Source organism: Nitrospirota bacterium, assembly GCA_016178585.1.
Lineage (GTDB): Bacteria > Nitrospirota > Nitrospiria > JACQBW01 > JACQBW01 > JACOTA01.
Map to the genome: position 1 here is coordinate 1 of JACOTA010000040.1, position 55316 is coordinate 55316.

At 45.3% G+C, this 55316-nt stretch carries 68 protein-coding genes and 1 pseudogene (1 of these 69 running past the window's edge); 32 read left to right on the forward strand and 37 right to left on the reverse strand.

Annotation, left to right across the window (positions count from 1 at the left end; genetic code table 11):
* Positions 1 to 391 precede the first annotated feature (391 nt).
* Positions 392 to 757, reverse strand: coding sequence for a hypothetical protein (locus HYR79_06995; protein ID MBI1821441.1), 366 nt, complete (start codon positions 755 to 757; stop codon positions 392 to 394).
* A gap of 484 nt (positions 758 to 1241) precedes the next feature.
* Here HYR79_06995 and HYR79_07000 point away from each other — a divergent pair, with 484 nt between their 5' ends.
* Both HYR79_07000 and HYR79_07005 read left to right on the forward strand, forming a co-directional pair.
* Positions 1242 to 1430, forward strand: a complete 189-nt coding sequence (locus HYR79_07000) for a hypothetical protein (GenBank protein MBI1821442.1) — start codon at positions 1242 to 1244, stop codon at positions 1428 to 1430.
* Positions 1418 to 1714 carry a type II toxin-antitoxin system RelE/ParE family toxin gene (locus HYR79_07005; protein MBI1821443.1) on the forward strand — a complete coding sequence of 99 codons (297 nt, stop codon included), beginning with the start codon at positions 1418 to 1420 and terminating at the stop codon, positions 1712 to 1714. Before HYR79_07000 ends, HYR79_07005 begins: the two co-directional genes overlap by 13 nt.
* A gap of 305 nt (positions 1715 to 2019) precedes the next feature.
* Here HYR79_07005 and HYR79_07010 read toward each other — a convergent pair whose 3' ends face one another.
* From HYR79_07010 to HYR79_07030, 5 genes and pseudogenes are all read right to left on the reverse strand, one after another.
* The gene (locus tag HYR79_07010; protein MBI1821444.1) at positions 2020 to 2376 is read right to left on the reverse strand and encodes a type II toxin-antitoxin system VapC family toxin; all 357 of its coding nucleotides are present in this window, start codon (positions 2374 to 2376) and stop codon (positions 2020 to 2022) included.
* A 3-nt stretch (positions 2377 to 2379) separates the two neighbouring features.
* The gene (locus tag HYR79_07015) at positions 2380 to 2577 is read right to left on the reverse strand and encodes a type II toxin-antitoxin system VapB family antitoxin (protein MBI1821445.1); all 198 of its coding nucleotides are present in this window, start codon (positions 2575 to 2577) and stop codon (positions 2380 to 2382) included.
* Positions 2578 to 2882: 305 nt separating this feature from the next.
* Complete coding sequence (locus HYR79_07020) at positions 2883 to 3224, reverse strand: zf-HC2 domain-containing protein (GenBank protein MBI1821446.1); 342 nt, start codon at positions 3222 to 3224, stop codon at positions 2883 to 2885.
* Between the two features lie 3 nt (positions 3225 to 3227).
* Positions 3228 to 3776, reverse strand: a pseudogene (locus HYR79_07025) (sigma-70 family RNA polymerase sigma factor).
* Positions 3777 to 3878: 102 nt separating this feature from the next.
* Entirely contained in the window at positions 3879 to 4085 is a 207-nt protein-coding gene (locus tag HYR79_07030) for a hypothetical protein (protein MBI1821447.1), read from the reverse strand.
* A gap of 85 nt (positions 4086 to 4170) precedes the next feature.
* On the opposite strand from HYR79_07030, the gene HYR79_07035 reads away from it, so the two are divergent.
* Entirely contained in the window at positions 4171 to 5448 is a 1278-nt protein-coding gene (locus tag HYR79_07035; GenBank protein ID MBI1821448.1) for a histidine--tRNA ligase, read from the forward strand.
* Here HYR79_07035 and HYR79_07040 read toward each other — a convergent pair.
* The 11 genes from HYR79_07040 to pheA form a co-directional block, all read right to left on the reverse strand.
* Positions 5441 to 6484, reverse strand: a complete 1044-nt coding sequence (locus HYR79_07040) for an NAD-dependent epimerase/dehydratase family protein (GenBank protein MBI1821449.1) — start codon at positions 6482 to 6484, stop codon at positions 5441 to 5443. The two genes, HYR79_07035 and HYR79_07040, sit on opposite strands and share 8 nt — an antisense overlap.
* A gap of 71 nt (positions 6485 to 6555) precedes the next feature.
* Entirely contained in the window at positions 6556 to 6834 is a 279-nt protein-coding gene (locus HYR79_07045) for an integration host factor subunit beta (protein ID MBI1821450.1), read from the reverse strand.
* Positions 6835 to 6849: 15 nt separating this feature from the next.
* Complete coding sequence (sppA, locus tag HYR79_07050; protein MBI1821451.1) at positions 6850 to 7740, reverse strand: signal peptide peptidase SppA; 891 nt, start codon at positions 7738 to 7740, stop codon at positions 6850 to 6852.
* 8 nt (positions 7741 to 7748) lie between these two features.
* Positions 7749 to 9500 carry a 30S ribosomal protein S1 gene (locus HYR79_07055; GenBank protein MBI1821452.1) on the reverse strand — a complete coding sequence of 584 codons (1752 nt, stop codon included), beginning with the start codon at positions 9498 to 9500 and terminating at the stop codon, positions 7749 to 7751.
* Positions 9501 to 9518: 18 nt separating this feature from the next.
* Entirely contained in the window at positions 9519 to 10184 is a 666-nt protein-coding gene (locus tag HYR79_07060) for a 1-acyl-sn-glycerol-3-phosphate acyltransferase (GenBank protein ID MBI1821453.1), read from the reverse strand.
* Between the two features lie 190 nt (positions 10185 to 10374).
* Positions 10375 to 11082, reverse strand: coding sequence for a (d)CMP kinase (gene cmk / locus HYR79_07065; protein ID MBI1821454.1), 708 nt, complete (start codon positions 11080 to 11082; stop codon positions 10375 to 10377).
* Between the two features lie 9 nt (positions 11083 to 11091).
* Positions 11092 to 12384, reverse strand: a complete 1293-nt coding sequence (aroA, locus tag HYR79_07070) for a 3-phosphoshikimate 1-carboxyvinyltransferase (GenBank protein MBI1821455.1) — start codon at positions 12382 to 12384, stop codon at positions 11092 to 11094.
* Between the two features lies 1 nt (position 12385).
* Complete coding sequence (locus HYR79_07075) at positions 12386 to 13246, reverse strand: prephenate dehydrogenase/arogenate dehydrogenase family protein (protein MBI1821456.1); 861 nt, start codon at positions 13244 to 13246, stop codon at positions 12386 to 12388.
* Positions 13247 to 13270: 24 nt separating this feature from the next.
* Positions 13271 to 14287 carry a 3-deoxy-7-phosphoheptulonate synthase gene (aroF, locus tag HYR79_07080; protein ID MBI1821457.1) on the reverse strand — a complete coding sequence of 339 codons (1017 nt, stop codon included), beginning with the start codon at positions 14285 to 14287 and terminating at the stop codon, positions 13271 to 13273.
* Between the two features lie 107 nt (positions 14288 to 14394).
* A complete protein-coding gene (locus HYR79_07085) occupies positions 14395 to 15477 on the reverse strand; it encodes a histidinol-phosphate transaminase (GenBank protein MBI1821458.1) in 1083 nt (360 codons plus the stop codon).
* A complete protein-coding gene (gene pheA / locus HYR79_07090; protein ID MBI1821459.1) occupies positions 15473 to 16540 on the reverse strand; it encodes a prephenate dehydratase in 1068 nt (355 codons plus the stop codon). Before pheA ends, HYR79_07085 begins: the two co-directional genes overlap by 5 nt.
* A 218-nt stretch (positions 16541 to 16758) precedes the next feature.
* Between pheA and HYR79_07095 the strand changes: the two genes are divergently transcribed.
* Positions 16759 to 17463 (forward strand): hypothetical protein, encoded by a 705-nt coding sequence (locus tag HYR79_07095; protein ID MBI1821460.1) that lies wholly within the window; start codon positions 16759 to 16761, stop codon positions 17461 to 17463.
* Positions 17464 to 17557: 94 nt separating this feature from the next.
* On the opposite strand, the gene HYR79_07100 is transcribed toward HYR79_07095, so the two are convergent.
* From HYR79_07100 to HYR79_07120, 5 genes are all read right to left on the reverse strand, one after another.
* Positions 17558 to 18328 (reverse strand): hypothetical protein, encoded by a 771-nt coding sequence (locus tag HYR79_07100; protein ID MBI1821461.1) that lies wholly within the window; start codon positions 18326 to 18328, stop codon positions 17558 to 17560.
* A complete protein-coding gene (locus tag HYR79_07105; protein ID MBI1821462.1) occupies positions 18329 to 19147 on the reverse strand; it encodes an FTR1 family iron permease in 819 nt (272 codons plus the stop codon).
* Positions 19148 to 19182: 35 nt separating this feature from the next.
* The gene (locus HYR79_07110; protein ID MBI1821463.1) at positions 19183 to 19503 is read right to left on the reverse strand and encodes a cupredoxin domain-containing protein; all 321 of its coding nucleotides are present in this window, start codon (positions 19501 to 19503) and stop codon (positions 19183 to 19185) included.
* Positions 19504 to 19505: 2 nt separating this feature from the next.
* A complete protein-coding gene (locus HYR79_07115) occupies positions 19506 to 19976 on the reverse strand; it encodes a transcriptional repressor (protein MBI1821464.1) in 471 nt (156 codons plus the stop codon).
* Between the two features lie 130 nt (positions 19977 to 20106).
* Positions 20107 to 20496 carry a cytochrome c gene (locus HYR79_07120; GenBank protein MBI1821465.1) on the reverse strand — a complete coding sequence of 130 codons (390 nt, stop codon included), beginning with the start codon at positions 20494 to 20496 and terminating at the stop codon, positions 20107 to 20109.
* A gap of 404 nt (positions 20497 to 20900) precedes the next feature.
* On the opposite strand from HYR79_07120, the gene HYR79_07125 reads away from it, so the two are divergent.
* Together HYR79_07125 and HYR79_07130 are read left to right on the forward strand one after the other, a co-directional pair.
* Entirely contained in the window at positions 20901 to 22742 is a 1842-nt protein-coding gene (locus tag HYR79_07125) for a HAMP domain-containing protein (GenBank protein MBI1821466.1), read from the forward strand.
* 1 nt (position 22743) lies between these two features.
* Positions 22744 to 23112, forward strand: coding sequence for a response regulator (locus HYR79_07130; protein ID MBI1821467.1), 369 nt, complete (start codon positions 22744 to 22746; stop codon positions 23110 to 23112).
* On the opposite strand, the gene maf is transcribed toward HYR79_07130, so the two are convergent.
* Entirely contained in the window at positions 23060 to 23677 is a 618-nt protein-coding gene (gene maf, locus HYR79_07135) for a septum formation inhibitor Maf (GenBank protein MBI1821468.1), read from the reverse strand. The two genes, HYR79_07130 and maf, sit on opposite strands and share 53 nt — an antisense overlap.
* Entirely contained in the window at positions 23678 to 24733 is a 1056-nt protein-coding gene (locus tag HYR79_07140) for a hypothetical protein (protein ID MBI1821469.1), read from the reverse strand.
* Between the two features lie 250 nt (positions 24734 to 24983).
* On the opposite strand from HYR79_07140, the gene HYR79_07145 reads away from it, so the two are divergent.
* The 16 genes from HYR79_07145 to HYR79_07220 all read left to right on the forward strand — a co-directional run bounded on the left by HYR79_07145 (position 24984) and on the right by HYR79_07220 (position 36759).
* Positions 24984 to 25361, forward strand: a complete 378-nt coding sequence (locus tag HYR79_07145) for a TraR/DksA C4-type zinc finger protein (GenBank protein ID MBI1821470.1) — start codon at positions 24984 to 24986, stop codon at positions 25359 to 25361.
* An 84-nt stretch (positions 25362 to 25445) separates the two neighbouring features.
* Positions 25446 to 25676 (forward strand): hypothetical protein, encoded by a 231-nt coding sequence (locus tag HYR79_07150; GenBank protein MBI1821471.1) that lies wholly within the window; start codon positions 25446 to 25448, stop codon positions 25674 to 25676.
* 3 nt (positions 25677 to 25679) lie between these two features.
* Positions 25680 to 26645 carry a GDP-mannose 4,6-dehydratase gene (gene gmd, locus HYR79_07155; GenBank protein ID MBI1821472.1) on the forward strand — a complete coding sequence of 322 codons (966 nt, stop codon included), beginning with the start codon at positions 25680 to 25682 and terminating at the stop codon, positions 26643 to 26645.
* A gap of 22 nt (positions 26646 to 26667) precedes the next feature.
* On the forward strand, positions 26668 to 27342 hold the full coding sequence (gene ccmA / locus HYR79_07160) for a heme ABC exporter ATP-binding protein CcmA (GenBank protein MBI1821473.1): 675 nt from the start codon (positions 26668 to 26670) through the stop codon (positions 27340 to 27342).
* Positions 27329 to 28006, forward strand: coding sequence for a heme exporter protein CcmB (locus HYR79_07165; GenBank protein MBI1821474.1), 678 nt, complete (start codon positions 27329 to 27331; stop codon positions 28004 to 28006). Before ccmA ends, HYR79_07165 begins: the two co-directional genes overlap by 14 nt.
* Before the next feature lie 20 nt (positions 28007 to 28026).
* Positions 28027 to 28737 carry a cytochrome c biogenesis protein CcsA gene (gene ccsA, locus HYR79_07170; protein ID MBI1821475.1) on the forward strand — a complete coding sequence of 237 codons (711 nt, stop codon included), beginning with the start codon at positions 28027 to 28029 and terminating at the stop codon, positions 28735 to 28737.
* A gap of 13 nt (positions 28738 to 28750) precedes the next feature.
* Complete coding sequence (locus tag HYR79_07175; GenBank protein ID MBI1821476.1) at positions 28751 to 29242, forward strand: cytochrome c maturation protein CcmE; 492 nt, start codon at positions 28751 to 28753, stop codon at positions 29240 to 29242.
* A complete protein-coding gene (locus tag HYR79_07180) occupies positions 29239 to 29694 on the forward strand; it encodes a cytochrome c maturation protein CcmE (GenBank protein ID MBI1821477.1) in 456 nt (151 codons plus the stop codon). The genes HYR79_07175 and HYR79_07180 overlap by 4 nt, the downstream gene beginning before the upstream one ends.
* Before the next feature lie 17 nt (positions 29695 to 29711).
* Positions 29712 to 31721: a heme lyase CcmF/NrfE family subunit gene (locus tag HYR79_07185; GenBank protein ID MBI1821478.1), complete on the forward strand. Its 2010-nt coding sequence runs from the start codon at positions 29712 to 29714 to the stop codon at positions 31719 to 31721.
* 10 nt (positions 31722 to 31731) lie between these two features.
* Positions 31732 to 32289, forward strand: coding sequence for a redoxin domain-containing protein (locus tag HYR79_07190; GenBank protein MBI1821479.1), 558 nt, complete (start codon positions 31732 to 31734; stop codon positions 32287 to 32289).
* Positions 32290 to 32313: 24 nt separating this feature from the next.
* Positions 32314 to 32817 carry a cytochrome c-type biogenesis protein CcmH gene (locus HYR79_07195; GenBank protein ID MBI1821480.1) on the forward strand — a complete coding sequence of 168 codons (504 nt, stop codon included), beginning with the start codon at positions 32314 to 32316 and terminating at the stop codon, positions 32815 to 32817.
* 15 nt (positions 32818 to 32832) lie between these two features.
* Positions 32833 to 33765: a hypothetical protein gene (locus HYR79_07200; GenBank protein ID MBI1821481.1), complete on the forward strand. Its 933-nt coding sequence runs from the start codon at positions 32833 to 32835 to the stop codon at positions 33763 to 33765.
* 57 nt (positions 33766 to 33822) lie between these two features.
* Entirely contained in the window at positions 33823 to 34098 is a 276-nt protein-coding gene (locus HYR79_07205; protein ID MBI1821482.1) for a DUF2007 domain-containing protein, read from the forward strand.
* Between the two features lie 242 nt (positions 34099 to 34340).
* Positions 34341 to 34781 carry a TlpA family protein disulfide reductase gene (locus HYR79_07210; GenBank protein ID MBI1821483.1) on the forward strand — a complete coding sequence of 147 codons (441 nt, stop codon included), beginning with the start codon at positions 34341 to 34343 and terminating at the stop codon, positions 34779 to 34781.
* 22 nt (positions 34782 to 34803) lie between these two features.
* The gene (locus HYR79_07215) at positions 34804 to 35541 is read left to right on the forward strand and encodes a sulfite exporter TauE/SafE family protein (GenBank protein MBI1821484.1); all 738 of its coding nucleotides are present in this window, start codon (positions 34804 to 34806) and stop codon (positions 35539 to 35541) included.
* A 33-nt stretch (positions 35542 to 35574) separates the two neighbouring features.
* The gene (locus HYR79_07220; GenBank protein MBI1821485.1) at positions 35575 to 36759 is read left to right on the forward strand and encodes a geranylgeranyl reductase family protein; all 1185 of its coding nucleotides are present in this window, start codon (positions 35575 to 35577) and stop codon (positions 36757 to 36759) included.
* On the opposite strand, the gene HYR79_07225 is transcribed toward HYR79_07220, so the two are convergent.
* From HYR79_07225 to HYR79_07285, 13 genes are all read right to left on the reverse strand, one after another.
* Positions 36743 to 37588, reverse strand: a complete 846-nt coding sequence (locus tag HYR79_07225) for a pantoate--beta-alanine ligase (protein MBI1821486.1) — start codon at positions 37586 to 37588, stop codon at positions 36743 to 36745. The two genes, HYR79_07220 and HYR79_07225, sit on opposite strands and share 17 nt — an antisense overlap.
* 95 nt (positions 37589 to 37683) lie before the next feature.
* Positions 37684 to 38337: a deoxynucleoside kinase gene (locus HYR79_07230; GenBank protein MBI1821487.1), complete on the reverse strand. Its 654-nt coding sequence runs from the start codon at positions 38335 to 38337 to the stop codon at positions 37684 to 37686.
* Positions 38334 to 38846 (reverse strand): 2-amino-4-hydroxy-6-hydroxymethyldihydropteridine diphosphokinase, encoded by a 513-nt coding sequence (gene folK / locus HYR79_07235; GenBank protein ID MBI1821488.1) that lies wholly within the window; start codon positions 38844 to 38846, stop codon positions 38334 to 38336. The genes HYR79_07230 and folK overlap by 4 nt, the downstream gene beginning before the upstream one ends.
* A gap of 1 nt (position 38847) precedes the next feature.
* The gene (dapB, locus tag HYR79_07240) at positions 38848 to 39663 is read right to left on the reverse strand and encodes a 4-hydroxy-tetrahydrodipicolinate reductase (GenBank protein MBI1821489.1); all 816 of its coding nucleotides are present in this window, start codon (positions 39661 to 39663) and stop codon (positions 38848 to 38850) included.
* 19 nt (positions 39664 to 39682) lie between these two features.
* A complete protein-coding gene (locus HYR79_07245; GenBank protein ID MBI1821490.1) occupies positions 39683 to 40567 on the reverse strand; it encodes a 4-hydroxy-tetrahydrodipicolinate synthase in 885 nt (294 codons plus the stop codon).
* 40 nt (positions 40568 to 40607) lie between these two features.
* A complete protein-coding gene (locus HYR79_07250) occupies positions 40608 to 41438 on the reverse strand; it encodes a diaminopimelate epimerase (GenBank protein MBI1821491.1) in 831 nt (276 codons plus the stop codon).
* 34 nt (positions 41439 to 41472) lie between these two features.
* Complete coding sequence (locus HYR79_07255; protein ID MBI1821492.1) at positions 41473 to 41841, reverse strand: hypothetical protein; 369 nt, start codon at positions 41839 to 41841, stop codon at positions 41473 to 41475.
* 157 nt (positions 41842 to 41998) lie between these two features.
* Complete coding sequence (gene lysA, locus HYR79_07260) at positions 41999 to 43255, reverse strand: diaminopimelate decarboxylase (GenBank protein ID MBI1821493.1); 1257 nt, start codon at positions 43253 to 43255, stop codon at positions 41999 to 42001.
* A 9-nt stretch (positions 43256 to 43264) separates the two neighbouring features.
* Positions 43265 to 43444 (reverse strand): lipoprotein, encoded by a 180-nt coding sequence (locus HYR79_07265; protein MBI1821494.1) that lies wholly within the window; start codon positions 43442 to 43444, stop codon positions 43265 to 43267.
* Positions 43445 to 43462: 18 nt separating this feature from the next.
* Complete coding sequence (gene argH / locus HYR79_07270) at positions 43463 to 44854, reverse strand: argininosuccinate lyase (protein ID MBI1821495.1); 1392 nt, start codon at positions 44852 to 44854, stop codon at positions 43463 to 43465.
* Positions 44855 to 46057 (reverse strand): argininosuccinate synthase, encoded by a 1203-nt coding sequence (locus HYR79_07275; protein ID MBI1821496.1) that lies wholly within the window; start codon positions 46055 to 46057, stop codon positions 44855 to 44857.
* A gap of 19 nt (positions 46058 to 46076) precedes the next feature.
* Positions 46077 to 47027 (reverse strand): ornithine carbamoyltransferase, encoded by a 951-nt coding sequence (argF, locus tag HYR79_07280; GenBank protein MBI1821497.1) that lies wholly within the window; start codon positions 47025 to 47027, stop codon positions 46077 to 46079.
* Positions 47024 to 48226: an aspartate aminotransferase family protein gene (locus tag HYR79_07285; protein ID MBI1821498.1), complete on the reverse strand. Its 1203-nt coding sequence runs from the start codon at positions 48224 to 48226 to the stop codon at positions 47024 to 47026. The genes argF and HYR79_07285 overlap by 4 nt, the downstream gene beginning before the upstream one ends.
* Before the next feature lie 275 nt (positions 48227 to 48501).
* On the opposite strand from HYR79_07285, the gene rpsB reads away from it, so the two are divergent.
* The 10 genes from rpsB to HYR79_07335 form a co-directional block, all read left to right on the forward strand.
* Positions 48502 to 49278: a 30S ribosomal protein S2 gene (rpsB, locus tag HYR79_07290; protein ID MBI1821499.1), complete on the forward strand. Its 777-nt coding sequence runs from the start codon at positions 48502 to 48504 to the stop codon at positions 49276 to 49278.
* 73 nt (positions 49279 to 49351) lie between these two features.
* A complete protein-coding gene (gene tsf / locus HYR79_07295; GenBank protein ID MBI1821500.1) occupies positions 49352 to 49948 on the forward strand; it encodes a translation elongation factor Ts in 597 nt (198 codons plus the stop codon).
* Between the two features lie 33 nt (positions 49949 to 49981).
* Positions 49982 to 50692 carry a UMP kinase gene (locus HYR79_07300; GenBank protein MBI1821501.1) on the forward strand — a complete coding sequence of 237 codons (711 nt, stop codon included), beginning with the start codon at positions 49982 to 49984 and terminating at the stop codon, positions 50690 to 50692.
* Positions 50693 to 50699: 7 nt separating this feature from the next.
* Entirely contained in the window at positions 50700 to 51257 is a 558-nt protein-coding gene (frr, locus tag HYR79_07305; protein MBI1821502.1) for a ribosome recycling factor, read from the forward strand.
* Positions 51258 to 51329: 72 nt separating this feature from the next.
* Entirely contained in the window at positions 51330 to 51764 is a 435-nt protein-coding gene (locus HYR79_07310) for a PA2779 family protein (protein ID MBI1821503.1), read from the forward strand.
* 24 nt (positions 51765 to 51788) lie between these two features.
* Positions 51789 to 52364, forward strand: coding sequence for a C39 family peptidase (locus tag HYR79_07315; protein MBI1821504.1), 576 nt, complete (start codon positions 51789 to 51791; stop codon positions 52362 to 52364).
* A 91-nt stretch (positions 52365 to 52455) separates the two neighbouring features.
* The gene (locus HYR79_07320; GenBank protein ID MBI1821505.1) at positions 52456 to 53052 is read left to right on the forward strand and encodes a tetratricopeptide repeat protein; all 597 of its coding nucleotides are present in this window, start codon (positions 52456 to 52458) and stop codon (positions 53050 to 53052) included.
* Positions 53042 to 54328, forward strand: coding sequence for an alanine racemase (gene alr, locus HYR79_07325; GenBank protein ID MBI1821506.1), 1287 nt, complete (start codon positions 53042 to 53044; stop codon positions 54326 to 54328). Before HYR79_07320 ends, alr begins: the two co-directional genes overlap by 11 nt.
* Complete coding sequence (locus HYR79_07330; protein ID MBI1821507.1) at positions 54325 to 55098, forward strand: ABC transporter permease; 774 nt, start codon at positions 54325 to 54327, stop codon at positions 55096 to 55098. Before alr ends, HYR79_07330 begins: the two co-directional genes overlap by 4 nt.
* An 83-nt stretch (positions 55099 to 55181) precedes the next feature.
* On the forward strand, positions 55182 to 55316 hold the 5' portion of the coding sequence (locus HYR79_07335) for an ABC transporter ATP-binding protein (protein ID MBI1821508.1). Its footprint extends 615 nt past the window's final position; only the first 135 of its 750 coding nucleotides appear in the window; the start codon lies at positions 55182 to 55184; the stop codon falls past the right edge of the window.

Below are 55316 nucleotides of genomic sequence, written 5' to 3' on the forward strand. Positions count from 1 at the left end.
ACAATCTGGTATGGAGTGGACCGTGCGGGGCGCCAATGCAATCATCGCCCTCCGGTGCGGCTATCTCTCCAACCAAATAGAGGAGTTCTGGGAACAACGCACAGCCTAGCTGAATTTCCCTACTTCTATGTCGCAGGCCCTCGTTAAATCTCCACATCTGAGCGAGCAGGACAGGAAGAAATAATGATACGAGCGAATTGATTTAAATAAAGCCTGGCATTTCCAGGAACAGTGTCATTTCACAATTATTGATTTCCGGATGATAGCGCAAGAACCGTTTTCAATTATTTTGTCGTTATTTAGTTCCATGCAAATTCCCCTTATTGCATCCATTCCATTCATCATTTATGGACCCCAAAGTTTTCAGCCAAAACCTGACCTGCTTGCCGTTTTAAATAGCCACCTCAAAAGCTATTTTTTCGTAGTCAACGCGCGGCGTTTTCTTATCTTTTGTCTCGGTTATTTCAACAAGCCCAAGTTCGTGAAGATAGGCCAAATCCTCAAGAACATTATTAATATTCCTTTTAACGATTTTCGACAAGGCATATACGGATGCGGGCTTTTTATCCTTAATAATTTTTAACAACTCCAAGCGCTTTTCCGTAAGAACTCTTCGCATTTCTTTCAGGTTGCTGAAATAAATTGCACTCTTTTTTTTGACGACTTCGCCTTTTGACAGTTTCTCAAAAACTTCTCCAGCTTCTTTTAATGCTTCATCAAGCCCCTTTATTTCTATTTTGACTCTTTTAATCTTCATCCCAGTCTCTCCCTCTGATTTTTTTAATATCTCTCTTAAAATCCTTAATTAAATTCGCAATTCTGGTAAAATGATAAGGCTCTTCTTTGTCTCCATAATGCCGTAGGTTTTATCAGCGGAATTTGGAACCTGCCATATTTTGATCTCCACAATCTCATCACCCTTAACTTCTTTAGTGTGAAGTATTCCTTTAGCCTTCATAGTTGGTATGATATACCTACTAAGCCATTAATGCAAATATTAAATAGCTGAAAATGGTAAAAAGATTAGGATAATCTGGAAAAGAGCATCCCGTGTAAACCTTCTGCCAAATTCGAGTGGCAATTGTTGCGACAATGTCGCCACAATTTTTTTGTGAAAAACTGCGTTTGGTTAAATTAAAAATCAGGTCTTTGGGGTCATTATTCAGGTCTTTTTTTGGACAGTAATTTTTCTGGTGTTTTATGGTATAGTAGAAACAGTCGAGGAATTAAAGGAGAATCCGATGAACATTGCAAAATCAAGATTAGAAAGCCTTCTCAAAGACCTTCCTGATGAGGTTGATACCGAAGAAGTGATGTATCGGCTTTACCTTCTTGAAAAAATAGAAGCCGGGGAAGCAGATATAAAAGAAGGAAAAGTCCTTTCTCATAGCGAGGCCATGAATAGGCTATCAAAGAAATGGCAGCAGTAATATGGAGCAATCGATCCCTTTCGGACTTAGAAAGTGTCTATGATTATATTGCCCGAGACTCACCTCTTTATGCTCGGCATCAAGTAGAGAAAATTTATAACTCTGCAGATCGCTTGAGTCAATTTCCTGAATCAGGTCGGCGCCTTCCCGAATTTCCCAATCTCTCTCACAAAGAAATTATCATTGATTCTTATCGTCTTATTTATCGTTTCAATCTCAAAAAAGACGAAGTCAAGGTGATTACGGTTGTCCATGGGAAACGCCTGTTAAAAGCCCCCGCATAAAAACCAAAAAGGTTAAGGAATCGCAGTTATAATCGAGTATCTGAAAATAGCCCAGACTCGTGGACAGGAAGGAGTTTTACTCCCTTCAATGAGACGGAATACTTGGAGTGTCACCCTATTTCCTTATATTTTTGGTATCATTAACTGGTCGTTAGAACAACCGAATGATGACCAACTACATGGTTATCCAGAGAATTATAAGTGCCCTGATTGACTTTCACCGTTTTTAACAACAGATGGAAAAAAGTGAATTTACGCTCTCAAATGTAAGGGCAGGAGGAAGGAAAAAATTCTAAATTTACTTCCTAATATGCTAACCCTATTCTTGAAGAAACTTCATTTAATTTTTTATCGAGTGTCCAGAGAGGAACATTTGTCAATAAAGCTGAAGCAAGCAAATGGATATCAATGTAACCTAAACCTTTTCCCATAAGGCTATAATTCTCAATGAATTGCATAACTTCTTCATGACCCGCCTGGACGGACTTAGGAATTGCCTGAAGGAGTGAAAGAATTTCATTTCTGTTTTTGAGAATTCCACAGGCGAGTTCCCCAACGATAAAGGGATGACAAAGGACCTCACCGTTGTTTAACAACGTTTCAAGCCCGGGAGTTCCGTTTCGCAAGTGTGTTACCCACACCGAAGTATCGATAAGAACCATGGTCTATGTATTTACGGTTCTTCTGCGCGGTATCATTTTCAATTTCTTTTCGGTTCCCCCCAGTTCAGCAAGTCTCTTGCCGCTTTCCCGCGCAATCAATGCTTCCAGACCCAGCCTAACCAAAGAGGTTTTTTCCTTAATCCCGGTCAATTGTGATGCTTTGTCGAGTAGCTTGTTCTCTATGTTCAAAGTCGTTCTCATTTTTTACCCCCCTTAAAGATAACTATGCATATAAGTATATCTAATTGATACATACATATCAACCCCAAGACCAGCGATAGACTTCGCACCCACTTAATTAATCATGTCATTGCGAGCACCGAAGGGTGCGTGGCAATCTTATCGTAAAGTCTTGAGATTGCTTCGCTTCGCTCGCAATGACAACTTTCTATCGCTGTTCTAGGGTACGGCTAATCCCTTGACAGAATAAATTCTCATGTTCTTTTCCCCCCTTTTTTTATCATTTTTTAACAGAAAGTTTCTATCGTTTACCTGGGTTAATTACCTTAAAATTGCCTAATCAACTCTTTTACCCGTCTTTCAAATGAAGAAGAAACGCTGGCTCCTCCGACTCGGATGAGATGTTCTTTGAGCTGTTTTTCAAATTCATATTTTGAAAAACAGCTCCTGCAACTCGCAAAATGTTTTTCCATCTCTTCCTGTTTATCCGGTCTAATCTCCTGATCAAGGTAAGCATAAAGATGCTTGAGAGCCTCTTCACATCTGATGTTTTTTATTTTTTTCATAAGTTTCCCTTCTGATACATTAGCCTGTATTGAAACCTCTGTTTCAGGCGCCCTGGTGCCAGTTGATATGGCCTGGACTCCAGGTTTAACCAAACCTGCCATCAAAGCATGATCCCACAGGATCTTTTGCAACAGGCCCCTCCCTCTTGCCAATCGTGAACGGATGGTTCCTACCGGCAGTTTAAGAATCCCGGCAATCTCTTTGTAGGAAAACCCTTCCATATCTGAAAGCACGACCACGATCCGAAAATTCTCCGGAAGTGAGTCAACGGCCTTTTCAAGATCCTCCCGAAGGATTTTGTTTAAAAATTCTTTTTTAGGATTGCTTCACCAGAGAAGAAATGGCTGGTGGAGTTTTTGGAAAATGGAGAAATTTTCACTCTCTTCGGAATAAGAGTCCGTGAAGGGCTCAGTTTGCGGGCGAGTCGATTTTTTCCTGCAGTCGCTGATAAAGGTGTTACTCAAAATTCGGAATATCCATGACCGGAACCTTTGCGGGTCCTTGAGATCCAATCGGTTCAGCCAGGCTTTCGTTATGGTCTCCGCGACAAGGTCTTCCGCGTCATCCCGGTTTTTTGCCAACCGAAGAGCAACCCCAAAAAGCTCATTTAAAAGGCCAAGGACCTTTTCTTCAAATTGTGAGCGCTTCTCCATATCCAGGCTATTTCCTCATTCTGATGAAAATAACTTTTCACTTACTAAGACGCTTCGGATTAAAAAAAGTTCCCGGAAGTGGTCAGTTTTATTTTTTTCTTCTTAAGGAAGAATAATTTCAGGTGGACCGCCCGGAACTTCGCGAACCGATTGAATGGATGAAAACCAGATAAACATATGCATCTGATCTTCGTTTCTTAATACCAGGTGGTCTTCTTCTACGCTTTCGAGCGTAAAGGTTTGATCTTTCAGAGTAATCAACCTTCCGGTATAGGTTTTTAATTTGTTATTGGCTTCTGAAATTTCCATGACATTGATTTTAATGATTTAAAATAAAATTTACAATGATCTATAAAATACGATATATTTAAAACCCCTATCATAGAAGGCGCAAATGAACATTCAGACAATTAAAGGGTTTAAAGATATTCTTCCGGATGAAATCCCGAAGTGGGACTTTGTCGAACAGCTCCTCCGGAAACTGTTTAAAAGCTACCACTATAAAGAGATCAAGCTCCCGATTCTTGAAGAGACCACCCTGTTTGCCAGAAGCATCGGGACTGGAACCGATATTGTTGAAAAAGAGATGTACACCTTCGACGACCGTGACGGAAAGAAAATCACCCTCCGCCCGGAAGGGACCGCTTCGGCAGTTCGGGCTTATATCGAACATAACCTCCAGGCCACCTTACCGCTCGTTAAATTATTCTATATCGGGCCGATGTTCCGGCATGAACGGCCTCAAAAGGGACGGTTCCGGCAGTTTTATCAGGCCGGGGTCGAGGCGCTCGGACAATCGGGGCCGTTCCAGGATGTGGAAATCATCTCTCTTCTTTCTGAATTTTTTCGGGAACTGGGGTTTAAAACAGATGTTCATCAAATTGTTTCCCTTGAAATCAACTCTGTCGGGTGTCCTCAATGCCGGCCAGGTTATAAGCTGGTTCTCCAGGAATATTTAAAAAAGAAAACGTCGGAGCTTTGCGAAAATTGCCAGCGCCGGACTTTAACCAATCCGATGAGAGTTCTTGACTGTAAGAACGAAGCCTGCCAGAAAGCAATTCATGATGCCCCTGAAATGACAAAATCTCTCTGCCAGGAGTGCGATGACCATTTTAAGGAGGTTAAAAACGGACTTCATATTTTAAAAATCTGCTTTCATCTTAACCCGCGGCTGGTCAGAGGGCTCGATTACTACACGAAAACCGCTTTTGAATGGAAATCGGGGAGCCTTGGAGCCCAAAACACCATTGCGGCCGGAGGGAGATACGACGGCCTGGTCGAGGAGCTGGGTGGCGGAAGTACTCCGGGAATCGGGTTTGCCATCGGACTGGAGAGGACGATCTCCTTAATCGATCCTGGGCTCCTTCCAGCTGAAGAAATCGATCTTTTTATCGCCGCCCTCGGGAAAAAAGCCCAGAACACAGCCCTGCCGATCCTGTCCGGTTTGAGAGAAAAAGGAATGATCGCCGAGATGGATTTTCAAAACGCGAGCTTAAAGAGCCAGATGAAAAAAGCCGATAAGTATAACGCCCGTTATGTGCTGATTATCGGCGAAGATGAACTGAAATCCGGCAGGGCGACGCTCCGCCAGATGAAAACAAAAGAGCAGGAGGAGGTCCCTCTTCAGGCGATCAGAGAGACCCTTCTTGAAAAACTGACCCCCCCTAATTGAGTTGAATCGGACGATATTGCGGGCCGAGCAGATCCGAGGGGGAGGGAGGCGGTAGAGGCTGTCCGGTCAGCCAGGCGTGCGTGATTTTCAGCCCTTCTCTGAGCGTCCGGGATTGATACCCCAGCTCTCTTTTTGCTTTTTCTGACGAATAGGCCCAGCTATGGCCATAGATTTTCGCGAAGCTCCGGGGGTATTCAGGCTGAGTCCCTTTTAACCTGGCTTTTATTTCATCAATAAAACCGAGGCCCCATAGAATAGAGAGGGGGATTTTCCAAACCTTCCTTTTTATTTTAAACGCCACGCTCATTAAGGCGATAAACTGATCCAGCGTCAGGTTTTCTCCTCCCAGGATATATTTTTCCCCAACCTTCCCCTTATCCATCGCTAAAAAATGGCCTGTCACAACATCTTCAATATAAACCCCGTTGCCTTTCTTCGCTCCCGCATTCGGAAGCGCTTTAAGCTTGCCTTCAATAAATTGCTTAATCAAACGGTTTGTTAAAGAACCAGGATAATTGATCGAAGGGCCGTAGATCAGTGAAGGAGATACGGCCACGCCCGGTAAACCGCGGCCCAACATTTCCCCAAATTCTATTTCCGCCTGATATTTTGTCCGTTCGTAATCGTTCACGAAGCGGCCAGACCTTTGGTGTGTTTCATCTGCAGGCGTTTCACCCGACGAACCAAGGGCCATTACCGAGGAGGTATAAACCAGTTTATCTACGTTCAGGTCGAGCGCCGCCTCAAAAACATTGCGGCTGCCTTTGACATTGGCCAGGTCAAATTGGGCAGGGTCGGGATGCCACCGGGCCACCAAAGCGGCAATATGATAAACCCGCTGACACCCTTTCATGGCTTCGATGATGCTGTTTTTATCTTCGAGGTTCCCATAAAAAATATGGATGTTTCTATGTGCCAGGCCGTTTAAGTTGCTGGTTTTCCGAACCAGGGTATGCACCCGTCCGCCGGCATTCGCCAGCCTCCTGACCACCTGTTTCCCGAGATAACCGCTGGCACCGGTCACAAACGTTGGCAATTCATCCTCCTGATCCGTTAATAAGAACCCATCTGCTTCGTTCTCGATACCCGCTTCATAACGGTCAGATTTCAGCTATCGACGAGTTCCTTGAGCTCTTTGCCTGCCTTGAAAAAAGGGACATTTTTCGCGCTCACCGAAACCAGTTCACCTGTTTTCGGATTTCTCCCCTCCCTGTTTTTTCGTTTTCTCAGGCGGAAACTTCCAAATCCCCGGATTTCGATCTTGTCTCCTTTGGCCAGAGAACTTTTGATACTATCAAATATCGCGTTGATGATAATTTCAGTCTGCCGTTTTGTTAACCCATTTAGCTGTTCCGAGACTTTTTCAATGAGTTGCGCTTTGGTCATAATTTACTCCGCCTTTTATTCCAACGTCCATAAATAGTTTAAACCCGGGGTCTGCGTTTTACCCAGCCCAAATAACCTGGTATTTCCAAAGAATTCGCTTTTTAACAGGTCGGACAATGAAAACTTTTTCTTTGTTTCGATAATCCTGGGTTCCCCGTGGATTCCGGCCATTTTCCCGGCAACATGAATGGCATCTTCCAAATCTCCCAGTTCATCCACTAACTTGTTTTCCATCGCCTGCCTTCCGGTGAAGACCCTGCCGTCCGCCAGGGCAACCACCTCTTCATTTTTTAATCCCCTCCCCTTGACCACGGCTTCAATGAACTGGGCATGAACGTCATCCATCACGCTCTGAAGGTAATCTTTTTCCGATTTGGTCATCGTCCTGAAAGGAGACCCGACATCTTTTCTTTCTCCGCTTTTAATGACAATGCTTTCAAGCCCGACTTTTTTGAGAAGGCCTTCCACATTCATCAGTTCCATGATCACGCCGATGCTCCCGGTAAGGGTTCCCGGATTGGCAACAATCTTGTCAGCGGCGCTGGCAATGTAATATCCGCCCGATGCCGCCACCGTTCCCATGGAAACGATAATTTTTTTCCCCGTTTCCTGTTTTATCTTTTTTATTTCTTCATAGATCTCCTGGGAAGGGACGACCGCGCCTCCGGGACTATTGATCCGAAGAAGAATTGCTTTTACAGACGGGTTATCTTTATACCGCTTTAACTCTTCCAGAGTATCGGCTGCGTCTAAAATAACCCCTTCGATTCTGACGATGGCAATCCGGTCTCCCAAACCCGGGCCTCCGCCTTCACTCAAACGGGAAAGCCAATAGATTCCCGTAAAAAACAGCCCCCCCAGAATCAAAAACAGGATCAGGCCCTTTAAAATCGGCCGGTCGTTCATGACTCTTCCTATTCTTTCTCATTCATTTTTTTATTGAGTTCGCTTCCCAGGGTCCTTTTTTCCTCACTTTGGCCGCTCATATAGCTCCGGTAGTCGGCATTTTCACTATCTCGCCTTTGTTCTTTAAGGCTTAATCCGATCTTGCGTTCGCCGGTGTCAATTTTTACGACCTTGGCAGTGATTTCACTGCCGGCTTTGTAAGTATCCTCTATTTTTTGACCGGTAGGCAATCCCAGTTCGCTGATATGAATCAGGCCCTCAACATCTTCAGCCAATTCCACAAAAACGCCGAATTCTGAAATTTTAGAAATTTTTGCCGTCACCTGAGCCCCTAATTTAAACTTTTCGGGAATTTCTTTTTCCCAGGGATCCTGAGTCAGCTGTTTAAAACCAAGAGAAAGCCGTTCCTTCTCTCTGTCAATCTTTAAAACAACGGCGTCAATTTTTTGCCCTTTCTTAAAGATTTCCGAGGGGTGCTTGATATGTTTTGTCCAGGACAAATCTGAAATATGAATCAACCCATCAATCCCGTCGCTAATACCGACAAAAACACCGAAATCTGTAATACTTCTGACCTTGCCTTCAACTTTTGTTCCAGTAGGAAACTTCTTTTCAATAACCTCCCAGGGATTATGATCCACCTGTTTCATCCCTAGTGAAATTTTTCGCCCTTTTTTGTCGAGACTTAAGACCACGGCGTCGATCATGTCGCCGACCGCAACGAGCTTGGAAGGATGTCTGACCTCGTGGGACCAGGTCATTTCGGAAATATGCACCAGGCCCTCAATCCCTGGCTGGAGTTCAACAAAAGCGCCGTAATCCGTTAAACTTGCGATTTTCCCGCGAATGCGGGTTCCGACTGCGTATTTGGATTCGATATCCGCCCATGGATCGGGCGTTCTTTGTTTATAACCGAGGGAAACTCTGCCCGTTTCCCGGTCATATTTTAAAATCACGACTTCGATCTTGTCTCCCACCATAAAAAGCTCGGAAGGATGGTTGACCCGTCCCCATGACATATCGGTAATATGGAGAAGACCGTCAATTCCACCGAGGTCAATAAAGGCTCCATATTCTGTAATGTTTTTAACAATTCCCGGAACGATTTGCCCTTCGGTTAAGTTCGAAAGGGTCGATTGGCGCTTTTTGTCCCTCGTTTCTTCCAGGAGAACCCGGCGGGAAACCACGATATTCCCTCTTTTTTGGTTCATTTTTATAATTTTCATTGGAAAAGTTTTTCCGATCAGCTGATCAAGATCCCGCACCGGACGAAGATCAATTTGCGAACCGGGAAGAAATGCCTTGATCCCGATATCCACAATCATTCCCCCTTTAATTCTGGAAAGAATTTTCCCCTCAATAATTTCTCCGTTATCGGAAACTTTTTCCAGATCTTTCCAAACTTTCATTTTATCGGCTTTTTCTTTTGACAGGAGAATATTTCCTTCGGAATCTTCCCGCTGTTCAAGATAAACCAGAATGGGATCGCCGACTTTAAGCTTTTCTAAATCTTCTTTGGTAAACTCAGAGCGTGGAATAGACCCTTCGGATTTATATCCAATATCGACTAACACGCCTTCCCGTTCAATGGAAAGAATGGTTCCTTCTACAATGCTCCCTTCTTCCAGGTTTTTAAACGATTCGGCGTAAAGAGCCTCCATTTCCAAAGCCTGAGCGTCCATGACGCCTTCTTCTTCATCTTCATCATCATGAATTCTTCTTGATATTTTATTTTGAGTGAGTACTTGTTCTTTTGACATTAAAATCCCTGCCTCCCTTTATTTTAAAGATATTCTTTTTAAATCTGCCACCGTTTGCAAAATCTCATCCTGTTTTTTGGTCTTAAGCTCATGGATCCTCTCCATAATCCTCAAACTAATCCTCTGGTAAAGCTCCTTCCCTTCCCATTGCCTTGACAAATCACTAAAATCAATCGGTTCACCATAGGTCACACTGACCGGATGAATTTTAATTCTTCTTGAATGTACCGGTAATACTTTTTCGCTTCCCGAAATATAGGTGGGAATCACCTTTGCGCCTGAAAGAGAAACCAGCATTCCGATTCCCATTTTTGCTTCTTTCAAATGGCCGTCGGTCGACCGCGTTCCTTCGGGAAAAATGACCACCAAATTCCCTTTTTTTTCCACCTGATCAATAATTTTTTTAAATGAATCCCGGTTTACACCCCTTCGGTTTATGGGAATGCCTCCAAGATAGGTCCAAATCCCGCGTGAAAGAAATTTTTTAAAAATTTCGGCTTTAGCCACATATCTCAGACGCCTCCAGATTCCACACCCGATCAACAAAATATCGGCGTAGCTGGCGTGATTCGAAGCCAGAATGGCCCCCCCTTTTTTGGGGATATTTTGACGTCCTTCAACCTTTAAATTAAAAAACAACTTAAAAATGATAAACGAAAATAGATGAAGAACGGCGTAAAGCATAGTCTAATTGGATACTGGTCGTCAAGAACCCGTTTGACGCCCCAGGAACAGAGATAGGATTTGCAACTCCTTGTTTTTCCTGTCATCGCGAGCGCCCGCAGGGTGCGTGGCGATCTCGGTTCACGATGGCGAGATTGCTTCGCTTCGCTCGCAATGACAACTTTCTATCGCTGTTCTTGGGTTGACGGATTCAGCGGGTAAACGTTTTCGTCCTCCTGTCTCCTTTATTCTTAAAAAGTTCCACCTCAAACCGCATTTTTTCAACCACCTTTTCCAGTGTCACCCGGCTCGTATCAATCAAGATAGCGTCATCTGCTTTTAGCAACGGGGCGATTTTTCTCTCGCTATCCTGCTTATCTCTCCGGATCATTTCTTGAATCGTTTGCTCCAGATTCACCTGGAACCCCTTTTGGGTTAACTCCTCGTACCGTCTTCTTCCCCTTACTTCGGTTGACGCATCCATAAAAAACTTGACCGGAGCATTCGGAAGGATTTCAGTTCCGATGTCTCTTCCCAACAAAATGACACCCGCTTCTTTTCCAATGTCCCTCTGAAGAGTGATCAAGTTTTCTCTCACCGCTCTATATTTCGAAATAACCGAAGAGACATTGCTGAGTTGCGGCGTTTTTAACTCACCCGTGATATCACGCTGGTCTACCCAAATCGTGAAAAGAGGGCCTTTCTTTTTAAGGCTGACCAGGTTATTTCGGCAAAGCCGGCTCACCTCTGTTTCATTTTCCGGATCAATCTTTTCTTTAACCACTTTCCAGGCCACCGCCCGGTAAAGAAGGCCCGTATCAAGACAACTGTATCCAAGTTCTTTGGCCAGGAGGCGTGCCACGGTGGTCTTCCCGGAAGCTGAAGGGCCGTCAATGGCTATCGTCACTTCATTTGCCATCTCTTTTCCTCAAGAACCTGACACTTTTTTTAACAGGGATTCAAAACCGGGAAAGGAGGTGCTTACGCAATCGGCCGGGTCAATGGTGCTCTCTCCCTCTGAAGCCAGCGCCGCAATGGCCATCGACATCGCCACCCGATGGTCCCCTTCGCTGGAAAAAGCCGATCCTTTAAATTTATTTCCCCCTTTGATCCGCAAACCGTCTGGCAGTTCCTCCACCTCAACACCCAGTTTCTTTATCTCCCGGGACATCACGCCAATTCGGTCGCTTTCCTTAACGCGAAGCTCCTTTGCGCCGGTCACCCTGGTTTCACCCTCCGCGAATGCGGCCGCTATAAAAAAAATCGGCAGTTCATCAATCATAGAAGGAATATCTTCCTCCCGGATTTCGATTCCTTTTAACCTTTCGGGCGCCTGGACAAAAAGATCGCCCGCCGGCTCCCCTCCAAAAACTGTTTGATTTTCAATCGATATCTTCCCGCCCATTTTTTTCAAGGCGTCAAGCAGTCCGATACGGGTCGAATTAATTCCCACGTTGCGAATGATCAGGGAACTTTTTGGAATAATGGTTGCCGCGACAATAAAAAAAGCCGCGGATGAAAAATCCCCCGGAACGTTTATTTCAATCCCCCGTAATTCGGATTTTAAAATCGATGCCTTTCGGGGAGAAAACTCAATTTTAGCGCCAAACGATTGAAGCATCCTTTCAGTATGGTCCCGGGATAAAAACGGCTCCTCGATTCGGGTCGCCCCCTCAGCCGAAAGCCCCGCCAGCAGGATAGCCGATTTAATCTGGGCGCTGGCCACCGGTAAACGGTACTCAATGCCTTTCAGGTTTTTCTTCCCGGAAATCGCGATTGGCGCGAATCGATTATTTTGTCTGCCCCGGATTTCGGCTCCCATGCGGGCTAACGGTTCAATCACACGCGCCATGGGCCTTTTTCTGAGGGAATCGTCGCCGTCCAGGACTGAAAAAAAGGGGAGGCCGGATAAAAGCCCGGTAAAGAGCCTCAGGCTGGTTCCTGAATTCCCCATGTTTAAGACTTTTTCAGGTTCTTTTAAGCTGTCAAACCCTTCTCCTTGAACGGTCAGGACCTTTTCTTGAATTTTCGTTTTCACGCCCATTTCCTCGATCGCCCGCAAGGTGCAAATACAGTCTTCCGAAGGGAGGTACCCTTTTATCACTGTACGCCCCCTGGCAAACCCTCCAAACAAAATAGCCCGGTGGGTAATCGATTTATCCCCCGGAACGAAAATCTCTCCCTTTATCGGAGGACTTTTTTTAACCGTAAAGGCAGACACTTTAGTTTAACTTCTCCAGAATTTTCTTTGATTTTTCAAACTCTTTAAGCAAACCCGCACCGTCCTGATCTTCAATATATTTTTTTAACCGGCCAAGCGTCTCTTCATATTTTTTGAGGTGTCCGAGGATGGCCTCACGGTTTGAAAGACAGATATCTTTCCACATCTCCGGAGAACTGGCCCCAATCCGGGTGAAATCCCGGAATCCTCCTCCTGAATATGAAACGAGGGACTCTTTCTTTTCAGCCATCCCCAAAACCGTATTGACCAGGGCATAGGCCGCCAGATGGGGCAGATGGCTCACCATTCCCAAAATATCATCATGCTCAAAAGGATCCAGGCAGGAAACCACCGCACCCACCTTTTCCCACAATTTCCTGACTTTGGCCAGCGATGCGGGATCTGTCCGCGGCGTCGGCGTTAAAATGCACCTGGCCCCTTTAAACAGGTCTGGAAGGGCCGCGTCTACCCCGGACTTTTCCCGTCCGGCGATTGGATGAGCCGGCACAAACTTTCCGTTTTTGAAGAGAGGCCCCAACTCTTCCACGACTTTTCCTTTGACGCTCCCGACATCCGTCATAATGGCCTCTTTTGACAGATAAGGAAGAATTTTTTTAACAGTGGCGCCATAGCTCCCGACAGGAATGGCCAGAACGACCAGATCCGCTCCTTCGACGACCTTTTCAATTTTCAAGTCATACTGATCGATCACCCCAAGGGTGACCGCTTTTTTCAGGTTCCCTTCACTCCTGCCAAAACCTGAAATGGATCCCACCAACCCTTTTTTTTTGCAGTCAATGGCAAGCGATCCGCCGATCAGTCCCACTCCAATCAGGGCCAGTTTGTTAAAATAAAGCTTCATGCAAAGCCTGTTTCTCACTCTACACTAAATTGTTCTGCCCACCGCAGGGGCCAATTTTCTTAGCTCATCCATCATTTGTTTAAAACGGGGGGGCTTCAAAGATTCTTCTCCATCGGATAGCGCTTTTTCAGGATCCAAATGGACCTCGATCATTAACCCGTCAGCGCCGGCCGCAATGGCCGCCTTCGCCATGGGGATCACCAATTCCCATCTTCCCGTCCCATGAGAAGGATCGACAATAATGGGAAGATGGCTGAGCTGTTTAATCACGGGAACAGCCGATAAATCAAGGGTGTTTCGGGTCGAAGGTTCAAACGTTCGAATACCCCTTTCACACAAAATAACCTGATGGTTTCCACGGGACATAATATATTCAGCGGCCATTAAAAACTCTTTAATGGTGGCCGAAAGGCCCCGCTTGAGGAGAACCGGCTTACGGTAATTGCCGACCTCCTGCAAAAGCCTGAAATTCTGCATGTTTCGGGTCCCGATCTGAAGAATGTCCGAATGTTTTGCAACCAGTTCCACCTCTTTGGTGTCCATGACTTCAGTCACAATTAAAAGGCCCGTCTTCATTTTTGTTTCAGAAAGGTAGTTCAACCCTTGCTCTCCTAATCCCTGAAAAGTGTAGGGTGAGGTGCGGGGCTTAAAAGCTCCCCCTCTCAGAATATGGGCGCCCGCTTCTTTAACCGCCTCGGCGACCTGCAATAAAATTTCAGCGCTTTCCACGGCACAGGGACCGGCCATCACCTCAATCTTCTTATCGCCGATTTTTACTCCGTTCTCAAACTCAATCACAGTATTCTCTTTCTTAAACTCCCTGCTGACTAATTTATAGGGGGATAATATCGGCATCACTTTTTCAACTCCCGGGAAAATAGACAAAGGGAGGCTTTCCAACACCCGATCATCTCCAATAGCCCCGATGATGGTCCGTTCCTTCCCCTTTGAAACATGGGCGGTTAATCCGAGCGCGCTCAGCCTTTCGGAAATATGATCGATCTCACTTTGCGTAGCGTTTGGTTTTAATACAATAATCATTGATCTTTATCCCCTTATTTTATTCAGGGGCCTTCGAGAAAATCATTCTCAATGCCCCCGAACCCCGCGTTCCGCACTGGCAAAGCCAGTTGCTTCACTTAATTCCTTCAAGTTTGTAATCGCAAAAATTGTTTGAGTTTGAGTGTAAATTTTTTATTTTCATCCGGCTTCCCAATGGTGACTCTCATTTGTTTTCCCTTGATATGCCGGATAATAATCCCTTCCTTAAGCATCCAATCAAAAAGTTCCGGACCTTTTTCAACCTCAAAAAAGATAAAGTTCGTTTCCGTTGGCACATATTTAATACGCATTTCATCAAAACATGGGTAAAGATAATTTTTCCCATCAATATTATTTTGCCGGCTGGCTCTCAGGTGGAATTCATCCCCAAGCGCCGCAAGCGCCGCCTTTTGCGAAAGCAAGTTTGTATTAAACGGCTGCCTGACTTTGTTGAGCGTTTCTATCATCTTTTCAGAACCAATCCCATAGCCGATTCTCAAACCGGCCAGGCCGTAAAGCTTCGAAAAGGTCCTTAAAATGACGATATTTTCATGCCGGTTAATTTCTCCGATTAAATTAGAATAGGTCGCATCCGTAACATATTCTTCATACGCATGGTCAAAGACCAGAACGATGTCCGACGAAACCTGGTTGATAAACTCCATGATTTCATGCCTGGGGAGAAGGGTCCCCGTCGGGTTATTCGGATTACAAATAAATATCATCCGGGTTCGGTCGGTGATCTTTGCCGCCATCGTTCCTAAATCATGCCGATCCGCCTTTAAAGGAACGGTCACGACTTTGGCATGAGCCACTTCGGTCATCATCGAGTAAAGCGAAAAAGTTAAATCCGCCATGATCACCTCATCGCCCGGAAGCAAAAATGCCCGCGTGAGCAATTCAATCAGTTCATTGGAACCGTTTCCCAGGGCAACTTGTGAGGGGAAAACCTTTAACCGCTCTGCCAATGCCAGGACCAGATCATAGCCATTTCCATCCGGATACCGAAAAATACTCTTCTTAAACTGACTGATCGCCTTCAAAGCCATGGGAGAGGGACCCAGGGGGTTTTCGTTAGAGGCAAGTTTAATAATCCGGTTCAGCCCCATTTCCCTCTTTAGCTCTTCAATCGGCTTGCCCGCTTTATAAGGGATGATTTTTTGAATGTTTTCGGGAATTTTCAACTTAATTTCCCACCGGATAAGACCCGAGAATCTTAAAAAAAACGCATTTCTCCTGAAGCGTCTCCATGGCGTTTTTCACTTTTTCATCTTCTTCGTGGCCTTCAAGGTCAAGATAAAAAAAATATTCCCATGGTTTTTTCTTGGAGGGGCGGGATTCTATTTTTGTAAGATTGATCTTTTTTTCCGCAAAAGGCTGTAAAATTTCGTACAGCGCGCCGGTCCGGTCTTTAATGGAGAAAAGTATCGACGTCTTGTCTTTGCCGGTTTGGGAAACTGGTTTTTTCGAAATAATTAAAAAACGGGTGGTATTATGAGCATTATCCTCGATTCGTCTCGCCAGAATTTTCAAGCCGTAAAGTTTGGCCGCCAGTTCGCTCGCGATGGCCCCCGCAGTCGGGTCGGTTAAACAAATTTCCGCCGCTCTGGCCGTACTTTCCACTTCAATGATTTGAACATGGGAAAGATGTTTTTCTATCCATCGCTGGCTCTGCATAATCGGTTGAGGATGGGAATAGACCTTTTTCAGTGAATCAATCTGAGAGGTTTCTGAAATCAGGTTGTTGTGGATTTCAAGGAAAATCTCCCCGGTAATTTTCAGGCTGGAATCGACAAACATATCGAGGGTGTGGGTCACGGTTCCATCGGTTGAATTTTCCACCGGAACCACCCCGTATTCCGCCCGCCCCTGCTCAACTTCGATAAAAACATCTTTAATATGGCCGACGGGAACGAGTTGCGCAGAAGCGCCGTATTTTTGCAAACAGGCTAGATGAGAAAAGGTCGCTTTAGGACCAAGGTAGGCAACTTTTAACTGCCCTTCCAATGAAAGGGACGCGGAGATTATTTCCCGAAACAGGGCGCTAATCATTTCATTTGAAAAAGGACCTTTATTTTTTTGTTCAAGCCGTTGGAGAATTTCTCGTTCACGGAGGGGAGAATGGAGGTCGATCTTCTCCTTTTGCTTGATTTTTCCAACTTCTAAAACGACTTTTGCTCTTTGACTTAAGAACTCAAGCAACCGGTCGTCAATTTCGTCGATCTTTTTTCTTAATGCGGATAAGTTCCCCATGAGATGGAAGAACCTCTTTTTCTTTAGATTTAACCTTACGATTAGATGATCGCGGGGGTTATGAAGTGTCATAATATATGATAATTCAAAGACTTTTGCAATCCTTTTATTTTTTTATGTTTGATTATGAATCTTTATTTATGTTAAAAACGGTACAGCTTGTTTTAAACTTTAATCAATCATACCGATTTTCGGTTCTTCTGTTAAGGGAATTTTCTATGAATAAAAAAATGATGTTGATTTTATTTGCCGCTATCGGGTTCTTCGTTTTTTCCGCCGAAAGTCACGCGGCTCCGATTGGGAATCCAACCGCCCAAACGCCCTCCCAAAAGCTCTCCATCGGTCCGCTTATCGATATTTACTCGCAGGATTTTAAGGCAAACGGCTACCGAATAACCGGAAAAGGGAATCGATTGTTCTTGAATTTTAATTACGGTGTTGATCGGAACGTCAATTTTTTTGGGAATGCCGGATTTTCAAAAGAAGACCTTGAATTCGGAGGCAACACCTATTCCGGAAACTATGGGATGGGGGTTCAATTCGGAGCCAGAGCGACCCTCGGAGAACTTCGCCCGGAGCATATCAAATTTGGGGGCGGGGCAAAACTGTTGCTCGCCCGAAGTTCGGTCGATTTCTCGCCGACCCTTAAAAGTGACGTCGATTGGACGGAATTCGGCTTATTTGGAGGAATGAGTTTTGAATCCCAATCCGATATGACGCCTTACCTGGGCCTTCAGATCGCCAAAACCGCAAGCAACATTAAAGACCCGCCGGCAGGCATCCAGTCCAATTTCGACGAAGATGGATTGATCGGTTTATTCGGGGGGCTCGATTTGAAAATTCAAAAAGATATTTCGATTGGAATGGAATTGAGAATTTTAAATGAAATTTCGGCTGCCCTGAATTGCAACTTTTCCTTTTAGCAAAGCAACCGGCTTCGCCGGTGCAAAGCGCGGGGCTTGGGGGCATTTGAGGATTTTGCGCAGCAAAACCGGAGAGGCCCCCAAATAATGACAGCTACAACAGGAAGGAATAGAGTAAAATGTTTTTTATAATCATCCGGTCGCTTTCATCTGTGAGTCCAAACCCTATCCCTGTTTCCCATCTCCATCCTGAGCCAGAATGCCATTCAATCGTTGGAAAAATATAGTGGGCATGGGAAGGGGTGTTTTTCAGTTCTCCTAAATCTCCGAAGAACTCGACTCCGGGGACAAAATAATGAAAATTTCTCCAATAAATCCCGGCGGCATATTCAAAACCAATCCCTTCTGAAATTTGAGGACCACTCATTTTTTTCGTAAAAATAGGATTCAATCGAACCGTCCAGCGGTGAACCGCTTTTTCCAAAATTAACCGGGCTTCTATTTCTTCTGAAGGGTTATATTTTTCCCGCGGAAGCGAATATTCAATATAAATTGAAGTATTCCAGAATTTCTCGTCCTCTAAGAAAAGATGATACCGGGCGAAAACGGCTTTTGCCTGAACGTATTGAAAAGGCTCTCCTTTGGGTTGTTCAAAATCTGCATACCCTTCGACTGTAAAACGATCCGTTACGCCGTATTCCAATTCAAGAGAATATTCCATAAGGTCGGTTTTACTTAAAGGATCCCCTTGAAAAGTGTAGGGTTGTGAATTCGAAGTCGTATAGTTATGCCATAAGGCAACCTCTACCTCTCCTTCAAATGCTGTTTGAGCGGGATAAACTTTGAATTCCCTGGCTGCGTGGGTAGTTGAGGGGGAGAAAAGAAAATAAATCCCGACGAAGAGTATGAATAAGAGTTTTGGCATTTAGCGATACCTCGGATTCTGCCGGCGAAGCCATAAGAAAATTGAAAAAAAGTAAATAAGATAAGAAAGAACCTCCATCAAGGAAGGTTTGGCCCGATACCCCAGGAAACCCGAAATAATATGCCCAAAAAGGGTTCTTTCATCCAACAGCCAGCTTGAATTCCACAGATGGCTCAGAATTGGGGAAATAATTCCCGCGGACTCTAGCTTCCCGATGGCGGCAACCAACATCCCGGCCGACATGAAAAGAAGAATGAAACCGGTGACCTTAAAAAAACTCTTCAAATCAAGGTGTCCAAATCCTCTAAAAAAAAGCCAGGCCATCAGAATTGCCAGAACGATGCCCGCGGTCCCGCTAAATAAGGCCAGGGAAATTGAAACAGACTCCCGGTTTTGAAGGAGAATCCCCCAAAGAAAAAGGACCGTCTCAATTCCTTCTCTAAACACGCCGGTAAACGCAAGAAAAGAGAGCGACCATAGCTTATTTCGTTCAAGAGCCGTGTCGACTTTCTGCTGAATTTTTCCTTTTAAATTTCTAGCGTGATCAGACATCCAGACAACCATATAAGTCAGGATGATAACGGCCAACAGCAAAATAACCGCGCTAAAAATCTCTTCGCCCGCGCCCTCAAACAAAAAACTCACTTTGTTGGAAAGATAGGCAAATAAGAGGCTCGCGAGAATTCCAGAGAAAACACCGGCATAAATATAAATAAAATTTTTATTCTGGCCGATTTTTTTTAAATAAACCATGAGGATTCCAACCAAAAGGGCGGCTTCGATCGATTCCCTCCAACTGATGATAAACGTTCCAAGCATTTCAGTGATTCCTTTTCGTTCTTCGTTAAAGGATTCTATTCGACAATGATTTTTCCCTTTAAATCTTTGGGACCGAAATCGCTAAAAAATTCATAAACTCCCGGTTTTAAGCCTTTTAAGGGAATATCGATCGTTTTCCCCGGCCATACTATTTTTTCTTTATTTAAATCGAGGCTTTCAAATTCGACGGGGACAGAATCCTCATTGGTCACCTGGAAAACAACCGGGGTATCCGATTTAATATGAATTTCATCCGGATTAAACTTTTGACCTTTTATGGTTGACCGGATGATATTTTCACCGTGGCTGATCGATGTCCAGAACAGGAAAAAAGCAAGAAAAGCCAGTACCCGCATTCTTACTTTTTCCCTTTCTTTCTTTCTGCTCGGAGTTGAGGCGCTTTTTCCTGACAATCCTGGCAATAACCATAGAGTTCCAATTTGTGGCTGTTGATTTGAAACGAATGTTCCCTCGCCACCTGTTCCTGAAGAAATTCGATGTCCATATTTTCGAACTCGATAATTTTTCCGCATCGGGTGCAAACCAGGTGGTCGTGATGATTGTGATTATAGACAACCTCATACCGGGTCTGTCCGTCGCCAAATTCTCGCCCCTGAACCAAACCCGACTGGCACAAGAGATGAAGCGTCCGATAAATGGTAGCGAGCCCTATGGCCGCGTTTTTTTTAACACTTGCTTCATAAAGTTCTTCGGCGGAAACATGACGGGGCATATCTAGAAACGTATCCAGAATGATTTGACGCTGGCGGGTTAATTTAAGCTGGTGACCCTGAATATGTTTTTTAAATACTTCTGCTTCGTTTTCCATGGGAAAATTTCTAATTGATATTGATAACTATTCTCAATAGTAACAGATTCCCTGCCGGGACACAAGCACAATTTTTCCTTTTTAGTCATGATTCGGCTAACGAGGGGAATCAAGAAGACATGGAACATCGTTAATAGAGGTGTGCTTCCCTCTGAAGCCACCGGACATAGCCGATGATCTGCCGGACCTCTTCTTCCTTGGCGTTCGGAACAGGAGGCATGTCTCCAAATGGCCAATGATGGGCCCTGACCCCGTTCCTGGCGGCCAAAACAAAGCTTTCATCTCCATGATGGTTGGGTTCATAAATCGGCGATAAAAAGGCGGGTCCTTTGTCGGTGCCGGAGGCCTTGTCTCCGTGACATCCGGCGCAATGGTTCTGATATAAAGTTTCACCCTGAATCAATTCCGCCGGGGCAGCGGTTTGAACTTTTAAAACAATTTCCTGCCTGGATTCATTTTGAGTGCATGAAAAAAGTATTCCACCCAGACCGATGATCATGAGACAAATTGCGTTGAGCATCTGAATGTCCTCCTGTTTTGGTTAATCGTCGATTAATGGCGGGTTGATAAACCCAACAGACCTGCTATACTTTTTTAAGGACAGCCTCGCAGGGTTTGTCTTTTTATAAAAAACCCTTTTTTTATTGGACTTTTAATAAAGGTTTCACTCATGCAATTAAGACCCTTTAAAGATTTTTTGTTACGTTCAGATTTAAAAGAAATAATATCATTTAACCCGGAAAACAGGGAATTATTTTTTTTCGCCGAATTCGGAAAATACTAAGGGAATGACCCTGAAGCCGGACTAAAAGAGATTCAGATTTGTTCCGGCAGTCAATTTGATCCGGAAGTCGTGCTGGCCTTTACCCGGGTCTGCCAATCAGGCAAAATTTAAAACTCCGCCGAAAGAATAAAGGGTCCCTCTTGGTCCGATTTGGCCTTCAAGCAAAAGTGGTCTTCATTACGGTCCTGACCGGAGTTTTAGTCGGAGGCCTCCTCGTTTCCTTTGAAATTTACGAGAATATGCTTAAAACCGTTGAAATCGCCAAAGACCGGCTTCAGCGCGACGGAGTCATCCTTCAACAACAGATCACGGAACATGGAGAAAAGGCGTTAGAGCTGTCGAAAAATATTGCGATCTTGCTCCGCGTTTCGGAACCCCTTAATCAAGCAACGATCCAGGGAATCATTTCTTCCTTTCAAAAGAAAAACCCCGGGTTCCGAATCAGTGTCACATCGCCCGAAGGTATTTTTTCAGCCGATTTGATTCATAAGGGGAAGAGCGCGGATATCGAAGAGCTTTCGAGTGTTTTCTCGGCGCTCAAAGGCGAAGCGGCTGTTTCTATCGAGAAAACATCCTCTGAAGAATTATCAATAGCCGCGTCCGCTCCCATGATTCTTAAAACCAGCGGGCTTTGGATTGTTCATGCTGAATGGCCCCTCTCACAGGCTTTTTCTTTCCAACTCAGGAAATTAATCGACAAGGACGTTTTCATAAGTTTTTTTCCGCTGACAAAAGGAAAATCGATTTCAAATCTCATTCAGGAGAAAATAATCATCTCCCCCCTTGAGGCCATCTTACCTTATAAAAAATCGACGCTCCAAAACCCTTTTTTCAGTAAAGCTGAAAAAGAAACGCCTTCTTTTCTTACTTACTACATCCCGCTCATCAATTCACTCGGAATGACCCTGGGAGCCATTCAATTCCAGCTTGAGAAATCGGTCATTTTTTCAAACAAAGGGTTCTTTCAATATGGCGCCTTTATTTTATTATTTCCTTTATCGATCGGAACCCTTGTTTTTGTGCTGGTCAAATACATGATTACGAAGCCGGTCATTCACCTTTCCAAAGTCGCCAGGACAATCGCAGAAGGAAACTTCAACGCCCCAATCCCTCTCCAGACATCCAAAGACGAAATTGGAGAGCTCTCCTCCGCCCTCAGTGAAATGAGGCGAAAAATAGAAAGAAAAACAACCGAATTAACCTCTTTAAACGATACCCTGTTCACTCAAAAAGGGGATTTAATCACACTCAATGAAGAACTTCATCGTAAAAACGACTATATCGAGTCTCTGGTCAATACGGTAAGCCATGAATTAAGAACCCCGATGGCCAGCATTATGGGTTTTTCCGAGCTTCTGCTGAATCGAAAACTGCCGGATGACAAACAAAAGAAATATCTTGAGACCATTTTCCTGGAATCCAAACGTCTTGCGTCAATCCTGACGGAGTTCCTCGACATCCAAAAAATGGAGTCTTCTGACCCTGGACTCGTTCAGGAAGTTCTGTTTTTACCGGAAATCATTGACAGGGTTTTGGAAAGGTTCTCAACCGCCATTTATTCTAAACATCAATTTGTAAAAATACTTCCTCCCTTTGTTCCACCTGTCAAAGGGGATAAAAAAAGACTTTTCCAGTGCTTTATGAACCTCCTTTCCAACGCAGTTAAATATTCCCCTCAAGGAGGAGAAGTCAAAATTGAGATCACAACCAAAGAAAAAGAAGTCATTGCAGCCGTTCAAGACCAGGGATTGGGCATTCCCAAAGAAATGCTCGGAAAACTTTTTACTAAATTTTTCAGGGTGGACAGTTCCGACCATCGAGATATCGGAGGAACAGGTTTAGGACTGGCGCTATGCAAAGACATTATTGAACTTCATGGCGGCCAAATCCGGGTCGAGAGCACAGAGGGAAAAGGGTCAAGATTTATCGTTTCCCTTCCTTTTCAAAAAACCGCCGTCACGGAAAATCAAGGAAAAAATTAAAATGAAAAAAATTTTGATTGCAGATGATGAAAGTTCATTAAGAATGCTGGTCAATGCGACTTTAGAAGGAGAAAAGTTTCAAATCCTTCAAGCTAAAAACGGGCACGAAGCCGTTTTGACGGCACAATTGGAAAAACCAGATTTAATTATCATGGATTGGATGATGGCCGGTCTATCGGGCATAGAGGCTCTGGAAATTCTGAGAAAAACCGCCAGCACAACGGCCACGCCCATCATTATCTTAACGGCGAAAAACCAGTCTGCGGATAAGGAGAAAGCCTTTGGACTGGGAGCCAATTATTTTTTGGCAAAGCCCTTTAGTCCGCTTGAACTTTTAAACCTGGTCGATCGTATTCTGAGGGAAAATTAAAACCGGCTTTTTCCAAAAGCCTCCGAAGGCGGTTGAGAGGCAATCCTATGACATTCGTAACATCCCCTTCAATTTTTTCCACAAAGGACGCTCCGGATCCCTGTATTCCATAGCTTCCGGCTTTATCGTAAGGCTCCGGCGTTTTCACGTAATTCTCAATCTCGGAAGGTAAAAGCTTTTTAAACCAAACCGCCGTCCTTTCAGCTTCGACCTGTATAAACCCGGAGCCGGACCTCATGACAGCAACTCCGGTTAAAACCTCATGTCTCCGCCCGGAAAGCGATTCTAACATTCCCCTCGCTTCTTCCTTTGAACCAGGCTTCCCCAACCTTTTGGAGCCTAAAACCACAATGGTGTCCGCGCCGATGACAAACGATGTTTTTCTTTTGTTTGCAATGTGTTCCGCCTTTAATGCGGCCAGACGCTTCACAAAGGCTTCATGCGGTTCCCCCGGGATCTCCGTTTCAGGAATATTCGAAAAAATCGTTTCAAAATCCAATCCAAATTGAGATAAAAGCTCCTTTCGCCTCGGTGACCCTGAGGCAAGAATCAAATGATGACTCATTTATCCCCCTTTATGAAGATCTAAATAAAAAAGGAAAAACCACCCTAAAAGGAGAATAAACCATCCCCCAATTAAAATAAATTCCAGCGTGGTTCTGAAAGAAATAGAAAAGTTTTCCGAAGCCATGACATAGACATCCTCAAGAGTATCCAATTTCTCATTGATGTTTTTACCCCAATCTTCAAGATGAAATTTTTTCGAAATTAACTGATAAAGCCGGGCGGAATACCAATCCCCGATCAACTTAATATTCTGTTCGATGGAGGCTGACTCCAAAATAGATTCCGTCCGGATTTGAATAATCTCTTTCAACAGTCTTTTCAATAATTTAGATCCGAAAAAAATTCTTTTGTTTTTCCCATTTAAGAACGAGGCGGTGAGCTTCAGCCGGTTGTCGAGTTCATCGTCGAGAATACGCGATTTCAGGAGCTGATAATTCGCGATTTCAAACAGTTCGATATTCGGTTCAAAATCCTCCTTTGGGTCAATTAAAAAAGCGCCGTCCCAGTCGACAATCGACAGGTCGTCGATGCCGTATTTGATATGGGTTTCAAGCGTTTTTTTAATTTCCTCCTCATCAAGCGGCATTCTTTCATTTTTCAAAAGGCTGGCGATGGTCCCCCCATGCTCGGACATAAAGGTTTCCCGGTCTCCTGAATTTTTTGAAATACAATAGACGCTATATTCCTCATCAAAATCAGACTGGCATTTAAATTCTTCCAGCACCTTCCGACAGTCGGACAACAAGGTTCGCTTGATCTCAAACAAAACAGGAGAAAGAAAATTATCAACAAAAATAGAGGCTTCTACAATAATAATATTAGGAAGGTAGGCTTTCAAGAGAAATTGCGCTTCACGTTGATCCACTTTGGCCGCCCATACCCTGAGGATTTTCTGTTTCGGGACCACTTCAGGGTAATTTGGGGCTCTGCGAATCGATTTACTTTCGATGCTGTCTTTTGATTCGAGATCCAAATGGGTTTTCCCAACGATAAAAGTCACAATTTTGCCTGAAAAAGGAGCCTCAATCTCTTGTTTTACATTTGTCATTTTCATCTTTAAATCATAGACCACCCCCTTATTCCCTGTCAATCTTGGGGCGGTTTATAAAATCCTATTTAATTTGACTATTGATTTAAACTCTGTTATAGTCCTTCAAATTCTTGTTGATTTTTAAAATAAAGTTTATCTGATTTTTTTAATGTTTTCAGATAGTTTAAACGAAGATTTCTTTTTATATTAAGTTAAGCTTTTGTTTCATTTGAAAGCTCAATTGAAGCAAATGATATAATGATCGAGGCTGACAATGGCACAGAAACCGAAAAAAGAAAATAAATACGAAGAAATAAAAAAGGAACTTGAAAAACAAAAAAGCGCTTTACTTGCCGAGGCAGGTGTCATTATCGGAGGCGGTCTAAATCCCGGGAGCGAGAATTACTCTGATTTAGGAGACCAGGCGACAGCTGTCGCCGACCAAAACTTTCTTCTCCGGATAAAGGAAAGGGAGCAGAAACTTCTCAAAAAAATTGACGAAGCGCTCGAACGAATCGCGTCCGGCACTTTCGGGGTGTGTGAAAGCTGCGGCGAACAAATTTCAACAAAACGATTACTGGCAAGACCCGTTACCACCCTTTGCATTGATTGCAAAACCCGCCAGGAACAAGAAGAAAAAATAAGAAAATAACGCCTCGAACCTTAACGCTCCCTTCTTTCTAAAATAAAAAAGCACCGCCTAAATAACTCCTGATCAGGCGGAAGGAGAAGGGCCATGTCCGGAGGAAAAGGTTTTTTCGGCTGCCTGTCAGCGTTAGCCGGCATGATTGGCATTTTTGTGGCAATTACCATCAGCTTCACTTTTTATCTGATCCCGGTGGCGTTCATCCTATTTATTGTTTCGTTAATCATGATTTCTCTGGCTTTAGGGCCATCGTCCCCGGCTGATTCAACCAAAAATAGATCAAAAACCGAGATTGAAAACAGGTCGAAAGAAGATAAGTAAACGATGAAGAAAGCGCTCATTACGGGAATTACCGGCCAGGATGGTTCTTATCTCGCCGAGTTTCTCCTCAAAAAGGGATACCAGGTGACCGGAATGGTCAGAAGATCAAGTTCGGAAAAATTCGACCGTATTGCTCACCTCGTCCCCCACCTGGAACTCATTCCAGGCGACTTAACCGATCAATCTTCGCTCGATGAAGCCATCAAGGCCGCTCAACCTGATGAAATCTACAATCTGGCGGCGCAGTCTTTTGTTCCAACCTCATGGAATCAGCCGACTTTAACAGCCGAAATGGATGCTGTCGGGGTGACCCGCATCCTGGAGGCAATGAGAAAACAAAAATCGGAGAGCAAATTTTACCAGGCTTCAAGCAGTGAAATGTTCGGAAGGGTTAGAGCCATTCCGCAAAACGAGCTGACGCCATTTTACCCTCGATCTCCTTATGGCGTGGCAAAGGTCTTTGGTCATTTTATTACCATTAATTATCGCGAAAGTTACCACCTGTTCGCCTGTTCAGGAATCCTGTTTAACCATGAATCCCCCAGAAGAGGGCTGGAATTTGTGACCCGTAAAGTTTCTCATGGCGTCGCCAAAATCAAACTGGGGCTTGAGCAAAAGCTCCGGATGGGAAATCTCGATGCCAAAAGAGACTGGGGATTTGCGGGAGATTACGTCCAGGCCATGTGGTTAATGCTTCAGCAGCCCCAACCGGACGACTATGTCATTGCAACCGGCGAAACCCACACCGTCCGTGAACTCATTCAAACCGCCTTTGACTGCGTCGGGCTGAAATGGGAGGATCACGTCGTCACCGATCCTCTCTTCTTCCGTCCCGCAGAAGTCGATCTCCTCATCGGAGACCCCTCTAAAGCCAGGGAAAAATTAAAATGGAGCCATTCTGTTTCTTTTAGACAACTCGTCGAAATGATGGTAGAATCTGATCTTAAGAAAATAAAGGATTCTGAATAAGGGAACCTTTTCCCTTTAAACCATGTCGATTCGAGGAATTGAGTTAAGTAAATCCTACCACCACTACCAGGTTCTCAAACAGGTCTCTTTTGAAATTAAAGAGGGTACCTGTTTCGCTTTATTTGGACCCAACGGCGCCGGGAAAACAACCCTTCTTCGCATCCTGGCGACCCTGTCGCGACCCTCTTCGGGAGAATTCGAAATGCTGGGTTTCCATGGGATAAAAGAAAAAATGAAAATCAGGGAAAGTCTTTTTTTAGTCAGCCACGGGTCCTATCTGTACGACGACCTTAATGTCGTTGAAAATATTCATTTTTCTTTACAGATCCGGGGGATTATTCCAACCCAGCAACACATTAAAAGCGCCCTGGACCGGGTCGGGATTGGTCCGTTCGCAAAGTTAAAAAGCCGGTTTCTTTCTGCGGGAATGAAAAAACGCCTCTCCCTCGCCAAAGCCATTCTCGCGCGGCCAAAAATCCTTCTGCTGGATGAAGGGTATTCGTCGCTGGATGAAAGGGGTGTCGGAATCCTAAACCAATGTATTCGGGATTTTAACAAAGAAGGAGCGACCATCTTCATGACCACGCATGAAAGGGTTAAAACCGCGGAAGTCGCCCATCAGGCGGGAGTCCTTTTAAGCGGCCGTTTAAAAGAAATTCCGGTGAAAGTTTTACTCGGTGCCGATGCGCTTTTTTAAAGTGATCCAGTGGATCGTCTGGAAAGATCTCATCAGCGAGATTCGAAACAGGGAGAATCTCTCTTCCATGCTGTTTTTTGCCCTTTCCGTCATTCTGATCTTCAGTTTTAGCTTTTCGATGGATCAGAGGTCGACGAAAGAACTGATGCCTGGAATCATCTGGGTCGCGTTTGGTTTTACCGGAATTATCGGCCTCGGAAAGTCATTTTTACCCGAGGTGCAGAACGACTGCATCGAATATTTGCAGATCTCCCCGGTATCCAGGGGAGCCATTTATCTCGGTAAATTTGCCGGCAATGTCCTCTTTTTATTCGCGGCGGAGATCATTTTATTTCCCCTTTTTATTTTATTCTTTAATCTTGATATCCTTGATAAACTCCCCGTGTTTCTGTTAATATTTTTTGTAGCAACCGTGGGACTTTCCGCTCTGGGAACGCTCTTCTCCGCCTTAACCGTGCAAATCCGGGCAAGAGAAGTCATGTTTCCGATTCTCCTGCTTCCTTTAGCGGTCCCAATATTTATCGGCGCGGTAGAATCCACCCGCGGCGCGTTAAACGGAGATCCGCTGGCCCTTTATAGCCATTGGGTCAAATTATTAGGGATCTTTGACATCGTTTTTATTGTGGTTTCTTTTTGGGTTTTTGAATTTATTTTGGATGAATAATTAGAAAGGAGGGCTCTTTTTTGCTAGCTTCCCGATTTATTGGAAAACTTCGGCAATTCCAGAACTGGTTTGCTCTCTTTGCCGGTCTTTTTTTAACCGCCGGACTTTATATGGGCCTCGTGGCCTCTCCTCCGGACTATTACCAGGGGGAAATCGTCAGAATCATGTATATTCATGTTCCCTTCGCCCAGGGCGCCATGGTGGCTTATACCGCTCTCTTCGGCGGAAGCCTCTGGTATCTCTGGAAACGAGACGCCGTCGTTGATAATATGTGCCAGGCTTCCGCGGGGATAGGGATTCTTTTCACAACCGTCGCCCTGATTACGGGTTCCATCTGGGCCAAACCCACCTGGAATGTCTGGTGGACATGGGATCCCCGATTGGTTTCCTTCGCGGTCCTTCTCCTGATTTTGATCGGGTATCTTATGCTCAGGTCTTTTTTGGATGATCCGGGAAAAAAAGCCCGTTATTCAGCCGTCCTCGCCATTGTCGGCTTCGTCGATCTTCCCATCGTCCATTATTCCGTTGAATGGTGGCGAACCCTTCATCAGCCGCTCTCAATCTCGACCCGGGGCATCAGTATCGCGGCCAACATGCTTTATCCTTTAATCAGTATGTCGATCGGTCTTTATCTCCTTTTTGCCTATATGCTCATGGTGCGGACGCAAATGCTTTACTTACAGCAATTGCTGGAAGCCAAGCAGGGGCGTTTACTGAGCGACATCCATTGATGAGACCTCGTTCATGAAAACGTTTTATCTCCGCTGGGGAGGAATCCTCGCCGCAGGCTTAATCCTCGGACTCTTGGGAGGCCAGCGCTACGACAGGGAGGTCAGCACCATCTCCCCCGATCAAGTCCTCGACCATCCGGATCAATGGATCCGGGTCCAGGGGAGGATTGAATCGGGAACCCTCATGGTCGAGCCCGTCCTTCATAAAGCAACCTTTGAACTCGCGGGCAAACCGGAGCGTCTTCCCGTCCAATATACCGGCGATGAGCTGGAAACTCTTCGGGAACTAAAAGTCATTGTCCTGCTTGGAAAATGGAATTCGTCCAGCCGGCTGTTTGAATCTAAAAAATTAGCCTTAACGCCTAATTACGGCTTTATTACCGCCGCTTATCTGGTCGGCCTGATTCCTCTGGCCTTTTTTCTCTTTATGATGGAAAGAAAAGTCACTTTATTGTATGATTTAATAAAACGTGAAAAAATTTATCAACCGGAAGAATCTCAATGAAATTTACAAAGAAAACAGGCGTCATCCTGAGTGTCGGGATCATCGCCATCTGCCTTGGCTATCTGGCCTTTGGTAATTTCGGTCAAAACCTTGTCTACTTCTTTACTCCCTCTGAAGTGTCCGCTTTCACCCAGGATCATTTCGGGAAAAAGGTCCGGGTAGCGGGTTTGGTGGTTAAACAAAGCGTTAAAATTGTTCCTGAAACAAAGAATATTAATTTTGAATTGACCGACGGCAAAGTGGTGATTCCCGTTACTTTTGAGGGGATCCCTCCTGACCTTTTCAAAGAAGGGCAAGGCGCTGTGGTCGAAGGGTACTGGGATTCCGACAAAAGGCTTCACTCCCAGATGATCATGGCCAAACACTCCGAGGATTACATGCCCCCCGATATGAAAAAAGCGGGAGTCGCCCTTCCCAAAAAAGATTTTTACAAGACCCTTAAAGTCGATTAAAAGCAAGGATAAATAAGATGATGATTGAAATCGGTCACCTCGCGGTGATCATGGCGCTGGTTTTATCGGCCGTAGGAATCGTTACCCCGATGATCGGGCTCAAAAGACAAAACGGGGTCTGGATTCAGATTGGGAAACAGGCGGTCACAGCGAATTTCGTCCTTCTCTCGATCGGAATGGCGACCATGATTTATTCCTACGCCACACAGGATTATTCCGTCAAATACATCGCCGCGACATCAAACAGCAGACTGCCGATGTTCTATAAAGTGGCCGGTCTTTGGGGCGGACATGAGGGCTCGCTTCTCCTTTGGTCATGGATTTTATCCCTCTATTGCATGATGGCGGTTTGGATTCACTGGAAAACCCAGCCTGTGGTGATGCCCTATTTAATTGCTATGGAATCTTTAATTCTCCACGGCTTTTTACTGTTAATTCTGTTTTTGTCGAACCCCTTTGAAAGAATCTTTCCAGTCCCGGTGGACGGGAGAGACTTAAATCCTCTCCTGCAGGATCCCGCCATGGTGATCCATCCTCCCATGCTTTATTTAGGGTATGTGGGCCTCTCCATTCCTTTTTGTTTTGCGATGGCGGCGCTTTTTTCCGGACGGCTGGGCGAGGAATGGATTAAAGTCACCCAGAGATGGACCCTGCTGGCCTGGATTGCCCTGACGACGGGTGTTCTTATGGGCGGTTATTGGGCCTACTACGAACTCGGCTGGGGAGGTTACTGGGGGTGGGATCCGGTGGAAAACGCGGCCTTTATGCCGTGGCTTGTCGCAACCGCCTTTCTTCATTCCGTGATGGTGCAGGAATCGCGAAAGATGTTTAAAGTCTGGAACCTTTTTCTTATTATCCTGGCCTTCTCTCTCTCTCTCATTGGAACTTTTCTCGTCCGCAGCGGCGTTCTCTCTTCCGTCCATTCGTTTGCGACTGACCCGGGACGGGGACTTTTTATTCTTGCGTTTCTGGCCTTTATGCTCCTTCTTTCGTTTGGAACGCTGATTTTCAGGTCAGGCAAACTCAAAAGCCAGATCGAATTAGACTCCATGATCTCCCGGGAAGCCGTCTTTCTGTTTAATAACCTCTTTTTCCTGGTTGCCATGGTAACCGTTTTTATCGGAACGCTTTACCCTCTTTTGACAGAAGCGCTTAAATTTAAAAAAGTTTCCGTCGGACCGCCTTATTACAATGCTGTTTTTATGCCTGTGGCTCTCGGGCTTATTTTCCTCATGGGGATCGGCCCGTATATTCCCTGGCGAAAAGCCTCCAGGGAAAGCTTAAAAAAACATTTTCTGATTCCGCTTTTATTTTCCGGAGCCGGGCTTGTTTTCTTTGCGATCCTCGGTGTTCACGATCTTTATGCGCTTGCCGGCCTCACCGTCGTCTGTTTTGTCCTGGCCTCTATTGTTTCTGATTTTTCAAAAATTTCAATGTTTTGGGCTAAACAACGCCGCGTCAATCACCTGTCAGGACTTTATGTTGCTTTTCGGCAAAATCCAAGACGTTTCGCCGGAATCATCACTCATGTCGGCGTATTGATCATGATTGTCGGAATCATTTTTTCCACCATTTATCAAACTGAAAAAGTCGTTATCCTGAAACCTGGCGAAGAGGTAACCCTCAATTCTTTTAAAATCAGACTGATAAAATTATATGAAACCACAGGCCCAAACTGGGTGGCTCAGGAAGGATTTTTTCAGGTCTACCTGGGAAATACCCTGATTGCCCAATTAACCCCCCAAAAACGGCTTTTTACTGTTTCTCAGACACCGACCACCGAAACGGCCCTTCATCAGTATGATATGGGACATATTTTTTTGACCATTCCCGAGGTGGCCCCTGACGGTTCATGGGCAAGGGTTCGTGCTTTATACAACCCTCTTGTGCTCTGGGTGTGGTATGGAGGAGCGGTGATGGTCTTTGGAGCTTTTTTAAACATCTTTCGCCCCAAACGGAAGGAAATTTATTCCGAAGGGATCGCGACCCTGACACCATTTTCATCAAAGAAAATGGTGCAGGAATAAGGACCGGAAGATGATTCGCGTGTGGCATATTGTTCTTTTGGCCGGAGTCCTTGGCCTCCTGGGGCTTTTTTACAAAGGGCTCTGGGGGAATCCCTCCTACCTTCCTCCCGTGCTTGTGGGGACTTCCGCTCCCGATTTTTCCGGGGCGAACCTTTACACGGGAGACCGGGTATCCCTGGATCAGTTCAAGGGAAAAGTGGTTGTTCTTAATTTTTGGGCGTCATGGTGCCAGGAGTGTAAATTGGAACACTCTTCTCTCCTTTCTATTAACAAACAATATGGTCAAAATCCCAATTTCGTTCTGCTTGGGATTGATTATCAGGATAAGATAGACCTTGCCCACGAGTACCTTGGCCAGCTTGGAAATAATTTCCAACACATCTCGGACCCAAAGGGAAGAATCTCCATTGATTACGGCGTCTACGGCGTTCCCGAAACTTTTGTGATTGACCAAAAAGGCGTTATTCGCCACAAAGAAATCGGACCCATTATCGGAGAGTCCTACATCAATTTTACCCAGAATGTTTTAGAACCCTTATTAAACGGTAAATCGGTCCCGGCTTCATAAAATGGCCCGGTTGAAAAGAAAACCATGATTAAAACCCTGCCAGGCTTTAGAAACAAAATGAGTTCGATTTTATTTTTTACCTGTGCCCTCATTCTCGCATCCGCGGCATTTGGCGCAGAATCCTTAAACGAAGATGCCCTCCAGGCTCAAACCAAAAAAATCGCTAAAACACTCCGGTGCATGGTTTGTCAATCGGAATCGGTCTGGGAGTCGAACGCCGAGCTGGCCATCCAAATGAGAGAAATCATCCGGGAACGCCTGATGGAAGGGCAAACACCTGACCAAATCCGGAGTTATTTTGTGGGCCGGTATGGAGATCCCATTTTATTGAAACCGAGAACCTTCGGATTAAACTGGCTTCTCTGGGGAGGACCTTTTCTCCTGCTCTTTATCGGGGGCGTTTTTCTGTACCGAAACATCAGAAAGTGGGTCAGTCAAACGGCTTTATCCCCGCCCGAAGAATCTCCCGCCATGAGTGAACAGGAGCGCCAGCGGATTCAACAGGAATTAAACTCTTTTAAGAATTAAATCAGGATATCACCCATGTTTTTAGTTTATTCGGCAATCCTTTTAGTTTTGGTCACCGGTTACCTGCTCTATCCAGTCTGGGTAAAAAATCAAAGGTATCTCATGACCGGTAACGAAGCCGCGCTCGATGAGGAGCAAACGAATCTGAAAATCGAAAAACAATCTCTTTTGACTTCGCTGTCCGAACTTGATCTTGATTACGCGCAGGGGAGATTTTCGGATCATGACTTCCGCCAGTTGAAAACTGGCTATGAACAGCGTCTGATCAAAGTCCTGGCAAAGCTGGAGACGATTGAACAAAAAATCCATGAGCCAAAATCGCCGACGAACCCATTCCCCTCTTCAAGGCTTTCGGGGTCGCAGTGGGCAATCTCAACGCTCCTTGCCCTGTTAATCGTTTCAGGAACAGCCGGCGTTTACAAACTGGTTTATGGAAAATTTGAGCGGGCTCAACAAAGCGCGAACGAAGACGGCGTCCCGCAGGGAACGCCTCCCGTCAATCCCCTGGAAATGGTCGCACGACTCGAAAAACGGTTAAAAGAAAATCCTAATGATCTGCAAGGACAAATGATGGCCGGGCGTTCCTACATGACCCTGCAACGCTGGACGGACGCTGAGAAAGCCTGGCGGAAAGCCGTTGAACTGGACGAAAGAAATGAGGTCGCCCAATTTAACCTGGCCGATGTCCTGATCCGAACGGCGACTCCCGGCAACAAAGCCGTTTATGAAGAGGCGCTTGACCACGTTGAAAAGGCCTTGATTAATGTTCCTCGTGAACCCGTCGTTCTTTGGACAAAGGGACTGGCCCTGCTTCATCTCGGCAGAACTCAGGAAACCGATCAAGCCTGGACGGCGGCACTCCAAAATCTACCCCTCGGATCAGAGGATGCCGAATTTATAAAAAAAGCCTTGCAGGATTTACGAGCCGGAAAAGCGCCATCAGAGTAGTTGGACCGATTTCTTCAGGCATGTTAAAATTTAAAAACATTAAGGTTCTTTAAAATTTTGGAACCCTTATCAACAAATCTGGTGGAAATTTATACCACCTATGATCTTCTGGAAGCAGAGCAAATCAGAGGTTTTTTAGAGGAAACAGGGATCCTGGCGAAAATCAGAGACCTCGGCATCACTCCCTATCCCCTCAACATCGGCGGGTTTAACGAAAAAAGAATTATCGTTCTTTCTTCTTACAAAAAAGAAGCTTTAAAGTTAATAGCCAATGCCATTGAAGATCAGGTTATATCTTCAAACGGAATTTTTATCGATAAAGAAGTATCTTAGGAAAATGAGTGAAGCATCTGGCTCCGCCAGTGACGGATTTGGAAATGGTCGTAGTTAGACCGAGCGAAACCCGGGGGTTCGGGGGCATTGAGAGTGATTTTCTCGAAGGCCCCTGATTATAATGAATGCCGTATCGATTGATTAAACTATTCTCGTTTTTGATTTTAATGACCTTTTCACCGCTTTCGGGTTGCACAAAGGCCCCGGGTTCAAATGCCAAAACGGAGGAAGCTTCCCCGAAAATGGCCAAAGTAGGGTTTACCGCCCCCGATTTTCGGCTTAAGAACATAAAAGGAGAATTCATTTCTCTCGAATCTTTTCGAAGTAAAGTCGTTTTGGTGAACTTTTGGGCAACGTGGTGTGCTCCCTGCCGGGCCGAAATGCCGTCCATGGAAGAGCTGTACCGCCATTTTAACCGGAAGGACTTCGAAATCCTGGCCGTTTCCAGCGATGAAGACGGGCTCAGGAGCGTCAAGCCTTTTCAGGAGGAATATCAGTTTACTTTTCCCATCCTTATCGATGAAACGCTTCAAATCAACGACCTCTACGGGGTAAGTTCAATTCCAACCAGTATTATTGTCGATCGGAATGGAATCATTACAAACCGTTTCTTCGGGGCAGTGGATTGGAATGACCCGAGACAAAGAGACCTTGTTGACCAAATGATTAAGTCTCCGTCATAGTTCGTTAAAAGGAAGAGCTTTTATGCATTCAATTTCGTTTTTTATGGCGTTTACAGCCGGTCTTTTCTCATTTATTTCACCGTGTGTGTTGCCGGTTGTCCCGTCTTATCTCTGTTATATTACAGGACTGTCTTTTGAAGACCTGACGGCGGGAAGCAGATCCTCCCAATCGATTAAGTGGCTCACCATTAAAAACTCCCTCATGTTCATCGCTGGATTTTCAATCATTTTTATCTTATTTGGCGCCACAGCGACCTCCCTGGGTCAGCTTCTCCATACCTATCAGGCCATGGTTCGAAAAATCGGCGGAGCCATTGTCATTTTACTCGGGCTATACATTATGGGCATTTTAAAGTTTGGTTTTTTAATGACCGACAAAAGAACCCATATCCAGAACAAACCGGCTGGCCTGATCGGATCTTTTCTCGTGGGGATCGCTTTTGCCTCAGGGTGGACTCCTTGCGTAGGTCCCATCCTGGGATCCATCCTTCTATACGCCAGTACGGAAGATTCCGTCCTGAACGGGGTTACTCTTCTTTCTGCTTACTCCCTGGGGATTGGGCTCCCCTTATTTATCCTTTCTTTAGGATTCAACTCTTTTCTTTCCACTTACAAAAAAATAATTCCCTACATGAAATATATTAATGTCGCCAGCGGTCTCTTTATTATCTTTATAGGAATCCTCATCTTCACCAATTCACTCACGATACTGACTTCTATGCTGACGAAATATCATATTGGCTGGACTCCCGGCACATAATAGAATTGTTGAATTGGGAAAATAACGCAGAGCATGATATACGATGTCATTATCATCGGCATGGGCCCCGCCGGTTCCACCGCCGCATATGAGGCGGCTTCGCGCGGCCTTTCCGTGCTGGCCCTGGATCAATCCGCTTTCCCCCGGTATAAAGCCTGCGGAGGGGGGCTGACCACAAAAATTCATCAACTTGTAGACCTTGAAAACCTTTCCTGTATTGAAAATCGGATCTCTTCGTTCCGGTTAAGTTATCGATCACATCAAAAAACCTTCCATCAGGATAAGCCCTTTGCTTATCTCGTCATGAGGGACCAGTTTGACCAGATGCTGGTTGAGCGGGCGGTCAAAGCCGGCGTCGACTTTAAAGGAGAAACCAGGGTTCAAAAAATCGATGAACAGAATGATTTAATGGAAGTTCATACCGACTGTCTGACTTTTAAAGCAAGAGTGGCTGTCGGAGCAGACGGCGCTCTGGGATTCACCACCCGATGGCTGAATCCCTGTTTAAAGTCAAAAAACGCACCGGCCCTGGAAGGAGAGTTTAAACGAAATCACGACCCGGTGGATTCTTCGAGTATTGAAATTGAGGTGGGCGCCGTTGAGTCGGGATATGGCTGGATATTTCCGAAAAGGGAATGCCTTTCCATCGGGGCCGCAAGTTTTTCCGGAAACCAGAAGATTAAAAAATCCTATCAATCCTATATGACTGAAGTGTTTTCAAAAACAAACCCTTCACTTTTGCTTCCCGATCCTCCTCCAAAGCCGGCCGTCTGTTTAAAAGAAACCGGACACCCTATTCCGATCTTCACAAGCCCAGGGTTAAAACTGGTCTCCAAAAGATTGATGTTGGCCGGCGATGCCGGACATCTCGTTGACCCGTTTTTCGGAGAAGGAATTTATTATGCCATGCGAAGCGGGCAAATTGCGGGCAGGGCTTCCGAAACTTTCATCAAAAAAGGCGCCTCCCTTAAAGGATATGCCAAAAAAATTGAAAAAGAATTTTACCCTGAATTCAGGGGAGCAAAAAGGATGGCCTGGCTGATTTACCGTTTTCCCGGGCTATGGTTCGACCTGACCCTGAAACATCCAGGGGTGATTCAACTTTACACCGAAGTCCTGGCCGGAAAACGGGAATATCGAAACTTTTTGTCAACGGTGCTAAAAACCGCATTTAAAAAAATTCTGCTCCCGAATTCATTCATTAAACGTTTAGTTTGACGTTGTCGATCAGGCGGGTTTTTCCGATCCAGACCGCGAGCAGAATGACCGCTTCCCGGGCGACCACCTCGATCTCATCGAGATTTTCCGGATGGACAATCCGGACATAATCAATTTTTGACAACGGTTCGTTTTTGATTTCATTCTCAATAACCGCTCTTAAAACAGAAACCCGCTGTTCTCCCTTGCGGAAAGTTTCCTCTCCCTTTTTCATGGCCCTATATAAGACCCTGGCCGCTTTCCGTTCCCCGGGCTTTAAATAACAGTTTCGGGAACTCATCGCAAGACCATCCGGTTCTCTGACCGTCGGCATCACCTCTAATTTAACGGGAATAAAAAAATCATGAATCATTTTCCTGACAATAACGGTTTGCTGAAAATCCTTTGCTCCCATAAAGAGCCAATCCGGCTGAACAATATTCAAGAGTTTCAAAACAATGGTCGCGACACCCTGAAAATGCCCGGGCCGGCTCGCGCCGCATAATCGTTCCGACAATTTCTCAATCTTCACCATCGCCAGGGGATTTTTTCCGATTATTTCATCCGCTTCCGGAAGAAAAAGGTGATGGGCTCCTGCGTCACGGCATTTTTGAGCATCTCCCATGGGGTCTCGAGGGTACTTTTCAAGATCTTCGTCGGGACCAAATTGCAATGGATTGACAAAAACAGAAACCACGACCTGAGGACATCTTCGAACCGCCTCTTTGATGAGCGAAGTATGCCCTTCATGAAGGAACCCCAGGGTTGGAACAAACCCGATAGGTTGATTGTTTTTACGCAAAGAAGCGGAAATGGCCTGCATTTCTTCGAGGCTGACGATCTCTTTCATCGGAAAGGTACTCTTCTATATTCAGGGGCCTTCGAGAAATTCACTCTCAATGCCCCCAAACCCCAAGTTCCGCGCTGGCAGAGCAGTCGCTTCACTTATTTAATTTTCATCGGATTGTAATATTGTATTCCGGTTTTCATTAGACGGATTTGCTTAAGAAGGTCTTCGAGCTCTTCACGGGATTTAACAAAATCAATATCATTCGTCTGAATCACCAGAAGAGGAGATTCACTATAATTGAAAAAGAACTGATTGTAATTTTCAATGAGAACCTGAAGATATTCTTCTTCAATTTCTTTCTCAAAATCACGGCCTCGTTTTTTAATGCGCTGAAAAAGCGTTTTAGGTTCCGCTTGAAGATAGATCACCAGATCCGGTTTTGGAATTTGAGCGGTTAATAACTGCTGAATCTGCTGGTAAAGATTAAACTCTTCATCATTTAAATTAATAGAAGCAAAGATTTTGTCTTTCGCGTATAAATAATCCAAAATGGTGCTTTTTGAAAAGAGATCGAGTTGAAAGAGCTCTTGCTGCTGGCGGTATCGCGAAAAAAGAAAGAAAAGCTGGGTCTGAAAAGCATATTGTTCAGGCTGGTGATAAAATTTAGCTAAAAAAGGATTTTCCTCCGCTTTTTCCAAAAGAACCCGCCCCTTTAACTCCTTCGCTAAAATTTGAGCAAAAATGGTCTTTCCAACGCCAATCGGCCCTTCAATCGCAATATAACGGTGGTCCTTTCCCTGTTCTTTCATTTCACGGCCCGTGTTGGATCAAACCGGCCAGGCAATCTTTTAACCTGTCCCGTTGAAGGATTCTCTTTTAAAAGTTCCTGAACGCTCTTTTTAAAAACCGGATGGTTCCATTGAGGGGCAATTTCAGCCAATGGAATGAGGACAAAATTTCTTAAATGGAGGCGGGGATGAGGAACTTTTAAACCAGGATCCTGAATGATTTGATCGCCGTAAAAGAGAAGGTCGAGGTCTAATGTCCGCGGAGTTTCAAACCCTTCCCGAACTCTCCCATAATTTTTCTCAATCCGCATCAGTTCTTTAAGCAGATCTTCTGCGGAGATTTCGGATTGGACCTGAATGACCGCGTTGATAAAGAAAGGCTGGGGTGTTTCGGAGACAGGGTCGGTTTCATATAACGAAGACCGGACAACCGCTTTTGTTGATTTTAAGCTTCCGATTTCGTCAATGGCGTTTTGAATCGTCATTTCCCGGTCTCCGAGATTGGATCCCAATCCCACAAATACAATCATTTCAGAGGCCCAGAACGGCTTCCATGTCATACAACCCCGGATCCCGGTCTGCCACCCACGCCGCCGCCATCAACGCTCCCTTTGCAAAATTGTCCCGGGAGGTCGCCTTATGGGTAATTTCCAAACGTTCCCCGATTCCCGCAAAATAAACCGTATGTTCCCCGACGATATCTCCCGCTCTTACCGATTGTATTCCGATCTCCTTCTTTCTTCGCTCGCCGATAATCCCCTCCCGGTGATAAACCGCAACATTCTCTATTTTTTCATCAATGGCTTTTGCCAAAATTTCCGCCATCCTGATTGCAGTTCCGCTGGGGGCATCTTTTTTCAGATGATGATGCAATTCCACAATTTCCATATCGTAATCCCAGCCTAACTTTAAGGCCACGTCATGCAAGACCTTAAACATCATATTGATGCCAATGCTCATATTTGGAGAGTAAACGACGGGAATATTTTCAGAGGCCTGATTCAGCATTTTTAATTGTGCTTTTGTCAGGCCGGTCGTTCCGATGACCAGGGGAATTTTATTTTTCTCAGCCCACGGTAAAGACGCCAGGGTTGACTCTGGAACCGTAAAGTCGATGCAAATTGTTTTTGTTTCGAGTTCCGACGGGAGCGTTGCTGAAACTTGAATTCCACTTTTTTCCAGGCCAACCGTTTCTCCTGCGTCTTTACCCACAAAGGGATGACCCGGAACTTCCACTGCGCCGGCCAGCCGAAAGTGTTTATCTTTTATCACAAGGGAGATCAATTGGCTCCCCATTCTACCGCCAGCCCCTTTGATCAAAACATTTACAGGTGTCCCTTTTGTCATTCTCTGCGGCCTTTTCTGATTAGATGAGTTTAAACTCTTTTAAAACCCTCTTTAACTTCTCCTGGTTTAAATCCGACAACGGCGTGAGAGGCAGGCGAAGATCGTTGGAACACTTTCCCATAAAATGAAGAGCCGCTTTGACGGGAATCGGATTTGTTTCAATAAACATCGCATCGTGAAGGGGAAGGTATTGATAATGAACCTCCCGGGCCTTCTCAATCTTCCCGTCATTGAACAAATGAATCATGCTCTGTAAAGCGTTTGGAAGGATATTTGCCGTAACCGAGATGACCCCCTTTCCTCCAATGGCCAGAATCGGGAGGGTTAACCCATCATCCCCTGACAGCAGCGCCAGGCGGTCTCCGCAAAGCCGGATAATTTCCATCATCTGAACCAGTGAGCCTGAAGCTTCCTTAATCGCGACAATCCTTTCAAATCCGGCCAGTCTTGCCACTGTTTCAGGAGCCATATTGACTCCGGTCCTCCCCGGAATATTATATAGAATTAAAGGAAGGCCTGTTTGATCGTGAATTTCTTTGTAATGCCGGTATAACCCTTCCTGGGTCGGTTTATTATAATAAGGCGTCATTAGCAGAGCGCCGTCTGCCCCGGCGTTTTCCGCAAACCGGGTGAGCATGATTGCTTCATCCGTGCTGTTTGAACCGGTACCGGCGATGACCTGAACCCTTCCCTTTACCGCTTTAATGGCAAAATCAATGACTTCCCTATGCTCCTCATGATTTAACGTGGCCGATTCTCCCGTAGACCCGCATGGAACGATTCCATCAACACCGGCAGAAACCTGAAATTCAATTAATTCGGCCATCGTTTTTGGGTCGAATTTTCCGTTTTTAAACGGCGTAATAATGGCCGTGATCACCCCTTTAAATTGGACTTTTTTCATCGTTATAACCTCATTATTTTTTTCTTTATTTTAACTGGATCTAATATTGCCAGGCGTCTTCGAAAAGAAAACCTTCAAAGACCGTCCTTGCATCCCCCTCGAGAAAAATTTTAGAAAACTCTCCCTGGGCCGCTTTAAAATAGATTTTTAAAGGAATGTTCCCTTTAGGATAAACAGTCACCGGAGAAGACATTTTATACACACGATGGCCCAATAATGCGGCCGCCGCAGCACCGGTTCCGCAGGCAAGGGTTTCAGCCTCAACTCCCCGTTCGTACGTGCGGATTCTCAGTTCATTTTCGTTTAAAATATCAACAAAATTGGCATTGGTTCCTTCAGGTAGAAAAATCGGATGGTTTCTTATCCTGGGACCGACGTCAGGAACATCGATTTGATCAATATCCTTCGCAAAGTGAATCCAGTGGGGAACACCCATGACCATGAAATGCCCTTCCCATCGTCGTTGTTTCAAAAACAAACCTTTATTCAATTCAATCTTTTGAGGATTCATCATGCTGACTTTAACGGTCTTTTTTTTAACCGTTGCTGAAACAAGCCCTCTTAGAGTTTCAAAGGTTAACTCAGGTTTCGCGATTTTCTTAAGGACCGCATAATAGGCCGCGCATCTTGCTCCGTTTCCGCAAAATGAAGCCTCTTCTCCGTCGGCATTTAAATAATGCCATTTAAAATCTGCTTTTGTCGAGTTTTCAATTAAAATCAGACCATCCGCGCCGACAGAAAGCCCTTTTTTACAGATCTTTTGAGTTAATTTCTGAATCGGAAGCCCTTTTAAAACATGATTGCGGTTATCGATCACGATAAAATCATTACCGCTCCCGCTCATTTTATGAAAATTAATTAAATTTCTCATGGTTTAATTGGGTCTGTCTATCGGGTTTTCAGATTTAATTCTTAAGAAGACTCTCCAGGGCCTGCACCTCTTCTCTTGTCATTTTCTTGTCTTCCATGATTTCACGCAGTTTGCTGCCGACCAGGGCGACTTTTTCTTTGGATTCAAAACTAGACTTTGCCGAATTGAAAAATTGATGAAGATTTAAAATGACCTCTTTTTTTTCTTCCGGATTGATTTCATCGGAGAGCTCTTTTTCAAAAATCCCCTGGTCCATAACAAACCTTTCAATCATATACACAGTTACTTTATCACCCTCAAAAGCTAAAAACAATAACGAAAACACACAGATACCGGAAACAATGATTAGAATTAAAAAAAAGAGTTTCCCTTTTTTTTGTTTTGGCTTTAGAGGTTGATCCATAAAGGTTATTTCTCATGTTAAAGGAGAAAACTCATGGGAAAAACAAGGAAAAGTGAAGCAACTGGCTTCGCCAGTGCGAAACCTAGCGAGCAAAGCGAGTGAGAGGGGGAAGCTTCATCCGGCTTTGCCGGTGAAGGGGGCGACGCGAGCCCCTATATTAGAGGAGACCGGGCGGAATTTTTTCGCGCCGGATTAAATCCTCATAATCTTCCCGCTCCCGGATGATCATATATTTGTCTCCCCGGACCAGCACCTCAGGAATATTAGGCCTTGAATTATAATGGGACGCCATTGAAAAGCCGTAGGCCCCTGCACCCATCACGGCCAGTAAATCACCGGCGACAAGTTCAATAATTTCACGGTCTTTCGCGAAAAAATCACCCGATTCGCAAACGGGACCCACAACATCCACTTTTCTTAAAGGCCTGTCTGTTTGAACAACCGGTTTAATCTCATGATAAGCCTGATATAAAGCCGGCCGGATTAAATCAGACATCCCCGCATCAACGACTAAAAAATTTTTTTCGGAGGACGCTTTCGTAAACAGCACCTGAGAAACGAGCGCCCCGGCATTCCCAACCAACGATCTTCCCGGCTCCAAAATGACCGTACAGCCAATTTCCCGGAGCAAAGGAGAAAGGGCTTCCGCCATCTGACCGGGAAGGGGAGGCGACTCGTGATCATAAGTAATTCCCAGACCACCTCCGATATCGAGAATGGAGATTTCAATTCCGTTGGCCCTGAGTTTGCGAATAAACTCCGCGATTTTGGTCAGAGCGTCCACAAAAGGCTTTAAATCGGTCAATTGAGAACCGATATGTTGATGAATTCCAACCACCTTAATGTGAGATAACGCGCGGGCCTCCAGATATCCATTCATCGCAAGGTCAATATCAATTCCAAACTTGCTTTGTTTCATTCCTGTAGAAATATAAGGATGGGTGAGGGGATCGATATTAGGATTAACTCTCAAAGCCACCGGCGCAATTTGACCTTCAGATTTTGCTACCTCATTGATCAGGGCAAGTTCCTGCGAAGACTCGACGTTAAACATTAAAATATTTGCCCGAAGGGCGGAGGCAATTTCTCCCCGCATTTTCCCGACACCGGCAAACACAATTTTTTCAGGGGGGATCCCGGCGCGAAGCGCTCTGAAAAGTTCCCCTCCCGAAACAATATCCGCCCCGCCGCCCAGATTGCCGAAGATTTTCAAAATGGACAGGTTGGAGTTGGCTTTTGCTGCATAGCAAATTAAATGAGGGAGTTCCTTAAAGGCGGTCTCAAAGGCCTTAAAATGGCGAACGAGGGTCTCATGACTGTACAAATAAAATGGCGTCCCGACGTCTGAAGCGATTTTGGAAATGGAAACGCCCTCGCAATACATTTCATTTTTTATATAATGAAAGTCATTCATATCACGAATTTAACACAAACGGATAACAAGGTGGCGGATTTCCTCAAGGGACGGGCTTCCGTGCCAGTTCAGGGCGTTCGCTTCGGGGGGAATAGGATCCCCCTTCCGCCCGCATCCCGCCAACAAAAATAAAATGACCAGAAACGCCGCCGTTTTTCCTAATTTTTTTTCTTTTAAAGAGTGTCTCAAAGAAAGTCTGCAGGTTGTTTAACGTCTTTTTCCCAGTTTTTCCAGCCTTTTGATCACCTGTGAGGTGGCCGTCCCTCCAATGACATTCCGTTTATTAATGGAAGAAGAAAGGCTGAGGTTCAAAATGTCTTTCTGAAAGAATTTAGAGAACGAGCGGTACTCTTTTAACGAAAGATCTTCAAGGTATTTCTCGTGTTCCATACAATAACGAACCAGTTTTCCAACCAATTCATGCGCTTTTCTAAAGGTCATTCCCTTCTCAACAAGGTAATCTGCGATATCGGTTGAAAGAAGATATCCTTTCTGCAACCCCTGAAGCATCCTTGGACGATTGACCTTTAGTTTTGATAAAAGTTCGGCATAAATCGATAAAACGTTCTTAACCAGGTCAATGGTTTCGAACAAGGGCTCTTTATCCTCCTGGAGGTCCCGATTATAAGCCAATGGAAGCCCCTTCATCATCGTCAGGGCGGAAAAAAGATTTCCATAGACCCGTCCGGTTTTTCCCCGAACCAGCTCCGGAATATCAGGATTTTTCTTTTGGGGCATCATACTGCTTCCCGTGCAAAACTCATCCGGAAGGTCGACAAATCCAAATTCCGTTGAGGACCATAAAATCAATTCCTCGCTTAAACGGGACAGATGCATCATCAGAACGGAGGCAAAGGAATGAAACTCAATCACGAAATCGCGATCGCTCACGGCGTCGAGGCTGTTCTGGCTGATTTCGGGAAAATCAAGGAGCCGGGCGGTATATTCCCGATCGAGGGGAAACCCGGGACCGGCAAGGGCTCCCGAACCCAGGGGCATGACATCGATCCGTTTTAATAAATCGATGAGCCTCTCTTGATCCCGCTCAACCATTTCATAATAGGCCAGAATATAGTGGGAAAAAAGGATCGGCTGAGCTTTTTGAAGATGGGTGTACCCGGGCATGATCACCTCTAAATGATCTTTGGCCAGATGAAAAAAAACTTCCTGCAGTCGGCCTAGCAGACCTGCGATTTCAAAGACTTCGTGCTTTAAATAAAGCCGCAAGTCCAAAACAACCTGATCATTCCGGCTTCGGCCCGTATGGAGTTTTTCTCCTGCCGGGCCTATTTTTTCGATTAACCGTTTTTCGATGCTCATGTGGATATCTTCAGACGCCTCCGAGAACTTAAATTTACCGGTTTCAATCTCTTTTAAAATCCCTTCCAGTCCCATGATAATTTTATTCCGTTCATTTGGAGTCATGATATTCGCCCGGCAGAGCGTTTTACAATGGGCAATACTTCCCTGAATATCTTGACGGTAAAGCCGCCGGTCAAAATGAATCGATGCCGTGAATTTTTCAACGCTGGAAAGGGTGGCTTCCTGAAAACGTCCGCCCCATAATTTTTTGTTCGCTCTGTTTTTCGGTTGGGTCATTTAAAAATCTTTAGATTGAAGTTTAAGGCGAAGTGCGTTGAGTTTAATAAACCCTTCAGCGTCTTTCTGATGGTAGACCTCTTCTTCATCAAAGGTTGCAAGGGTCTGATGGTAAAGGGACAGATCCGACTTTCGTCCGACCAGGTAACAATTCCCTTTATAGAGTTTGAGCCGCACCACTCCCGTGACCCGTTCCTGGCTTTGGTCTATCGCGGTTTGAAGCATCGTCCGCTCGGGAGAAAACCAATAGCCGTAATAGACCAGCTCTGCGTACCTTGAAATCCAGGAATCGCGCAAATGAAGGGTTTCCCGATCCATGGTCAGCGATTCAACGGCCCGGTGGGCTTTATGGAGGATGGTGCCTCCGGGTGTTTCATAAACTCCCCGCGACTTCATTCCGACGTAACGGTTTTCAACGAGGTCTACCCGGCCGATGCCATGTTTTCCGCCAAAACGGTTTAAAAGGCCGAGCGTTTCCGCGGGGGAATATTTTTTGCCGTTTACGGCCACAGGATTGCCCCGGTTAAATTCAATCTCGACGAATTGCGGTTTTTGGGGGGCCTTCTCCGGAGCAACCGTCATTTGAAACATCCCTGCCGGCGGTTCCATCCACGGGTCTTCCAGGATTCCCCCTTCGTAACTGGTGTGGAATAAATTACGATCAATACTGTAGGGTTTTGACCGGGTCGCCGAAATGGGGATTTTACGCGCTTTCGCGTAATCAATCAGGTCTCCTCTTGAACGGAACTCCCATTCCCGCCAGGGCGCGATAATTTTAACCGACGGCATGAGGGATAAATAGGTTAACTCAAACCGGACCTGGTCATTTCCCTTCCCGGTTGCCCCGTGGGCAACGGCGTCTGCTTTCTCTTTCCGGGCGATTTCAATCTGTTTCTTGGCAATGAGAGGACGGGCGATTGAGGTGCCCAACAGATATTCCCCTTCATAAATGGCCTCGGCTCTCAGCATGGGAAACACAAAATCTTTAACAAACTCCTCCCGCAGGTCTTCCATATAAACTTTATCCGCGCCGGTTTTCAGGGCCTTTTCCTTCACGCCTTGCAAATCCTCTTCCTGGCCCAAATTGGCGCAAAAGGCGATGACCTGACAGCGGTAATTTTCTTTTAACCAGGTAATGATGACTGACGTATCGAGCCCGCCTGAGTAAGCCAGGACGACTTTCTTAACTTTAGGTTGGGTCATAAGAACATTTTCCTGGTCGTTATCGGGCGCTTGACGGAGTTTTTTTCGGCGATTTAAGGAACATTTCCAATAGAGCTTTCTGGAGATGGAGCCGGTTTTCAGCCTGTTCGAAAATCACGGATCTGGAACTTTCCATCACCTCTTCTGTTATTTCCTCCCCGCGGTGGGCGGGTAAACAGTGCATCACCAGAACTTGAGGGTCAGCCAGTTTCAAAAAGGACGCATTAACCTGATAGGGTCTAAAAACATCCTTCATTTTATTTTTTTCCATTTCCTGGCCCATACTCACCCAGACATCGGTATAGAGAATATTGGCGTTCCGGGCGGCGGCCTTCGGATCGGTTGTGACTTCGACACGGGATCCATGCTTTTCCGCTTCAACTTGCGCCGCCTTAACAATCTCTTCCCTGGGTTGAAAACCCTTTGGAGAGGCAATGATGACATTCATTCCGACCTTCGAGGCCCCTTCTAAAATAGAATGAGCCACATTATTTCCGTCCCCAAAATAAGCCAGGGTCAACCCTTTCAAATTCCCTTTTTTTTCGCGTATCGTCATCAGATCGGATAAAATCTGGCAGGGATGATGAAGGTCGGTTAACCCGTTAATCACCGGGATCGTCGCATAACGAGCCCATTCTTCGACAACCTCCTGGGCAAACGTTCGAATCACGAGACCATCGATATAAGAAGAAAGAACCCGTGCGGTGTCTTTAATGGTCTCTCCCCTTTGGAGCTGGATATCGTAAGTTGATAGAAAAATCGAATGCCCCCCGAGCTGGGCCATCGCCACCTCGAAAGAAACCCGCGTTCGAGTCGAAGCTTTTTCAAACAGCAAACCGAGGGTTTTCCCTTTTAGGTGGGGGTGAAGAATATCCTTTTTAAGCTCTTCTTTTAAATCCTGCGCCCGTAAAAGGAGAATTTCAATTTCGTCGAGCGTCAGGTTGTTTAAGGACAGGAGGTCTCGTTTCATTTCACTTCGATCTTTTCAAAAACAGATTCCAATATTTCAATAAATTCCTCCGCGTTTTCCTCGGTTGAATTTAAAGGTGGAGCGAAACGAAGAATGCGTTCAGCGGTGCAATTAATCAATAAACCTGCGTCCAGGCAGCTTAAAACAATCGGGCGCCCTTCAATGAGAAGCTCCATTCCGATTAATAGACCTTTTCCCCTGACCTCTTTAATAAACGAATAACGGGACTGTAATTTCATTAATTTTTCCAGAATAAACGCCCCCAGACGCCGGCAATTCTCCAGAATAAAATGGTCGGCGGTCAGCGTTTCAACCACGACCAATCCCGCGCTGCAGGCCAGAGGATTTCCTCCAAAGGTCGAGCCATGGGAGCCATGGGAGAAAACTTTATTGATAGGGTTTTTCGCGATCATTGCCCCGATCGGGACCCCTCCGCCTAAACCTTTGGCAAGGGTCAAAATGTCCGGAGTTATTCCGGAATATTCATAGGCAAAAAGGGAGCCCGTCCGCCCCAGGCCGGTTTGAATTTCATCAAAAATCAGGAGCAGACCATGGCGGTCTGCCAGTTCACGCAACCCTCTTAAATAACGGGAGGAAGGGACAATAATCCCCCGCTCCCCTTGAATCGGCTCCACCAGAATAGCCGCGGTTTTCGCGGAAATCGCTTTTTCTACCGCATCAAGATCATCATAATTCACATAAACGAAGCCAGGGAGAAGAGGTTCGTACCCGTGATGAAGTTTTTCCTGACCCGAAGCGCTTAACCCTCCGTAGGTCCTTCCGTGAAAAGAACCGTTCATCGTAATAAATTCGTAGCGGTCGGTTTTCCCTTCGGCTTTAAAATACTTTCGGACAAGTTTTAGCGCCGCTTCATTGGCCTCCGTCCCGCTGTTGCAGAAAAAGACCTTTCCCTCAAAGGTCATTTCGACCAGTTTTTTGGCTAAAAAGATCTGAGGCTCGCTATAATAGAGATTAGACGCATGGATCAAACGCTGAGCTTGCTTTTGTAATGCGACTGTAATGGGAGGAAAACAATGACCCAGGCTGTTGACGGCGATCCCGCTGATAAAATCCAGATACTCCTTGCCCTCCGGATCATAAACTTTATTACCTCTCCCTTTCTTGATAACCAGAGGAGAACGGTTGTAGGTTCCCATAATATATTGATTGGAAAGACGGATCAACTCTTCCGATGACATGGCTTTTCTTACCTTTTCCCCTGTGCTTTTAAACTTTAAAAAATTTCAACATACCACTATTGACCCGGGAAAAACAATCCTAAATTTATTATTTAACTTGAAAAAGGTGGAGTTTTGTGTTAATTTCCTAAGGCTTATAAATTTCTCACGCACCTTTTTCTTTATCCGGGTCTCTTTTGAGAAGGATAAAGCAGCCCGGCAGATTAAACGTTTGTTTTTTCAGCGCCCGAGGCGCAAGGATGCGGCGGTCTAACCCTATTTAAGGAGTGTTTACAATGTCTCAACTGGCAATGAAGGATCTTTTAGAAGCGGGCGTCCATTTTGGTCATCAGACCAAGCGGTGGAACCCGAAAATGAAAAAATTTATCTATGGCGAACGAAATCAAATCTATATCATTGATCTGCAGCAAACGGTTAAACTCTTTGATCAGGCCTATCAATTTGTCAAAAATACCGTGGCCAACGGAGAGTCGGTTCTCTTCGTGGGGACGAAGCGGCAGGCCGAGAGTATTATTCAGGAAGAGGCCAAACGCTGTGAAATGTTTTTTGTCAGCCACCGGTGGCTTGGAGGCATGCTGACCAATTTTCAAACCATCAGAAAGAGCATCGACAAATTAAAAAAACTGGAAGCGACAAAGGCAGACGGAACGTTTGAAAAATTGACGAAAAAAGAGGTCTCTCATCTGGAAAAAGAAATGGCCTCTCTCGAGAGAGCCCTGGGAGGAATTAAAGACATGAAACGTCTTCCCGGAGCTATTTTCATCATCGATACTAAAAAAGAGAGCATCGCCGTCATGGAAGCCAACCGCCTGGGGATCCCCACGGTCGCAATTATCGACACGAATTGCAATCCCGATGAGATTGACTATGTCATCCCCGGAAACGACGATGCCATCCGTTCCATCAAGTTAATCACTTCTCGCATTGCGGACGCCATCATTGAGGGGAAACAACTCCGGGCGGCCAAGTCTCACAAGGAAGAAGTTAAACCGGCTCCCCTTTCTCAATCTGAAATCAGCATTGAAGAGGAAAAGAAAGAAGCGCCCGTTTAAAGACACCGGGTTGAATGGGTTTGACTGAAAAAAATTAAAACGAAAACAAGGATTTAAGGGCATCCCTATGGCAGTGATCGACGCAAATATTGTAAAAGAGCTTCGCGAAAAAACCGGCGCTGGAATCATGGATTGCAAGACCGCACTTTCCCAGACAGGCGGAGACGTTGAAAAGGCCATTGTCTATCTAAGAGAAAAAGGGACTTTACAGGCTGCCAAAAAATCAGAAAGACAAACAACCGAGGGGATTATCGGCTCTTACGTTCATTCCGGCGGAAAAATCGCTGTTTTAGTCGAAGTCAATTGTGAAACTGATTTTGTGGCAAGGAATGAAGAGTTTCAGGAGTTGGTCAAGGACCTTGCGATGCAGGTGGCGGGAAGCTTTCCCGAGCCTCTTTACGTTTCAAAAGAAGAAGTCCCTTCAGAAATTTTAGAAAAAGAAAAACAAATTTATATCAAACAGGCTGAAGGATCAGGGAAGCCTCCGGCTGTTATTGAAAAAATAGCTTCAGGAAAACTCGACAAGTATCTTTCAGAAATCTGCCTTTCTGAACAGTCCTTCATCAAAAATCCGGACATTAAAATCAAAGACCTGCTAAACCAGAAAATCGCAAAAATAGGTGAAAACATCCAGATCAAGAGATTCGTTAAATATAAAGTCGGAAATTAAGCGAAAAGCCCATTTTATTCTGCGGACGGTTGAGTGTATAAAAGGATCCTGTTAAAGATTAGCGGCGAAGCCCTGGCGGGAGAACAGGGGTACGGAATAGACCCCAAGATTCTGGAACTCATTGGTGAAGAAATAAAAGAGATTGTTCAACTCGGAACTGAAATCGCGATCGTCATCGGCGGCGGGAACATCTTTCGAGGCATTGCGGCCAGCGCTCAAGGCATGGAGCGGACCTCGGCAGATTATATGGGAATGCTCGCCACCGTACTCAATGCCCTGGCTCTTCAAAATATCCTCGAAAAAAAACAGGTTTATACCCGCGTCCAATCGGCGATTGAAATGAGACAGCTTGCGGAACCTTACATTCGACGGCGGGCGATAAGACACCTGGAAAAAAAAAGAGTCGTCATTTTTGCCGGCGGAACAGGAAACCCCTATTTTTCAACTGACACGGCGGCGGTTTTGCGCGCCATGGAAATCGGAGCCAATGTCATTTTAAAAGGGACAAAGGTCGACGGCATCTACGACCAGGATCCGATGAAATATCACGAAGCCAAACAATTCCAGAGCCTTACCTTTTCAGATGTCCTAAAAAAGGAGCTGAAAGTTATGGATACGACGGCCATTACTTTATGTATGGACAACAACCTTCCCATTATTGTATTTAACATTAAAATCAACGGAAATATTAAAAAAGTGGTTTCAGGGGGGAAAATCGGGACCCTTGTGCATATGAACGGATGACAAAAAAATGAATCCTGAAATTAAAAAAAATTTGCAGGAAAAAACCAACGCCGCCATGGAACATTTTCGAAAAGAAGTGGCCGGAGTTCGCACGGGCCGCACCTCTTTAGCTTTTCTTGACGGAGTAAAAGTCAACTTCTATGGAACCCTGACCCCGGTAAAACAGGTCGGAACCCTGAATATATCCGACAGCCGGACCATCATTATTTCTCCATGGGATACCACCCTTATTCCTGAAATTGAAAAAGGAATCCAGCAGTCTGATCTGGGAATAACCCCTTCTAACGACGGAAAGGTCATCCGGCTCAGTTTCCCCCCGCTCACTGAAGAGCGCCGGAAAGAACTTGTTAAACATATCAAGAAGATCGGGGAAGAAAATAAGGTCCATATTCGGAATATCCGGCGGGATACCAACGACGAGCTCAAAAAACAACAAAAAGAAGGAAAAATCTCCGAAGATGAATTAAGAAAAAATCAGGACGAAGTCCAGAAACTGATTGACCAAAATATATTAAAACTGGACGAACTCATTCAGAAAAAAGAACATGAAATCCTGGAGGTTTAGTAGAAAAAAATTCAATGACCTGGCTTCGCTGCGGAATCGCTCGCGAGCAAGCTTTGTGGGAGGCTTAACCTAATGAAATCTTCTTTCAAAAATTCTTTTTTAAATAAAACGGTTGTCCTTTATTTATGTATGGCTATTTTGTTGATCGGCGCGTTTCCCGCCGATTTATTTGCGATGTTCCTTTCATCTTCGTCCCCTGCGGAGGCTAATCCATTCAGCATGTTCTCTGCCAACAGAGAACATGATATCAAAAATGTTCAGAAAATCCTTGAAACAAAACTCCTTCAGCAGAGACTAAAAGACCTGGGTTTGACTGCGGAACAGATTTCCAGCCGAATCAGCCAGTTAACCGATGCGCAACTGCACCAAATCTCGTCAAAAATCGATTCAATGCAAACCGGAGGAGGGGGTGATGGTTTAGGCGTCATTATCGCTCTCCTGGTCATTGCCATCCTGGTTGTTGTTCTTTTACAGGTATCCGGCCATAAGGTCATTATTACCCGATAAATCACCGCATCAGAAACGGTTTATTTGAAAAAAACTGGTTTTCTCATTCCTTTTCTCGTTTATTCAATTCTGCTCACTTTTATTTTCGTCCTTATTGGCTGTACGCATAACGAAAGACCTGACATCACCAACCAGTTTCCTGACAAGGCCTTTTTAATCCCGGGGGTGCCTTTTTTCCCCCAAAAGGACCAGTTCTGCGGGCCTGCGTCTCTGCAATCTGTTTTTGCCTACTGGGGCCGATCTTTTAATCAAGAAGAAATTTCCAAAGAAATCTTTATCCCTCAATTAAAAGGCACGTTGAACTTTGATCTCGTCAATTTTGCCGCGGTCCACGGTTTCCTGGCAGAAACACCTGCGGGAACCCGGGAAGAATTAGAAGGGCAGATCAGACAAAAACATCCTGTCATTGCGTTCCTGAACCTGGGGAACAATTTATTTCCTCTGGGTCATTATATTGTGATCATCGGTTATGACCTTTCAAAAAAAGAAATTATTTTTCATTCAGGCCAAAATGAATTTAAACGAATGTCATATCCTGCTTTTTTAAACCAATGGAAGAGCACCGATGACTGGATGCTCGTTGTATTGCCAGGGGTTTAGACGGAACGAAAGACCCATGTTTTTATTTTTCTCCTTTTTCCAATATGTTATGATTGGACTAGTTGTTACGATGACAAGCGGATGCGGCCATTTGCCAAAAATCGTCGTGTTACATGATCCTCTATCCGCGGAGGAACATTTTCAACTGGCTTTGACCTATGAAAGGAAAAAAGAGTACGACCTTGCGCTGAAGGAATACGAGGAGGTCCTTAAGAAAAAACAGTTCCGCGAAGAGTCCTACACGAATATGGCGAATATTTACCTGGCTCAGGGAAAAGCCGGTCTTGCGGAAGAGTTTTATCAAAAATCAATCCGGATAAATCCTTCTTATGGCAAGGCTTATAATAATCTCGCCTGGCTCTATTTGACCCAAAACGAGAAATTAGATCAGGCCGAACAGCTTCTCCTCGATGCCATTAACAGAGACCCTCGGTTATCCCCTGATTTTCTCGACACGCTCAGTTTCGTTTACGAAAAAGAAGGCCGATGGGACAAAGCCTTGGAAACTTTAAAAAAAGCCGAATCGGCTGGATTTGACGACCGCCCTGAGGAAGCCATTCAATTTTATCAACATCTGGAAAAAGTTCTGACCTTTTTAGGCCAGTTAACCGACGCCGCCCAGGCTCATCAAAAAATGACGACCTTGCAAAACCAAATGAATCAGGAAATTTCAGCGCATGGCCATTAAAACCTCCAAAATTTCTTCAATAGAAAAAAAAGGCTTTTCCCCAACCATTGCGGAAATTGACTTAAACGCCCTTCTTCATAACCTGGAACAGGTTCAAAAAGTATCCGGCCCGAATCGCTCGATTATTGCCGTTGTTAAGGCAGATGCCTACGGACATGGGGCAATCAAGGTTTCACAGACTCTGGAAGCCGCAGGGGTTAAAACCCTCGGCGTCGCCCTGGTCCAGGAAGGAATCGAACTTCGACAGGCGGGCATTCGCGTTCCGATTTTGATTATGGGAAGCATTTTAAAGGAACAAATTCAATCTCTATTTGAGTTTCAACTCACTCCGGTTCTGTTTCAAACGCCTTTGATTCCCCTTCTTGAAAAAGAGGCCGAGAACCGCGGAATGACCCTCCCCGTCCACCTTAAGATCGATACGGGAATGGGTCGTTTAGGAATTCAACCTCTTGAAATTCGGCCTTTTCTCAAAGAAATCCTGGCAAATAAGAGAATACGAATTGAAGGGATCATGACGCATTTTGCGGACGCCGACCAAACCAGGCCGGAAAATACAAAAAAACAATTGCTGCTCTGGAATAAAATCATGGAAGAACTGCGGGAATTCAACGTCAACCCTCCTGATATCCATCTATCCAACAGCGCGGCCATTTTGTCCCTCCCCGGCGTTTACTCCAATCCAGTCCGGCCCGGCCTGATGCTTTATGGCTACTCCTCTCTCAAAGACCCCCCTCTTTTTTTAGAACCCGTATTGAGTTTTAAAACCCGCGTCGTACACCTGAAAACGGTTCCACCGGACACACCGATCAGTTACGGCGGAACGTTTGTTACGTCCCGCCAAAGCGTCATAGCAACGATTGCGGTCGGATACGCAGACGGGTATTGGAGAGCCCTATCGAACTCCGGAAAGGTCTTGATTCATGGAACCCGCGCGCCTGTCGTCGGGAGGGTCTGCATGGATATGACCATGATTGACGTCACGGGGATCCCAAACATCCATATGGGAGATGAAGTCGTCCTGATTGGGAAACAGGGAGAAGATTTTATCTCCGCCGAAGAAGTCGCTGAATGGGTTGGAACCATTTCCTATGAGATCCTTTGCGGAATCGGGAAAAGAGTCCCGCGGGTGTATCAAGGGGCTCACGTCGCCCCCTCAACCGGCAAAGCCGGATTGAGCCTCCCCCTCTCGCTCGCTTTGCTCGCTGGGTATATTTTAAAAGGGGCTCACGTTACCTTTTCATGGAGTTTCCTCGCTTTGCTTGCTGGGTATCTATGAAAAGCCAGCTCGAAAAAATAGGCCGGCCAACACTCGATTTTTTAAAAAAAGTCGGGGCCGCCTTTACGATGTTTTTTCAGGCCCTCAGATGGACCTTTACACCTCCCATTTATTTCAGAAATATCCTTCAGCAAATGGAAGTCATCGGGGTTCAATCGATTCCCGTTGTATTAATCACTGCCCTCTCAACAGGAATGGTGCTGGCCCTTCAAAGTCATACCGGATTTAAGCGGTTTCACGCGGAGAACCTGGTGGGAACGGTTGTCGCCCTCTCCCTCACGCGTGAACTGGGACCTGTGTTAACCGGTCTCATCGTTGCAGGCCGTGCGGGCGCAGCCATGGCGGCAGAACTGGGAACGATGAGGGTCACCGAACAAATCGACGCCCTGAGCACTCTTGCCGTAAATCCGGTTAAATATCTGATCATCCCCCGCCTCATCGCGGGGTTTATCATGCTGCCTATTTTAACCATTTTTGCCGATATGATCGGAATTATCGGCGGGTATTTTGTTTCTGTAGAAACTCTGTCGGCAAATCCGGTCATCTATCTTCGTCGTACAACCGAATTTCTTGAAGGAAATGATATTTTTGGGGGCTTGCTTAAAGCCTGTGTGTTTGGTATCTTGATTTCCATCATTTGTTCATACAAAGGATTTACGACAGAAGGGGGAGCGGTGGGAGTTGGAAAAGCGACCACCGGCGCAGTGGTGCTCTCTATGATTTTGATCATCGTTTCTGACTACTTTTTAACAAACCTTTTGTTTAAATAAGCAAGGATCAGGCTTTGCCAGTCCGAGCGCGGGGTTCGGGGGCATTGAGAGTGATTCTCTCGAAGGCCCCCGAATATAATAGATTGATAGAGATTTTAGATATCCACAAATCCTTTAACAGCCACCACGTCCTTTCCGGCGTTAATCTGAAAATCGAAACGGGCGAGAGCATGGTCGTTCTGGGGGGAAGTGGAACCGGTAAGAGCGTCTTATTAAAA

Excerpts from the sequence above, each read along its gene's own strand:
- HYR79_06995 (MBI1821441.1), bottom strand. The coding sequence starts at position 757 with ATGAAGATTAAAAGAGTCAAAATAGAAATAAAGGGGCTTGATGAAGCA.
- HYR79_07000 (MBI1821442.1), top strand. The coding sequence starts at position 1,242 with ATGAACATTGCAAAATCAAGATTAGAAAGCCTTCTCAAAGACCTTCCT.
- HYR79_07005 (MBI1821443.1), top strand. The coding sequence starts at position 1,418 with ATGGCAGCAGTAATATGGAGCAATCGATCCCTTTCGGACTTAGAAAGT.
- HYR79_07010 (MBI1821444.1), bottom strand. The coding sequence starts at position 2,376 with ATGGTTCTTATCGATACTTCGGTGTGGGTAACACACTTGCGAAACGGA.
- HYR79_07015 (MBI1821445.1), bottom strand. The coding sequence starts at position 2,577 with ATGAGAACGACTTTGAACATAGAGAACAAGCTACTCGACAAAGCATCA.
- HYR79_07020 (MBI1821446.1), bottom strand. The coding sequence starts at position 3,224 with ATGGCAGGTTTGGTTAAACCTGGAGTCCAGGCCATATCAACTGGCACC.
- HYR79_07030 (MBI1821447.1), bottom strand. The coding sequence starts at position 4,085 with ATGGAAATTTCAGAAGCCAATAACAAATTAAAAACCTATACCGGAAGG.
- HYR79_07035 (MBI1821448.1), top strand. The coding sequence starts at position 4,171 with ATGAACATTCAGACAATTAAAGGGTTTAAAGATATTCTTCCGGATGAA.
- HYR79_07045 (MBI1821450.1), bottom strand. The coding sequence starts at position 6,834 with ATGACCAAAGCGCAACTCATTGAAAAAGTCTCGGAACAGCTAAATGGG.
- sppA (MBI1821451.1), bottom strand. The coding sequence starts at position 7,740 with ATGAACGACCGGCCGATTTTAAAGGGCCTGATCCTGTTTTTGATTCTG.
- HYR79_07055 (MBI1821452.1), bottom strand. The coding sequence starts at position 9,500 with ATGTCAAAAGAACAAGTACTCACTCAAAATAAAATATCAAGAAGAATT.
- HYR79_07060 (MBI1821453.1), bottom strand. The coding sequence starts at position 10,184 with ATGCTTTACGCCGTTCTTCATCTATTTTCGTTTATCATTTTTAAGTTG.
- cmk (MBI1821454.1), bottom strand. The coding sequence starts at position 11,082 with ATGGCAAATGAAGTGACGATAGCCATTGACGGCCCTTCAGCTTCCGGG.
- HYR79_07075 (MBI1821456.1), bottom strand. The coding sequence starts at position 13,246 with ATGAAGCTTTATTTTAACAAACTGGCCCTGATTGGAGTGGGACTGATC.
- aroF (MBI1821457.1), bottom strand. The coding sequence starts at position 14,287 with ATGATTATTGTATTAAAACCAAACGCTACGCAAAGTGAGATCGATCAT.
- pheA (MBI1821459.1), bottom strand. The coding sequence starts at position 16,540 with ATGGGGAACTTATCCGCATTAAGAAAAAAGATCGACGAAATTGACGAC.
- HYR79_07095 (MBI1821460.1), top strand. The coding sequence starts at position 16,759 with ATGAATAAAAAAATGATGTTGATTTTATTTGCCGCTATCGGGTTCTTC.
- HYR79_07100 (MBI1821461.1), bottom strand. The coding sequence starts at position 18,328 with ATGCCAAAACTCTTATTCATACTCTTCGTCGGGATTTATTTTCTTTTC.
- HYR79_07105 (MBI1821462.1), bottom strand. The coding sequence starts at position 19,147 with ATGCTTGGAACGTTTATCATCAGTTGGAGGGAATCGATCGAAGCCGCC.
- HYR79_07110 (MBI1821463.1), bottom strand. The coding sequence starts at position 19,503 with ATGCGGGTACTGGCTTTTCTTGCTTTTTTCCTGTTCTGGACATCGATC.
- HYR79_07115 (MBI1821464.1), bottom strand. The coding sequence starts at position 19,976 with ATGGAAAACGAAGCAGAAGTATTTAAAAAACATATTCAGGGTCACCAG.
- HYR79_07120 (MBI1821465.1), bottom strand. The coding sequence starts at position 20,496 with ATGCTCAACGCAATTTGTCTCATGATCATCGGTCTGGGTGGAATACTT.
- HYR79_07130 (MBI1821467.1), top strand. The coding sequence starts at position 22,744 with ATGAAAAAAATTTTGATTGCAGATGATGAAAGTTCATTAAGAATGCTG.
- maf (MBI1821468.1), bottom strand. The coding sequence starts at position 23,677 with ATGAGTCATCATTTGATTCTTGCCTCAGGGTCACCGAGGCGAAAGGAG.
- HYR79_07140 (MBI1821469.1), bottom strand. The coding sequence starts at position 24,733 with ATGAAAATGACAAATGTAAAACAAGAGATTGAGGCTCCTTTTTCAGGC.
- HYR79_07145 (MBI1821470.1), top strand. The coding sequence starts at position 24,984 with ATGGCACAGAAACCGAAAAAAGAAAATAAATACGAAGAAATAAAAAAG.
- HYR79_07150 (MBI1821471.1), top strand. The coding sequence starts at position 25,446 with ATGTCCGGAGGAAAAGGTTTTTTCGGCTGCCTGTCAGCGTTAGCCGGC.
- gmd (MBI1821472.1), top strand. The coding sequence starts at position 25,680 with ATGAAGAAAGCGCTCATTACGGGAATTACCGGCCAGGATGGTTCTTAT.
- ccmA (MBI1821473.1), top strand. The coding sequence starts at position 26,668 with ATGTCGATTCGAGGAATTGAGTTAAGTAAATCCTACCACCACTACCAG.
- HYR79_07165 (MBI1821474.1), top strand. The coding sequence starts at position 27,329 with ATGCGCTTTTTTAAAGTGATCCAGTGGATCGTCTGGAAAGATCTCATC.
- HYR79_07175 (MBI1821476.1), top strand. The coding sequence starts at position 28,751 with ATGAAAACGTTTTATCTCCGCTGGGGAGGAATCCTCGCCGCAGGCTTA.
- HYR79_07180 (MBI1821477.1), top strand. The coding sequence starts at position 29,239 with ATGAAATTTACAAAGAAAACAGGCGTCATCCTGAGTGTCGGGATCATC.
- HYR79_07185 (MBI1821478.1), top strand. The coding sequence starts at position 29,712 with ATGATGATTGAAATCGGTCACCTCGCGGTGATCATGGCGCTGGTTTTA.
- HYR79_07190 (MBI1821479.1), top strand. The coding sequence starts at position 31,732 with ATGATTCGCGTGTGGCATATTGTTCTTTTGGCCGGAGTCCTTGGCCTC.
- HYR79_07195 (MBI1821480.1), top strand. The coding sequence starts at position 32,314 with ATGATTAAAACCCTGCCAGGCTTTAGAAACAAAATGAGTTCGATTTTA.
- HYR79_07200 (MBI1821481.1), top strand. The coding sequence starts at position 32,833 with ATGTTTTTAGTTTATTCGGCAATCCTTTTAGTTTTGGTCACCGGTTAC.
- HYR79_07210 (MBI1821483.1), top strand. The coding sequence starts at position 34,341 with ATGGCCAAAGTAGGGTTTACCGCCCCCGATTTTCGGCTTAAGAACATA.
- HYR79_07215 (MBI1821484.1), top strand. The coding sequence starts at position 34,804 with ATGCATTCAATTTCGTTTTTTATGGCGTTTACAGCCGGTCTTTTCTCA.
- HYR79_07220 (MBI1821485.1), top strand. The coding sequence starts at position 35,575 with ATGATATACGATGTCATTATCATCGGCATGGGCCCCGCCGGTTCCACC.
- HYR79_07225 (MBI1821486.1), bottom strand. The coding sequence starts at position 37,588 with ATGAAAGAGATCGTCAGCCTCGAAGAAATGCAGGCCATTTCCGCTTCT.
- HYR79_07230 (MBI1821487.1), bottom strand. The coding sequence starts at position 38,337 with ATGAAAGAACAGGGAAAGGACCACCGTTATATTGCGATTGAAGGGCCG.
- folK (MBI1821488.1), bottom strand. The coding sequence starts at position 38,846 with ATGATTGTATTTGTGGGATTGGGATCCAATCTCGGAGACCGGGAAATG.
- dapB (MBI1821489.1), bottom strand. The coding sequence starts at position 39,663 with ATGACAAAAGGGACACCTGTAAATGTTTTGATCAAAGGGGCTGGCGGT.
- HYR79_07245 (MBI1821490.1), bottom strand. The coding sequence starts at position 40,567 with ATGAAAAAAGTCCAATTTAAAGGGGTGATCACGGCCATTATTACGCCG.
- HYR79_07250 (MBI1821491.1), bottom strand. The coding sequence starts at position 41,438 with ATGAGAAATTTAATTAATTTTCATAAAATGAGCGGGAGCGGTAATGAT.
- HYR79_07255 (MBI1821492.1), bottom strand. The coding sequence starts at position 41,841 with ATGGATCAACCTCTAAAGCCAAAACAAAAAAAAGGGAAACTCTTTTTT.
- lysA (MBI1821493.1), bottom strand. The coding sequence starts at position 43,255 with ATGAATGACTTTCATTATATAAAAAATGAAATGTATTGCGAGGGCGTT.
- argH (MBI1821495.1), bottom strand. The coding sequence starts at position 44,854 with ATGACCCAACCGAAAAACAGAGCGAACAAAAAATTATGGGGCGGACGT.
- HYR79_07275 (MBI1821496.1), bottom strand. The coding sequence starts at position 46,057 with ATGACCCAACCTAAAGTTAAGAAAGTCGTCCTGGCTTACTCAGGCGGG.
- argF (MBI1821497.1), bottom strand. The coding sequence starts at position 47,027 with ATGAAACGAGACCTCCTGTCCTTAAACAACCTGACGCTCGACGAAATT.
- HYR79_07285 (MBI1821498.1), bottom strand. The coding sequence starts at position 48,226 with ATGTCATCGGAAGAGTTGATCCGTCTTTCCAATCAATATATTATGGGA.
- rpsB (MBI1821499.1), top strand. The coding sequence starts at position 48,502 with ATGTCTCAACTGGCAATGAAGGATCTTTTAGAAGCGGGCGTCCATTTT.
- frr (MBI1821502.1), top strand. The coding sequence starts at position 50,700 with ATGAATCCTGAAATTAAAAAAAATTTGCAGGAAAAAACCAACGCCGCC.
- HYR79_07310 (MBI1821503.1), top strand. The coding sequence starts at position 51,330 with ATGAAATCTTCTTTCAAAAATTCTTTTTTAAATAAAACGGTTGTCCTT.
- alr (MBI1821506.1), top strand. The coding sequence starts at position 53,042 with ATGGCCATTAAAACCTCCAAAATTTCTTCAATAGAAAAAAAAGGCTTT.
- HYR79_07330 (MBI1821507.1), top strand. The coding sequence starts at position 54,325 with ATGAAAAGCCAGCTCGAAAAAATAGGCCGGCCAACACTCGATTTTTTA.